This is a genomic window from Runella sp. (assembly GCF_027484545.1).
Lineage (GTDB): Bacteria > Bacteroidota > Bacteroidia > Cytophagales > Spirosomataceae > Runella.
The window spans coordinates 1-57,671 of the sequence record NZ_JAIXST010000157.1 but is presented as its reverse complement, the minus strand read 5'-3'; the positions used below and the strand labels follow the sequence as shown (position 1 = coordinate 57,671).

General features: G+C 43.2%; 47 protein-coding genes and 2 pseudogenes (1 of these 49 running past the window's edge). 37 read left to right on the top strand and 12 right to left on the bottom strand.

From position 1 onward, the window contains the following. The 5 genes in view from Q0081_RS14655 to Q0081_RS14635 are tightly spaced (at most 22 nt apart) and all read left to right on the top strand, a layout consistent with a single transcriptional unit that may run on beyond the window. A protein-coding gene (locus Q0081_RS14655; protein ID WP_298354717.1) for a glycoside hydrolase family 30 protein crosses the window boundary here: on the top strand, positions 1-968 show its 3' portion. Its footprint begins 514 nt before the window's first position; only the last 968 of its 1,482 coding nucleotides appear in the window; the start codon falls outside the window, past its left edge; it ends in the stop codon at positions 966-968. 2 nt (positions 969-970) lie between these two features. Beyond that, the gene (locus Q0081_RS14650) at positions 971-2,650 is read left to right on the top strand and encodes an FAD-dependent monooxygenase (protein WP_298354715.1); all 1,680 of its coding nucleotides are present in this window, start codon (positions 971-973) and stop codon (positions 2,648-2,650) included. A gap of 4 nt (positions 2,651-2,654) precedes the next feature. Then, complete coding sequence (locus Q0081_RS14645; protein WP_298354713.1) at positions 2,655-3,812, top strand: homogentisate 1,2-dioxygenase; 1,158 nt, start codon at positions 2,655-2,657, stop codon at positions 3,810-3,812. Positions 3,813-3,834: 22 nt separating this feature from the next. Next, positions 3,835-5,022 carry a fumarylacetoacetase gene (gene fahA, locus Q0081_RS14640; protein ID WP_298354711.1) on the top strand — a complete coding sequence of 396 codons (1,188 nt, stop codon included), beginning with the start codon at positions 3,835-3,837 and terminating at the stop codon, positions 5,020-5,022. Between the two features lie 9 nt (positions 5,023-5,031). After that, positions 5,032-5,886: a flavin reductase family protein gene (locus tag Q0081_RS14635; RefSeq protein WP_298354709.1), complete on the top strand. Its 855-nt coding sequence runs from the start codon at positions 5,032-5,034 to the stop codon at positions 5,884-5,886. Between the two features lie 314 nt (positions 5,887-6,200). Here the strand turns inward: Q0081_RS14635 and Q0081_RS14630 are convergent, their stop codons facing one another. The 5 genes from Q0081_RS14630 to Q0081_RS14610 all read right to left on the bottom strand — a co-directional run bounded on the left by Q0081_RS14630 (position 6,201) and on the right by Q0081_RS14610 (position 12,557). After that, positions 6,201-7,154 (bottom strand): RraA family protein, encoded by a 954-nt coding sequence (locus Q0081_RS14630; RefSeq protein ID WP_298354708.1) that lies wholly within the window; start codon positions 7,152-7,154, stop codon positions 6,201-6,203. Positions 7,155-7,368: 214 nt separating this feature from the next. After that, positions 7,369-7,917, bottom strand: a complete 549-nt coding sequence (locus tag Q0081_RS14625; protein WP_298354706.1) for a YbhB/YbcL family Raf kinase inhibitor-like protein — start codon at positions 7,915-7,917, stop codon at positions 7,369-7,371. 7 nt (positions 7,918-7,924) lie between these two features. After that, positions 7,925-9,259, bottom strand: a complete 1,335-nt coding sequence (locus tag Q0081_RS14620) for a YHYH protein (protein WP_298354704.1) — start codon at positions 9,257-9,259, stop codon at positions 7,925-7,927. Positions 9,260-9,269: 10 nt separating this feature from the next. Further along, complete coding sequence (locus Q0081_RS14615; protein WP_298354702.1) at positions 9,270-10,889, bottom strand: metallophosphoesterase; 1,620 nt, start codon at positions 10,887-10,889, stop codon at positions 9,270-9,272. Between the two features lie 15 nt (positions 10,890-10,904). Further along, entirely contained in the window at positions 10,905-12,557 is a 1,653-nt protein-coding gene (locus tag Q0081_RS14610) for a T9SS type A sorting domain-containing protein (protein WP_298354700.1), read from the bottom strand. Positions 12,558-12,877: 320 nt separating this feature from the next. Here Q0081_RS14610 and Q0081_RS14605 point away from each other — a divergent pair, with 320 nt between their 5' ends. The 20 genes and pseudogenes from Q0081_RS14605 to Q0081_RS14510 all read left to right on the top strand — a co-directional run bounded on the left by Q0081_RS14605 (position 12,878) and on the right by Q0081_RS14510 (position 35,246). Then, a complete protein-coding gene (locus Q0081_RS14605; protein ID WP_298354698.1) occupies positions 12,878-13,867 on the top strand; it encodes a VOC family protein in 990 nt (329 codons plus the stop codon). A gap of 120 nt (positions 13,868-13,987) precedes the next feature. Then, positions 13,988-15,115, top strand: a complete 1,128-nt coding sequence (locus tag Q0081_RS14600; RefSeq protein ID WP_298354697.1) for a S9 family peptidase — start codon at positions 13,988-13,990, stop codon at positions 15,113-15,115. A 27-nt stretch (positions 15,116-15,142) separates the two neighbouring features. Then, positions 15,143-16,279, top strand: coding sequence for an FAD-dependent monooxygenase (locus tag Q0081_RS14595; RefSeq protein WP_298354695.1), 1,137 nt, complete (start codon positions 15,143-15,145; stop codon positions 16,277-16,279). Between the two features lies 1 nt (position 16,280). Then, a complete protein-coding gene (locus Q0081_RS14590) occupies positions 16,281-17,321 on the top strand; it encodes an SMP-30/gluconolactonase/LRE family protein (RefSeq protein WP_298354693.1) in 1,041 nt (346 codons plus the stop codon). Beyond that, positions 17,318-18,088, top strand: coding sequence for an SDR family NAD(P)-dependent oxidoreductase (locus Q0081_RS14585; protein WP_298354691.1), 771 nt, complete (start codon positions 17,318-17,320; stop codon positions 18,086-18,088). The genes Q0081_RS14590 and Q0081_RS14585 overlap by 4 nt, the downstream gene beginning before the upstream one ends. A 1-nt stretch (position 18,089) precedes the next feature. Continuing rightward, a complete protein-coding gene (locus tag Q0081_RS14580) occupies positions 18,090-18,857 on the top strand; it encodes an SDR family NAD(P)-dependent oxidoreductase (protein WP_298354689.1) in 768 nt (255 codons plus the stop codon). Positions 18,858-18,887: 30 nt separating this feature from the next. After that, the gene (gene hisD, locus Q0081_RS14575) at positions 18,888-20,210 is read left to right on the top strand and encodes a histidinol dehydrogenase (protein WP_298354687.1); all 1,323 of its coding nucleotides are present in this window, start codon (positions 18,888-18,890) and stop codon (positions 20,208-20,210) included. Continuing rightward, the gene (locus tag Q0081_RS14570; protein WP_298354685.1) at positions 20,197-21,060 is read left to right on the top strand and encodes an SDR family NAD(P)-dependent oxidoreductase; all 864 of its coding nucleotides are present in this window, start codon (positions 20,197-20,199) and stop codon (positions 21,058-21,060) included. The genes hisD and Q0081_RS14570 overlap by 14 nt, the downstream gene beginning before the upstream one ends. Before the next feature lie 7 nt (positions 21,061-21,067). Then, entirely contained in the window at positions 21,068-22,024 is a 957-nt protein-coding gene (locus Q0081_RS14565) for a fumarylacetoacetate hydrolase family protein (RefSeq protein ID WP_298354683.1), read from the top strand. Between the two features lie 77 nt (positions 22,025-22,101). Then, positions 22,102-22,467 carry an antibiotic biosynthesis monooxygenase gene (locus Q0081_RS14560; RefSeq protein ID WP_298354681.1) on the top strand — a complete coding sequence of 122 codons (366 nt, stop codon included), beginning with the start codon at positions 22,102-22,104 and terminating at the stop codon, positions 22,465-22,467. 60 nt (positions 22,468-22,527) lie between these two features. Then, positions 22,528-23,286, top strand: coding sequence for a cyclase family protein (locus Q0081_RS14555; RefSeq protein ID WP_298354679.1), 759 nt, complete (start codon positions 22,528-22,530; stop codon positions 23,284-23,286). After that, a complete protein-coding gene (locus tag Q0081_RS14550; RefSeq protein WP_298354678.1) occupies positions 23,256-23,564 on the top strand; it encodes a hypothetical protein in 309 nt (102 codons plus the stop codon). The genes Q0081_RS14555 and Q0081_RS14550 overlap by 31 nt, the downstream gene beginning before the upstream one ends. Positions 23,565-23,811: 247 nt before the next feature. Further along, positions 23,812-24,192 (top strand): annotated as a pseudogene (locus Q0081_RS14545) (beta-galactosidase); the annotation flags it as partial. Between the two features lie 116 nt (positions 24,193-24,308). Continuing rightward, the gene (locus tag Q0081_RS14540) at positions 24,309-24,893 is read left to right on the top strand and encodes a fibronectin type III-like domain-contianing protein (protein WP_298354676.1); all 585 of its coding nucleotides are present in this window, start codon (positions 24,309-24,311) and stop codon (positions 24,891-24,893) included. Between the two features lie 158 nt (positions 24,894-25,051). Continuing rightward, positions 25,052-26,257 (top strand): MFS transporter, encoded by a 1,206-nt coding sequence (locus Q0081_RS14535; protein ID WP_298354674.1) that lies wholly within the window; start codon positions 25,052-25,054, stop codon positions 26,255-26,257. Between the two features lie 323 nt (positions 26,258-26,580). Continuing rightward, positions 26,581-27,483: an alpha/beta hydrolase gene (locus Q0081_RS14530; protein ID WP_298354672.1), complete on the top strand. Its 903-nt coding sequence runs from the start codon at positions 26,581-26,583 to the stop codon at positions 27,481-27,483. A 33-nt stretch (positions 27,484-27,516) separates the two neighbouring features. Beyond that, complete coding sequence (locus Q0081_RS14525; protein ID WP_298354670.1) at positions 27,517-29,814, top strand: alpha-L-rhamnosidase N-terminal domain-containing protein; 2,298 nt, start codon at positions 27,517-27,519, stop codon at positions 29,812-29,814. A 104-nt stretch (positions 29,815-29,918) separates the two neighbouring features. Then, on the top strand, positions 29,919-31,550 hold the full coding sequence (locus Q0081_RS14520; protein ID WP_298354669.1) for a carboxylesterase/lipase family protein: 1,632 nt from the start codon (positions 29,919-29,921) through the stop codon (positions 31,548-31,550). Between the two features lie 17 nt (positions 31,551-31,567). Continuing rightward, positions 31,568-31,861 (top strand): Dabb family protein, encoded by a 294-nt coding sequence (locus Q0081_RS14515; RefSeq protein ID WP_298354667.1) that lies wholly within the window; start codon positions 31,568-31,570, stop codon positions 31,859-31,861. Between the two features lie 31 nt (positions 31,862-31,892). Continuing rightward, positions 31,893-35,246 carry a glycosyl hydrolase gene (locus Q0081_RS14510; protein WP_298354665.1) on the top strand — a complete coding sequence of 1,118 codons (3,354 nt, stop codon included), beginning with the start codon at positions 31,893-31,895 and terminating at the stop codon, positions 35,244-35,246. 118 nt (positions 35,247-35,364) lie between these two features. Here the strand turns inward: Q0081_RS14510 and Q0081_RS14505 are convergent, their stop codons facing one another. Both Q0081_RS14505 and Q0081_RS14500 read right to left on the bottom strand, forming a co-directional pair. Then, a complete protein-coding gene (locus tag Q0081_RS14505; RefSeq protein WP_298354663.1) occupies positions 35,365-35,910 on the bottom strand; it encodes a DUF2911 domain-containing protein in 546 nt (181 codons plus the stop codon). A gap of 94 nt (positions 35,911-36,004) precedes the next feature. Further along, complete coding sequence (locus Q0081_RS14500) at positions 36,005-37,417, bottom strand: ATP-binding protein (RefSeq protein ID WP_298354751.1); 1,413 nt, start codon at positions 37,415-37,417, stop codon at positions 36,005-36,007. A 216-nt stretch (positions 37,418-37,633) separates the two neighbouring features. Here Q0081_RS14500 and Q0081_RS14495 point away from each other — a divergent pair, with 216 nt between their 5' ends. The 7 genes from Q0081_RS14495 to Q0081_RS14465 all read left to right on the top strand — a co-directional run bounded on the left by Q0081_RS14495 (position 37,634) and on the right by Q0081_RS14465 (position 45,642). Next, on the top strand, positions 37,634-38,419 hold the full coding sequence (locus Q0081_RS14495; RefSeq protein WP_298354661.1) for a hypothetical protein: 786 nt from the start codon (positions 37,634-37,636) through the stop codon (positions 38,417-38,419). 11 nt (positions 38,420-38,430) lie between these two features. Next, positions 38,431-39,330, top strand: a complete 900-nt coding sequence (locus tag Q0081_RS14490) for an AraC family transcriptional regulator (protein WP_298354659.1) — start codon at positions 38,431-38,433, stop codon at positions 39,328-39,330. 93 nt (positions 39,331-39,423) lie between these two features. Then, entirely contained in the window at positions 39,424-40,416 is a 993-nt protein-coding gene (locus Q0081_RS14485) for an aldo/keto reductase (protein ID WP_298354657.1), read from the top strand. Between the two features lie 92 nt (positions 40,417-40,508). Beyond that, positions 40,509-41,747: a multidrug effflux MFS transporter gene (locus tag Q0081_RS14480; protein WP_298354656.1), complete on the top strand. Its 1,239-nt coding sequence runs from the start codon at positions 40,509-40,511 to the stop codon at positions 41,745-41,747. Between the two features lie 93 nt (positions 41,748-41,840). Continuing rightward, on the top strand, positions 41,841-42,392 hold the full coding sequence (locus Q0081_RS14475; protein WP_298354654.1) for a gluconate 2-dehydrogenase subunit 3 family protein: 552 nt from the start codon (positions 41,841-41,843) through the stop codon (positions 42,390-42,392). Between the two features lie 63 nt (positions 42,393-42,455). Further along, positions 42,456-44,171, top strand: coding sequence for a GMC oxidoreductase (locus Q0081_RS14470; protein WP_298354652.1), 1,716 nt, complete (start codon positions 42,456-42,458; stop codon positions 44,169-44,171). Between the two features lie 178 nt (positions 44,172-44,349). Beyond that, positions 44,350-45,642 (top strand): prolyl oligopeptidase family serine peptidase, encoded by a 1,293-nt coding sequence (locus Q0081_RS14465; RefSeq protein WP_298354650.1) that lies wholly within the window; start codon positions 44,350-44,352, stop codon positions 45,640-45,642. A gap of 331 nt (positions 45,643-45,973) precedes the next feature. On the opposite strand, the gene Q0081_RS14460 is transcribed toward Q0081_RS14465, so the two are convergent. From Q0081_RS14460 to Q0081_RS14450, 3 genes are all read right to left on the bottom strand, one after another. Beyond that, a complete protein-coding gene (locus Q0081_RS14460; RefSeq protein WP_298354648.1) occupies positions 45,974-46,648 on the bottom strand; it encodes a family 16 glycoside hydrolase in 675 nt (224 codons plus the stop codon). 244 nt (positions 46,649-46,892) lie between these two features. Continuing rightward, positions 46,893-48,527 (bottom strand): DUF5597 domain-containing protein, encoded by a 1,635-nt coding sequence (locus Q0081_RS14455; protein ID WP_298354646.1) that lies wholly within the window; start codon positions 48,525-48,527, stop codon positions 46,893-46,895. A gap of 57 nt (positions 48,528-48,584) precedes the next feature. Then, entirely contained in the window at positions 48,585-49,310 is a 726-nt protein-coding gene (locus Q0081_RS14450) for an NrtR DNA-binding winged helix domain-containing protein (protein ID WP_298354644.1), read from the bottom strand. Between the two features lie 276 nt (positions 49,311-49,586). Here Q0081_RS14450 and Q0081_RS14445 point away from each other — a divergent pair, with 276 nt between their 5' ends. The 4 genes from Q0081_RS14445 to Q0081_RS14430 all read left to right on the top strand — a co-directional run bounded on the left by Q0081_RS14445 (position 49,587) and on the right by Q0081_RS14430 (position 54,753). Next, a complete protein-coding gene (locus Q0081_RS14445) occupies positions 49,587-49,955 on the top strand; it encodes a hypothetical protein (protein ID WP_298354642.1) in 369 nt (122 codons plus the stop codon). A gap of 119 nt (positions 49,956-50,074) precedes the next feature. Further along, positions 50,075-52,204, top strand: coding sequence for a PKD domain-containing protein (locus Q0081_RS14440; protein ID WP_298354640.1), 2,130 nt, complete (start codon positions 50,075-50,077; stop codon positions 52,202-52,204). Between the two features lie 44 nt (positions 52,205-52,248). After that, a complete protein-coding gene (locus tag Q0081_RS14435; RefSeq protein ID WP_298354638.1) occupies positions 52,249-53,925 on the top strand; it encodes a hypothetical protein in 1,677 nt (558 codons plus the stop codon). A 75-nt stretch (positions 53,926-54,000) separates the two neighbouring features. Then, a complete protein-coding gene (locus tag Q0081_RS14430) occupies positions 54,001-54,753 on the top strand; it encodes an SDR family NAD(P)-dependent oxidoreductase (protein ID WP_298354637.1) in 753 nt (250 codons plus the stop codon). A 45-nt stretch (positions 54,754-54,798) separates the two neighbouring features. On the opposite strand, the gene Q0081_RS14425 is transcribed toward Q0081_RS14430, so the two are convergent. Continuing rightward, on the bottom strand, positions 54,799-56,154 hold the full coding sequence (locus Q0081_RS14425) for an ATP-binding protein (RefSeq protein WP_298354635.1): 1,356 nt from the start codon (positions 56,152-56,154) through the stop codon (positions 54,799-54,801). 403 nt (positions 56,155-56,557) lie between these two features. Between Q0081_RS14425 and Q0081_RS14420 the strand changes: the two are divergent. Then, positions 56,558-56,701, top strand: a pseudogene (locus tag Q0081_RS14420) (2Fe-2S iron-sulfur cluster-binding protein); the annotation flags it as partial. Between the two features lie 176 nt (positions 56,702-56,877). Here Q0081_RS14420 and Q0081_RS14415 read toward each other — a convergent pair. Beyond that, positions 56,878-57,363 (bottom strand): hypothetical protein, encoded by a 486-nt coding sequence (locus Q0081_RS14415; RefSeq protein WP_298354633.1) that lies wholly within the window; start codon positions 57,361-57,363, stop codon positions 56,878-56,880. Positions 57,364-57,671 lie beyond the last annotated feature (308 nt).

Sequence of the window (57,671 nt, the reverse complement as noted above, 5' to 3'; positions counted from 1 at the left end):
AATACAATAAGCACTATGCCTCAAGACCTGTGCCTGATGTAAGTAAGTGGCCAGCAGATAGATTGCAAAAAATGCGAGACAGTTGGGGAATGGATTTTAGAGGCATTAGCAATGGAATGAAACCCGAGCAAACTATAAAAGAAGGGCATGACGGATTTATACAGGAGGATAAATATTTTAAAGCATACAGCCTGTATTTTTCAAAGTTTATTGATGCTTACAAAAAAGAAGGCATTAAAATAGGCATGGTAATGCCCCAAAACGAGTTTAACTCAGACCAAGTGTTTCCGAGCTGCACTTGGAAGGCCTCAAGTTTGGTAAATTTTGTATCGTACTTAGGACCTGAAATGCAAAAAAAGAATATTGATGTCTTTTTTGGAACCATGGAAAGACCAAATTATAAATTGGTTGATACCTTACTGACAGACCCCAAAAGTAAACCATACATCAAAGGGGTGGGCTTTCAATGGGCTGGTAAAGATGCTATTGCGGCAATAAACAAAAATTATCCCAACTTAAATTTATACCAGTCAGAACAAGAATGTGGTAATGGTTATAACGATTGGAAGGGTGCCCTTCACTCTTGGGACCTCATGAAGCATTTTCTAAACAATGGGGTAACAGCATACATGTACTGGAATATGTCTTTAAATGAAGGTGGCGTAAGTACTTGGGGCTGGCATCAAAACTCGCTTGTAGTTGTCGATACCTTGACCAAAAAATATAGATATAGCCATGAGTATTATCTAATGAAGCATTTGAGCCATTTTGTAAAACCAAATGCTCAAAAAGTGGAAACCGAAGGGGCTTTTGATAACATTATTGCCTTTGAAAATCCCGATAAAAGCATAGCTATTTTGGTGCATAACGACAGTAGTGAACAAAAAAATATCAATATCAAAATTGGAGGGAAAACCATAAATCCTTCACTAAAACCAAACACATTCAATACTTTTTTGATAAAATAACCATGTTTGAATACCAAACTTATCCATTTGTAAAACCGCCCGAATTAAGCGATGGTAATTCTAAAATTTATGATTTAAGCATCGTAGGTGGAGGTCCTGTGGGCTTAACATTGGCTTTGTCATTGGCAAAACAAGGCGTCGGAGTTTTGCTTTTAGATGAAGGCAATCAGGTGAGTGTGGGCAGTCGTGCTATATGTTTTGCCAAACGAAGTTTAGAGATTTTTGATAAATTGGGAGTAGCAAAACCGATGATAGAAAAAGGGGTACAATGGAATGTTGGCCGTATTTTTTTCAGAGAACAGGAAATTGACTGTTTTGATTTATCGCCCGAAATGCTATCAAAATATCCGGCTTTTATTAATCTACAACAGTATTATGTTGAGCATTTTTTGATAGATGCGGTATTGAAAGAACCTAAAATTGACATAAGATGGCAGAATAAAGTAGTAAATATCGAACACATTAATGACGAAATTGTAAAAGTCGATATCGAAACGCCAGAAGGCAATTATTCAATACAAACCAAATACCTTGTCGCTTGTGATGGCAGTAGAAGTACCATTCGCAAACTCAAGAATTTGGAGATGCAAGGAGAGCGGTTTGAAGAACGATTCCTCATTGCAGATTTTAAAATGGAAGCCGACTTTCCTTCTGAAAGATGGTTTTGGTTTGACCCACCTTTTGCACCTGGGCAAAGTATTTTGTTGCATAAGCAACCAGACAATTTATGGCGATTGGATTTTAAATTGGGAAAAAATGCAGACAGTTCGATTGCTCAAGACAAGGAATTTATTAGTAGTAAAATTAAAAGCGTTATTAAAGACCGACCTTTCAAATTGGATTGGACCAGTATCTATAGTTTTAGCAGTAAGAAATTAGAGAGATTTGTTCATAAAAATGTCATCTTCATAGGTGATGCGGCCCATGTAGTAAGTCCATTCGGAGCAAGAGGTGCCAATAGTGGCATTGAAGACGCTGATAATTTGAGTTGGAAACTTGCCGCAATTTTACGAGGCAATAACAAGGAACTTTTAGAAACTTATAATGCCGAAAGGGTCGCTGCTGCAGACCAAAATATCGCTTGCACGGGTCAATCTAATACATTTATTGCCCCACAGGGTGAAGAAGCTACTGCCATTAGAAATGCTATTTTAGAAAAAGCAAAGACAGATGTATTTTATAAAAAGCAAATAAATTGTGGCCGACTAAGCATACCTTGTGTATATGGGAAATATTTAAATTCCGAAGAAGGCTGCTGGCAAAGTCAGGACTTGGAACCTGGAAGAGCTGTAAAAGATTGTAGTAATGATAATGACTATTTGATAGATAAATTAGGTTATCATTTTACTCTACTAATTGATGAAAACAGGCTTTCGGAGGATGAAAAGAAACAAATATCCGATGCCAAAATAGAGATTATCGAAATTGATATTTTCAAAAACGAAAAACTTTCAAAACTTTATGATTTAGTGGATGGAGGTGCCTACTTATTTACCCCAGACCAATACATTTTGGGTAGATGGCGAAATTTTAGATTTACGAATGCATTAGATTTAATCAATTCATATATGTCTGGAAATCTCTTTGAACAAGATAGTCTAATCAAAACTGAGCAGGAAATGATAGATGAAGAGATTGCAGAAACTCTTAGAAACGTTCATAGTTTAAATGTTATAAATTAAAATTATGCCCATATATCATAAATTAGGAAAAATGCCCCAAAAGCGGCACACTCAGTTTAAAAAAACTGATGGTGGGCTATACTATGAGCAACTGTTTGGAACAATTGGCTTCGATGGCATGTCGTCTCTTTTGTATGAGATACATCGGCCTACTATGGTCAAAGAGATTTTGTCCGAAAAAGACGTTTCGCCTAAAATAGCCATTGAAAAAGGCATGAAAGCCCGCCTTTTGAAAGGTTTTGAGGTAAAACCGAAGGATGATTTTTTAGAAAGTCGTACCCCACTTCTGGTAAATTCTGACATTCACATAGGTTTGGCAGCACCAAAAAAATCGCTTCGTGAATATTTCTACAAAAATGTAGATGCCGACGAAATGCTTTTTATACACCAAGGCAGTGGTACTTTGAGAACCATGCTGGGCAATATCGCTTTTGAGTATGGTGACTATCTTATCATTCCAAGAGGTATGATTTATCAAATAGATTTTGATACAGAACAAAATCGAATTTTATACGCAGAAAGTTTTCATCCAATATATACACCAAAACGATACAGAAATCATTTTGGGCAACTCTTAGAGCATTCGCCATTTTGTGAGCGTGATTTAAAATTACCCCAAGACCTCGAAACCCACGATGAAAAAGGCGATTTTATCATAAAAATCAAAAAGCAAGGTGTTTTATACGAAATGTTATACCCAACGCACCCATTTGATGTGATTGGCTGGGACGGATATAATTTTCCTTATGGGTTTTCAATTCACAATTTTGAACCCATCACAGGCCGTGTGCATCAACCACCAACAGTGCATCAGACTTTTGAAACTAAGGCCTTTGTAATCTGCTCATTCGTGCCACGATTGTACGATTACCATCCATTGAGTATTCCTGCACCGTACAACCATTCTAACATAGATAGTGATGAAATGTTGTATTATGTGGATGGTGACTTTATGAGCCGAAACAACATTGAACAAGGACATATTACATTGCATCCTGCAGGTATACCACATGGCCCCGCACCAGGAGCCTATGAGCGAAGTATCGGTCATACTGGAACAGAAGAGTTGGCGGTAATGATAGATACTTTCAGGCCTTTATGTGTAACTGAAGATGCTTTGAAAATTGATGATGGGAAATATTATAAGAGTTGGTTGGAATAGGAAAAAAATAAAAAAATAGAAAATGAAACAAGGAATCGCCTTTGGCATATATAGCATTAAAGAAAACCCGAAAAGATTAGCAGCCAAAATACAAGGGCAAATTGTTGATCTATTTCTTTTGGCGGAAAAGAATGTTTTTGAAGCATTAAAAATTGATAATTCTGTATTTGAAAATGATTTTCTCAATGACTTTATCAGTCTTGGCAAAGACAAAACGAATGCAGTAACTCAAATTTTAAAAAACATAAACCTTGAAGAATACCCAAATTGTGTGGTTTCTCAAACAGAGGCAAATTTACATTTACCAATTAGAATTGGCGATTATACAGACTTTTATTCATCAGAGCAGCATGCTTACAATGTTGGCGTCATGTTTAGAGACCCAAACAATGCACTTTTGCCTAACTGGAAGCACCTTCCAGTGGCCTATCATGGGCGATCGAGTTCTATATTTGTATCAGGTCAAAACTTTTATAGACCAAAAGGTCAAGTCAATGCCAGCGATACTACAATGCCTATTTTTTCTGAAAGTAAAAGGCTTGATATAGAATTAGAAATGGCTACCATCATTGGTAAAAACAATGAAATTGGAAACGCTATAGATGTTAATCAAGCAGAAGATTATGTATTTGGATTTAGCTTGTTTAACGATTGGTCTGCACGAGATATTCAAAGATGGGAATACGTTCCCCTTGGGCCATTTTTAGCCAAAAACTTTTTCTCTTCCATAGCCGCTTGGGTCGTACCTATTGAAGAATTAGCACCATTCAGAGTAGATGCCGAGGTTCAAAATCCAGAAGTACTGCCTTATTTGCAAGAAAAAAATCGCAAAAATTTTGATATTACACTGGAGGTTTACCTCATTCCAAATGCTGATAAAACACAGACTGAAGTATTATTGTGCAAGTCAAATTTCAAAAATATGTATTGGACGGTGGCTCAGCAGATAGCTCATCATACTGTAAACGGTTGTAATCTCAATGTAGGTGATGTGATGGGTTCAGGTACTATTTCAGGAAAAACGCCTGATAGTTATGGTTCATTATTGGAGCTAAGTTGGGGCGGTAAAAATCCTATTGCATTGCCAGACGGTAGCACCCGCACATTTTTAGAAGATGGTGATACCATTGTTATAAAAGGATATGCTGTAAATGAGGATTATAGTGTTGACTTTGGCGAAGTAAGAACAACCATATTACCTTCTAAGTAAATTTCAATTATGCTAACTATCAACCCCAAAGAAGTTTCCGTGGCAGTTTTGCATGGTTATTTACAAAGCTCAATAGCCCCAAGGCCTATTGCGTTTGCGTCAACTATTGATAAAGACGGAAAAGTGAATCTGAGTCCATTTAGTTTTTTTAATGTATTTGGTACCAATCCGCCTACACTTATTTTTTCACCAAATAGACGTGTGAGAGACGGCAGTCAAAAACATACCCTCGAAAATGTACTTGAACACGATGAGGTGGTCATTAATATGGTCGATTTTGCGATGGTAGAACAAATGTCGCTGGCGAGTTGCGAATATGAAAAGGGTATCAACGAATTTGTAAAAGGTGGCTTTACTGAGGCTGCTTCTGTTATGGTGAAACCACCAAGAGTTCTAGAATCGAAAGCGGCCTTTGAGTGTAAAGTGAAACAAGTTATACAAATGAGTCAAGAAGGCGGTTCGCCAAATTTAGTAATCTGTGAAGTAGTTTTGGCCCATTTTTCTGAGGACATTTTAGACGAAAATGGCAAAATTGACCAAACCAAAACAGATTGGGTGGCTCGTCTGGGGGGCGATTGGTATGTGAGGGCTTCAGGTGATGCCTTATTTGCAGTTGCCAAGCCAAGTGTTCATAAAGGTATTGGCATTGATGCCATTCCTGATTTTATTAAAAATGATTCATCATTTTCTGGCAATGATTTAGGTAGATTAGGGAATATTGAAAACTTACCTACTGAGGAAGAAATTGCTATTTTTATTAAAGAAAATCCAAGTGAAAATTTTAAAGAAATGGCTAAAAAATTTTTAATAAATGGTAAGATAAAAGAAGCTTGGCTCGCGTTAATTAGCCAATCAAAATTTTGATTTTTTCTTGCTTAATTCAATACTCCGCTACATTTTTAAAATTCATTTAAACCGTCCATTTGCTTAAAATGAAGTTTTTAAATTTTAGGAGTTATTTTTATGCGTGTATGGGCAAATTACCAGATATTGAAACGGTTCGCCGCTGCGATAAATTAGCTATATATGCAAAAGTGCGTTTCCAGCGAATTGACGCATTATTTTACATTAAAATTTGTAGCGCACTATTGATCCAAAGAATCTAATTTTCATTCTGACCGCCTGTTGATTTAGACGGTCAGATGATTTGATTTACGGTTAAATATTATCCCACTGACTTATTTGTGGGCGTCCAAATAGGTATTCAGTTCTTTGCGAGGCATGGGCAGTTTGTTGTCCGGCAAACCTCTCAAATAGTCATGAAATTCTTTATTCATTTGCGGGGTATAGTCGCTGTCTATCTGACCGGTAGTCCAATCACCCGCCTTGTTACGCATGATTCCGTACACGTGACGAAGATTACTTATTTCTGCTTCTAATACGATGCCTTCCACCAAATAAGCAGGTAGGAAAAGAGTTCCAAACGGACTGGCATAAACTACATCTCCAGGTAATACAGTGGCATCACCGATTCGGATGGGCGCATTGATGGAGGTGAGCATCACTTCATTGATGGCAGATGGGTGATTTCCCAATATCCAACCGTTAAATCCTTCCACTTTCTGAATCTCCTGCAAATTCCGTACGCTACCCCAAAATACCACACCACGTTTTGATTTTGAGTAGATAGAGTTGGCCAATCGGTCGCCGATGAGGGTTCCCTCATTCATTTTTCCAAAACCATCAGCTACGTACACATCTCCATCTTTCAGCATTTCTATTGGCCATACATTCGATAGGGCTTTTTCGCCGTGTCCTTCTGCCAAGCCCACTTTTCTGATGACATCGCCAAAATCAGGCCGCAGTGGCATATACTGCGCCGTTACCGCCCGCCCAGTCATGATGGTATTTTTATCGGGGTTGACCATCATCCAATTCCCTTGGTACTGATTATTAAATTTGTTTTTTTTCAAACCTCCCCAAGCGTGAGTCAATACTACTTTTTTGAGTCTTTCCAGTAAATTGTCTGATACTAAGGGTCTTCCATCAGGCAGGCGCTCGCCTTTCCACTGTGGAGTAAGTGAAATGATGTATTCACGATTCATTGCCACTCGGTTGTATTGGGCAGTTGCGTCAATGCTGTTGCAGATAACAATGGTAAAAATGAATAAGCAAAAAAGAATGTGTCTCATAAGAAAAAGATTAAAGGTTTGAAAATTGGATACTTACTATTGGAATACCCAATCACACCAAATTTACTGATTTATTGGTGTTAAAATTTAAATATTTCTTGGTATTCTTTTGTTTTGGCATCGTCGAACTGGTAGAAAAACCCTGCTTCTTTTGTCAGTTCTTGAGTTCTTTCAGGAAAAATTGAACATGATTTAGTTTTTGAAATTACTTTCGCTACGGCCGCGTATAACTCACCGACAATTCTGACTTGGCTAAGGTGATTTTGCTCATGGCTTCGGTGAGGATGTCCATCGTTAGTTTTGAGGGGGCAACGCTTATGACGGGCTGTTCTGAAAGTGCATAAACGGTCAAGACGTAAATTTTAGCCCCTGGCCCCTGCGAACAGGGTGGCGTGTAGGTGTTTTTTCCGTTAACGGTGTTAATGCCAAAAAGTCCGAGTGTGGTGTTGTTTTCGGGCAGTGAAGTGATGGTTGATGGAATGTTGTACAACAAATAATAAACGTGCTTGTCGCCCGTGGGTGGAATGTGGTGCATTGTAATGGCAAATTGTTTTGTTCTGGTTGGGGCATTGGCCCATGATAGCGGTGGGGCGTAACTTTGTCCGTCGCAGGTATATTTGGCAGCCAACACCCCGTTGGTTACCCCTGTGCTTTGCAAGCTAAACATGCCGTTGTCGGCAGGTGTAGGCTCTTGGGTGTCTTTCTTACATCCCAACAAAACAACCATTAAAATGCCCAAGGCGCTGAATTTGAAAGCGTTCATGTTGAAATTATTTTCTTGTGTATTTAGAGGTTGTTGATTTTCCGTCGGTGCCAATGAATGTGTAGGTAAAATTGCCGGCATTGTCCCAACTGTAATTCACATACCCTTTTTGGTTGTTGAGTGTGTATTCGAGCGAATACGCATTTGTGCCTGTGGTTTTAAAATCAGTGATGGACGCCCCTTTGAGTGGGTCGCCTGCTGGGCGTATCGCCGAAGTTTTAGCTTGCGGAATTATCTGATTTTCGGGGGCAGGTGTAGCGGGGTCGAGTGTTACTTTTCCTCGCATGGCCCCCATAAAATAAGGGTACTTGGTAGTAGCGTGGTAGTGATACGAGCCTTTGTAGTCATGGCCGTTGTATTCGTCTAAGGGCAGCGTGGCCGAGCCGTCGGGTTCTTTTGAGCCATAAATCGGAAAACCATCGAGTGCCATCGCAATGGGATTGTTGCCTGCTGTTGCTTCAAAATGTAGGGGGGCTATGTGGTAGTGATAATCGTCGGCACGACCGCAATGTCCGCCCCATTTGTCGAGCTCGCCAATGATAAAAGCGTCTTCGCCTCGGTTGTTGAGTGGGTTAAAAATCGGGATACCATTGGGGGCAATGGCTACGGCGCCTTTCATAAAATTGGTTTTGAGGCTCAAAGGGGTAGTGGCCAACTCAGGATTGAGCGGAATAGACCAAGAATTAGTGCCCGTATAGTCTTGTGGGATAGGCACTTGTTGCTGCCAACTCGTAATTCCTACCATCATGTTGTGGGTAGGTAGCCCGTTTGATTCGATGTAAAAATAAGTATTGTCGTAGCGTGTTTTGACGTTACTTTTAAATGGACTATATACTGCTTCAATAAAAGCAGGGTCGGTTTTGGCGATGGTTGTTTGGGTATTTGGGTTGGGGGTTACAACAGCTTCGGTGGTCTTACACGCATACAGAAACCCGCCAATGCTTGTACAAATAAACATTAATTTGGCAAAGCCGATGTTCTCTATTTTTTTGATAAGAAAAAGAAACAACGTAAAGAAGAAAAGCGACAAAACGGCTGATAATCTGTTGATTGAGCTACTTTCTTTGACTTTGTTTTTTTCTCGATTCAACTTTTTCAATGCCGCAATTTTCTCGCTCAGGCTTTCGCGGTTTCTAAACGAAAAATCGTTGAGAGGTGCCGAAATCACCTTTCCGTTTTGTAATTCAATGAATACCTTATCATCTCGGCTCATCAAAAAATGCCCTTCTACCTCTTTTCCGTTGATGGTATAAACAATGCCTCGGTCGGGCGTGTGGTCACCTACGTGGGCATATAGGGTGGTGGTAAAAAGAAAGGCAAAAAATAAAATAAGGTTTTTCATGATTCAGGTTTTAGTGGCTTACAACGACTTTTCGGTTAAATTGGTATTTTTCAGTCCAGATATTGAGCAAGTAAGTACCGTTGGGAAATTGGCTTAAATCAAGCTCATTTTGCTTGGTTTCTAATAAAATTTGACCCAAAGTATTGACAAGTCTGACATCGAAGTTGGTGGTGGGTTCGGCAAACTCTATTTTTACGATGCCTTTGGTGGCGTTGGGATAAACTTTTAAGTACTCTTTTTCTTTTATTTCGTTAATGCCCGTTACTACGTTGGCACTTATTGTGTAGCTGTGTGCCACTTCCCCGTTTTTTACATTGCCTTTTTCTTCGCTGGGCAAATACGTGCGAATGTACTCTACTTTCACATCTTCGTTGCCTACGGTTATCTGTAAAAAACCACGGTTGGGCATCAAAACTCCGTCAATGTAGCCGTATTCTGTACCCGTTATGTTAGTGATATTTTTGGCGGAAGGTTGGGGTACTTCCTGAAAAATAAGACCATCTTTTTCCTGTTTTCCATAAAAATGGTCGTGGCCGTGCAAAAACAAGGTCACTTTGTTTTCTTTCATAATGGCATTGATGGTCTTTTTCCAGCCTGGTCTGTTGGTATCAAAACCATAGCTGCCGTCGAGATTGTAGCCACCTTGCTCGTAAAGATGCGCTACTTCAGTGCCACCTCGACCATCTAAACCATCCACCCCGCCGCCTACCAACTGATGACAAAGCACAAACTTAAACTTGGCTTTGCTGGTGCTCAATACTTTCTGAAACCACTCGAATTGTTTGTCGCCAAGGGTATAACCCCAAGCTGTTTTTTTAGCAGAATACCAATAGGGGTCAAGCACTACAAAAAGCGCATTGCCCCATTCCCACGAGTAATAATTTTCTCGCAACCCCACGAAGGTTTCGGGGGTTTCGTTGCCACTATAAAACTCATTGGGTACGGGGTTGGGATAGTACAACTTACGGGTATTGGTGGCCATTACGGGAACGCTGTTGGCTGTACCGTTTAAAAAGTACCCCGCTTCGCCTTCGTGGTTGCCTAAAACAATGTAAAGCGGTACGGTATGACAAACTTCATTGAAAAACGGGCGGTTGTAAATCGTACGCTTTGTGATTTCGGATTGGGATTTTACGGCCAATTTATCCACCATAAAATCATCGCCCAAATCAATCAGGAAGTCAGGCTTTTTGGCTAAAATATTTTTTAGAGTCAGCGTATAAGATTCGGGGGTAGTGTTTTCGTCGAGGTGGGGGTCGGCTTCCACGGCAAACGTAAAAGTACTTCCTGGAGGTCGTGGGGTTTGAAAAGTGCGCTCTGTTCCCATCAAAAAGCCCGTTGCGCCACTTGCCTTGTAACGAGTACGGTAAAAATATTTCGTATTGGCATTTAAACCTGTCAATTCAGCCTCTAAGGGGGTATCAGCAGCGAGTTTATACGTTTCTGTTTTTTGCGTATAGTTTCCCGAAGTTGTACCATATTCCCAATAAACCTCAGTAGCGGCATCAAATAAGATGCTCATCGTGATGGATTTGTTGGTGGGGCGACCTAAGATTTCGGTGAAATTCTGGGCAAAAACTGTCGCCCCAATTCCCCAAAATAGGCAGGATATGAAAAAATATTTTTTCATTAACACGTCTCTTTTTTAATGAGTTATGATGATTTTCTTGGTCAATTTTTCGCTTTTGGTTTCGACATACAGCAGGTACGTTCCGCTTGCAAACGAACTCATGTCTATTTCGGGTGACTGCGACTGCAAAATCATTTTACCAAAGGCATCGAACACTTTTATCTCAAAGGTTGCTGTATTATCAGGTAATTCTACCTTCAATTTATCGAAAGTAGGATTTGGGTAAACCTTCATTTCGTTGGCCGAGTTGGGAACTGCGTTGGTACCCAAAATCACCTGATTGGGGTTAGGCATTGTATTGCCTGCCACAACGGTGTAGCTATGTGCCACTTCGCCATTTTTGTGTTTTCCATCTTTGGTGTCGGCAGGCAAGTAAGCACGAACGTATTCGACTTTGACATTTTCGGGCGAAACTGTGACCACCAAGTGCCCCGAACCGTCCAGTTTTACGTCGGTGTATGCATCGGCATTGGCCAGCATACCAATGGTGTATGTAGAGTCGCAAGCCATAGGTGTCTCTTGGTAAACCAAGCCGTCTAACGATTCTTTGGCATAAAGGTGGTCGTGTCCCTGAAAAAATATATTCACCCCATTTTTGACCATCAACTGATGAATGGGCAATCCCCAGCCCGGGCGTTGCGTGTCAAATTCGTATGTACTTTTGCCGTTGTTACCACCCCATTCGTAATCTTTGGCCGTAACAACCGCCCCACGACCCTGCCCACGGGTATGGTGCCCAAACACAAACTTGTACTTGGCTTTGCTGGTTTCGAGGGTTTGTTTTAACCAATCATACTGCGTTTTGCCGAGTGTCCAATCCCAGTTTTGCGGTTTTTCGTTGATGTCGCAATGCCGATAAACATCTATAACAACAAACAGGGCATCGCCCCAAGTGAAAGCATAGTAGTTTTCGGGCAAGTCCATACCGTGTGCTTCCTTGACGCTATTGCCCGTATAAAATCCATTCGGAAACGGATTGGCAAAGTAGAATTTACGCCAGTTGGTGGCATAAACGGCGATGTTGTTGGGTGGATTTTGTTTGAGATAATACCCAAATTCCCCTTCGTGGTTGCCCAAACAAAAGAAGAACGGCATCGAATAGCAGGCTTCGGTGAGGTATTGCAGCAGGTCACGATGATAAAAATCCATGTCGGCACTGGTGGTGGTGTTAGGCGTGTGGTCATCGCCAAACATATCGCCCATCGAAACCATAAAATCAGGCTCGGCTTTGAGCATATTTTGAAGCGTGATTCTGAACAAATTCGGCACCCCTTTTTTATCGTGCAGGTGTTCATCGCCCTCTACCACAAACTTAAAGGTAGTATTGGCTGCTCGTTGGGTCTGAAAAGTATATTCGGGGGTGGCAGAAAAGTTGCTTGTGGTAAGCAATCGCCAACGGAGTTTGTAGAAATACTTGGTATTGGGGTTTAAGCCTTGAATTTCGACGTGATTGGGTGTTTTGGCTTTATTGAGGATATTGGCTGTTTTGGCGGCATATTCCCCAGTTTTTGTGCCGTATTCTACATAAAACTCAACATTTTGGTCAAAATACGCACTTACCGTAATGGTTTTGTCGGTGGGTCGGCCCAAGATAATGGACTTGGTTTGGGCAAACAGGGATGCTTGGGAACAGAATATTAAAAGGAGTAGGTAAAAGGTATTAGACATAAGTTAGGTTTAGAGTAAAATTATATACGATGTCAATTAGATGAAAAACAGATGCCTTTGGTTTAATGGCTTTTCCATTTTTTGATAATAATTTTTCGTTTGAAAAGCGAGGTGATTGACTGATTAAATGTATAAATTATGCTGTTTTCGCAGATTGAAATTGAAAATGGATTGATTTTGTTGAATATTAGCTTCTTTTAGATTATTAGTAACCGATTAAATTATTGGATTTTTGCATTGAAAAATAGAACTATCGCATCGGCAATCCGACGCATCGGCGATGCGATCAAAGCAGTATTCAATCTTAAAAACATACGTTAGTGGCAAAGAACCCGCATTACTTTTCGCAATTAGCACACGTGGAGGTATTGACAACCGACCTCGATAAATCAGTTCATTTCTTCCGCGATATTGTCGGAATGGATGAAACAGGCAGAGAAAATAACTCTGTGTACCTCCGGGCTTGGGGCGATTATTTTCATCATACGTTAAAATTAACCCAAAGCGCCGCCTCGGGCTTGGGGCACATTGGCTGGCGCGCCGATAGCCCCGAAGCGTTGGAGGAGTGTGTAGCACACATTGACAGCTTAGGGGCTGGAAGAGGCTGGGTTGAAGGCGATTTAGGACACGGAAAAGCCTACCGGTTTCAGTCGCCAGATGGGCATACCCACGAGGTTTTTTGGGATGTCGTTTGGTTGCGTGAAACGGGCGAACGAGGCAGTGTCTACGCTGACCGCTATTCGAGCAATCGTCTGAAAGGAGCTAATCCTCGCCGTTTCGACCACGTGACGTACATGGTAGCCAAAGGAAAGTATGCCGCAGAAAAAGCGTTTTGGCAGACGTTCGGTTTGAAAAACCCCGACGAGATCCGCATTACGGACGATATTCCGCCCATTGGCGGGCTACACACAATCGGTAATCTTTCGCACGATATTGCAGTCTTTACGGATCCGAATATCGGCGAAAATGAAGGCGTGTTAAATCATATTTGTTGGAATGTAGATAGTCGTGAAGAAGTACTTTTAGCCCTTGATTATTTTATTGAAAAAGGCTACAAGAGCGTAATGGGCTCTCCGACCCGCCACAAAGCTGACGAAGGATTCTTCATTTATATTATTGACCCAGGCAGCGGTATTTTGTTTGAATATTACGCCTGTGCCCGTTTGGTCTTCGCGCCAGACCATTTGGATGTTCACTACCTGAAAGATAACCCCAACGACGCCTGGGGCAGTGCTAATCCTTTTGCCGAAATGGGCAAAGGCAAGAAGCTTGGACTAACTGACGGTGTGGTAAAGCCGGCTGATATTTAAGAGTAATGACGAATGAGCGAATGACGAGTGACGAATTTTGAATAACGAATTATTCGTACTCATTTGAACCCATTCGTCATTCGAATAATTCGTCATTCAAAAAATCCTAATCGCAAGAACATGTGGCATTATTTTCCGGGGCAGTACATGCCCTCTTATCAGGTAAACAGAGCATTGACGCAGGCACACTACGGTGGCGGCGAATTTGCGGAAATATTGGAAGTTGCAAGTGAAATAGATCCAGCTGATCGCGAAAGCTTCAACAAAGCATGGGTGAAAATGGGGGATAAAGTCTATGATATAGCGGAAAAATACGCCCAATCGGGTCAGCGAGTGTCTGCCAGAAGAACCTATCTCAGAGCGTTCAACTACCTGCGTACCGCCGAATTTTTTATGACGCTCCGTGATGAACGCAAGATTCCTTATTATTTAAAATGTCGTGATGCGTTCATCAAAGCCATTCATCTTTTTGATGAAAAACCCCTTCAAATGGAGATACCTTTTGAGGCCGGGCAGGCGAACCTGTCTTTTTTGCCCGCGTATCTGTTCAAACCGACCGGTGTGAAAAACCCTCCCGTGGTCGTCATGTTTGGCGGACTGGACAGTTTGGCTGAGGAATTATATTTTGGCATTGCCCAGCACCTCAATGAGCGCGGTATTGCGATGATGGCAGTAGATGGCCCGGGACAGGGAGCCGCTTTGCGTCTCAATCACCTTCATACCCGTTACGATTACAATGTACCCGGAACGGCGGTATTGGAGTACATTATCGAAAACCTGAAAGACGAAGTGGACACAGAGCGGGTGGGTATCGGGGCCGTTTCAATGGGGGGATACATGGCGGCCCGTTGTGCAGCTTTCGAGCCCCGTTTCAAGGTGTGTATGATTTTTGGGGCTGTTTGGTCGTATTATGACATTTGGAAAAATCGCCCTGATAATCACCCTTTGGCCGAGATCGTTCAGCATATCGTGGGCGCTGAAAATATGACAGAGGCCCGTGAAAAACTCAAAAACTTTACACTGGAGGGCGTCGCAGAAAAAATCAGAATGCCTACTTATATTTTACACGGCGAAGACGACCGTCAGAATTTTGTAGAAAATGCCTACAAAGTAAACGAAGTTCTTACCTGCGAGCACGTCATGGAGATTGTTCCTAAAAATGAAAGCGGCTCGGCTCACTGTTCGGTAGATGACTTCACCAAAACCTTCAATATGTACGATTGGATCGCTGAAAAAATAAAAGCATAACCCATTTAATTTCCAACCACGAATAAAATGACAAAAATTAACAAAGTGCTGGTCGTTGGCGGAGGAATTGGCGGTCAGTCGGTAGCCATTGGTTTAAAAAAAGCAGGTTTTGCGGTAGATTTGGTAGAAATCCTTTCGGAGTTTAATGTGTATGGGGTCGGTATCATTCAGCAAGCCAATGCCCTTAGAGCGTTGGATGCCATTGGGGTAGCCGATGAGGTAATGCGAAGAGGCTCTCCGTATGGCAAAGTAAAATTGTGTTTACCTCACGGGGTTCAGATCGGCGAAGCCGGCACACCGCCCATTGGCAGGTTCCCGAGCCATAACGGTATTTCCCGACGCATTCTTCACGATGTTTTATTTGAGGAAGCGCAGAAAATCGGATTAAAATATCGGATGGGGGCTACTGTAGAATCAATTGATAATCAGCCCGATATTGCCAATGTTACTTTTACGGACGGTACCACGGATAGCTATGATATTGTGATTGCCGCCGATGGTGTACATTCAAAAGTACGGAAACTCATTTTTGGAGAATTCAAACCAACTTATGTAGGTTTATCCGTATGGCGTTATCCATTCAAACGCCCTGCCGACTTGGATACCGGTTATATTTTCTTCAATAAAAAACACAAACTTGGGGTGATCCCGATGACGACCGAGTCGTGTTATATATTTTTAAATTCTGCCGAAGGTGATAACCCCCTGATTCCGGAAGACCAATTAGTTGAAAAACTGAAAGGGTATATGTCGGCTTATCCGGTGCCTATCGTTCAAGAGCTGATTCCTCAGGTAACCGATGCTAAACTGGTTAATTACAGAGCATTAGAGACGCTCAAAATGCCGGCTCCTTGGTATAAAAATAGAGTGGTTGTTTTGGGAGATGCAGCTCACACCACCATTCCACAATTAGGCTCAGGCGCAGCCTTAGCCATTGAAGATGCCGTGGTGTTGATAGAAGAGTTACAAAAAGAAGGGGAAGTGGAAGCGATTTTCTATCGATACATGAAACGTCGTTATGAGCGTTGCATGATGGTGGTGGATGTTTCCGAAACCTTAGGCGCTTGGGAGTTACTGGAATACAACGACCAACCACTCCCGGAAGGGGCAAACATGGGTATGCTTATGGGTAAAACCGGAATGGCATTAACCGCTCCCATTTAGAATGGCAGCCCTGCAAAACCCGCTGAAAAATTGGCGGGTAAACCGTGAGGAGATTCAATACCTGGGCCACGATCTGCAACGCCCCGAATGTATTCTGACCGAACCCAACGGCACAGTTTGGACGGCAGATGCACGCGGCGGCGTGGTGAAACTGGGCCCCCCAGCCCCCGATGGGGGAGTATTTACAAGTCAGCAATTCATTGGGTTAAAAATCGAAACAGCCCCCATTGGGGGGTGGGGGGCTGTTTATATCCAAGCTGTGGGTTCATTACCCAACGGAATTTGTTTTGACACAAACGGGGATTTTATCATTGCCAATTGGGGAACCAATCACATCGAAAAAATGACCCGCGATGGAAAATTGACGACCGTTTTAACGGAAATTGATGGAAAACCCTTGGGGAAAACCAACTTTCCATTGCGAGATTCCAAAGGTAGAATTTGGTTTACGGTCACGACCCAAACCGAGCCGTGGTCGGACCAAATCAATACCCGCGCGACTGACGGCTACATCGCTTTGATGGACGAAAAAGGCGTTAGAATGGTAGCCGATGGTTTTTGCGGAACGAACGAAATTCGATTTGATGACAACGAAGAATGGCTCTACGTGGTGGAAAGTACGGCGTGGAAAATTTCAAGAATGCGCGTAAAACCCAACGGCGACCTGTACGGAAGAGAAGTATACGGACCGTCAAAGTTGGGCGGCTTTCCCGATGGATTTGCCTTTGATGCCTTTGGGAATTTGTGGGTTACCCTCATTTTTACCGATGAACTCATTGCCATCACACCCGAAGGGGAAGTAATCACCTTGTTGGATGACAGCGACCCGGAAACGAAAAAACGATTGTTTGACGCCTACGAAAATCGCTGCGTTACGCCCGAAATTTTAGCCGCTACGCAAGGGAAGGTCTGCCCTTGGATGGCCAGCCTCAGTTTTGGCGGGGCGGATTTGAAAACCGTTTACCTCGGGAGTTTAAGAGGAGCAAAAATTCCTTATTTCCAAAGCCCCGTTGCCGGACAAAAAATGATTCATTGGCGATGAAATATTTATTCGATTTAACGGAAAAAATTGCTCTGATTACCGGAGCATCAAGCGGCATGGGTCGAGCCATTGCCGAAGCAATGGGGTTGCATGGAGCACGAATCATCATTACGAGCAATGACAAAGAAGGCATTGAAAATTCTGTCCATTCTTTCAAAAACCAAGACATAGACGTAGTAGGAAGTCCGTGCGACCTCTCTAAAAAAGAAGACATCGACCGGCTATTTGAGCGTTCCATTGAAGCATTCGGTAGGGTTGATATTTTGGTCAGTGGAGTAGGTATGGCTCCCGTGGGAGGATTGATGGACATAGATGCCGACACCTTTGATAAAATAATGCACCTGAATTTGCAGGCGGCGATTTACCTGACGCAATTAGTACTTCCTTCCATGCAGGCTCAAAAAGACGGAGTGCTTATTTATCTGGCAAGTATTGCGGGAGTACGCGGAAATAAAAATCTTGGTCTTTACGGTATCTCGAAAGCAGGACTTATTCAATTGGTTAAGAATCTTGCGGTTGAATACGGCCCGGATAATATTCGAACAAATGCCATTTCACCGGGATTGATTAATACTCCTTTTTCACAGGGACTGATGAATAATCGGGAATTTATGCAAAAACGACTTTCACAAACCCCATTGCGTAAAGTGGGAGAGGTGGAAGAAATTGCGGGAGTGGCCGTCCTATTGGCATCTAAAGCCGGCGGATTTATAACGAGACAAAACATTATTGTAGACGGTGGAACCACCATCAGCGACGGAAATTGATATGAAAAGATTTCAGGATAAAGTGTGCTTTGTGACGGGAGCCGGCTCGGGAATCGGAAAAGCGACGGCTTTGTCTTTCGGACGGGAAGGTGGAAAAGTGGTCGTGACCGATATCAACGAAGCCGCAGCCCAAGCGGTTTTGGCGGAATTGCTTGCTTTTGGAGCAGAAGCCATTGCGCTGAAAGTGGATATTTCGAAGCGAACAGACGTAGAAAATGCGGTGAAAACCACCGTTGAAATTTTCGGGCGCTTGGATTGTGCAGTGAACAGCGCCGGAATTGCCGGTACAGTTTCCTTACCCACACACGAATACCCCGAAGATGATTGGTTGCAAATGATAACCATCAACCTGACGGGTACCTGGTATTGCGTGAAAGCGGAACTCACTCAAATGCTCGTACAGGGTGGCGGAAACATCGTTAACATTGCCTCGGCGGCCGGCTTAGTCGGACAGCCCACCAATGTGCCTTATGCAGCATCAAAGCATGGCGTTGTGGGCATCACCAAAACGGCCGCGATTGAGTACGCTACCCAAAATATTCGGGTCAATGCGATATGCCCCACCGCCATTGAAACACCGATGCTGATGGAAGGGCGGCGAAAATTGGCCTATAATCCGGAGGCATTGGAACAGGCCAAAAACCTTCAACGCATGAAACGCATGGGCCAACCGCAGGAAGTAGCCGATGTGGCGCTGTGGCTGTGTTCGGACGAATCCACTTTTATTACCGGTCATGCTATGGCAGTGGATGGCGGGGCGTTTGCCTAAAACCTATTTTTAAATTTCCCCATTAAGAAAATGATACAACAAGTAAAAAAAGGGATTACCTACGCGGAAAGCAAAGAAGCCGATATGAAAGTTCGGGCTTTGGTAGAAAATATGTTGGAAAATGTGGCCGCTAACGGCGACAAAGCAGTCAGAGAATATTCGGAGAAACTGGATAAATGGTCGCCCGAAAGCTTTCGATTATCGTCGGTACAAATCCAACAAATCATCGCCGGGTTGCCCGAGCAGGTCATAGAAGACATCACATTTGCCCAAACCCAAATCCGTAATTTTGCCCAAATTCAGCGGGAATCTATCAAAGACGTCGAAGTGGAAACTTTACCGGGCGTGATTTTGGGGCATAAAAACATTCCTGTCAATTCAGTCGGCTGCTACGTACCGGGCGGGCGCTATCCGATGGTAGCATCGGCGCACATGAGTGTATTGACTGCCAAAGTGGCGGGGGTAAAACGCGTTATTGCCTGTACGCCGCCCATCAATGGCAAAATTCCTGCCGCAACCGTGGCGGCGATGTACATGGCCGGAGCCGATGAGATTTATTTGTTGGGCGGTGTGCAGGCCATTGCCATGATGGCCTTGGGTACCGAAACCGTTCAGCCCGTAGATATGCTGGTGGGCCCAGGAAATGCCTACGTGGCCGAAGCCAAACGCCAATTGTACGGAAAGGTAGGCATCGACCTGTTTGCCGGACCAACGGAAACGCTCGTCATTGCCGATGATACCACCGATGTAGAAACCTGCGCGACAGATTTGCTTGGTCAAGCCGAACACGGCCCTACCTCGCCCGCGATTTTGTTGACCACCAGTAAAACCATTGCCGAAGGCATCGAAGCGGAAATTCAACGTCAATTGGCGGTGTTGCCCACGGCGGATGTGGCGATCGTGTCGTGGCGGGATTACGGACAGGTGATTTTGGTAGATACCGTGGATGAATTGGTCTCAGAAGCCGACCGCATCGCGAGCGAACACGTACAGGTGATGACCGAAAATCCGCGTTATTTTTTGGATAAAATGACCAATTTCGGCGGCTTATTTCTCGGTGATAAAACCAACGTAGCCTACGGCGACAAAGTGATCGGCACTAACCATACCTTACCAACTCGTGAAGCAGCACGCTACACAGGTGGGCTTTGGGTTGGTAAGTTCCTGAAAACCTGTACGTATCAGGAAATCAGAACGCCCGAAGCCAGCGCGATGATCGGCGAATATTGCTCCCGATTATGCGAAATAGAAAACTTCTCAGGCCATAAAGAACAAGCCGATTTGCGGGTACGTAAGTATAGCCCCCTAACCCCCAAAGGGGGAACTAATACAGTTGCTTATGGAAAGAATTAAAAATAACGAAGAAATAGCACCTCCTTTGGGACGGTACGCCGCGCGGGCGGGGGGGGCTGTCCTCGTCACCGGTGGGGCAGGAGAAATCGGCTCTGCGATTTGCCGAAAGTTTGCCGAAAACGGCTTTGCAGTCATTGCGACGTATAATAGCAATTCCGAAAAAGCAGAGAAACTATTGGAAGAATTGAATAAAATTAGCGAACAAATAGCTCCCCCATTGGGACGGTACGCCGCGCGGGCGGGGGGGGCTGGCAATTCAATTTTCCACGCTCCCACAACTGATGCACAAAAAGTGGCTGATTTAAAGGACTTTGTGTCAGAAAAATATGGAAAGTTAAATGTATTAGTGAATAACGCCGGCATTACCACACCGGTACCGCATGATGATTTGGAAGGCTTGACTGATGAGTGGATCGATAAAATCATGGAGACCAATTTCAGAGGTTCGTTTGCGATGGTGCGAGCCACCAAAGATTTATTAGAAAAAGGCTCGGATGAAAGAAATGAATCTTCTCTGATTGTAAATATTTCCTCCATTGCAGGTATTTCCGGTATTGGAAGTAATGTGGCCTATTGTGCTTCAAAAGCAGCCATTGATTCTATGACACGTTCATTGGCACGGGTTTTAGCCCCCAAAATAAGAATGGTATCTGTTTCACCCGGCTTTGTAGAAGGTGAATATACCAAGAATTTCGACCCAACATTCCTGCAAAAGCAAATGGATAATACACCGCTTGGGCGTTTTGCAACAGGCGTAGATGTGGCCAATGCGGTTTATGCGTTAGCCACTTCTCTAACTTTCTCCACCGGTAATATCATTACCGTTGACGGGGGTAGACTTTTAAAATAGAAAAAAGATGAAATTAGTAACCTTTAAAAACCCACAGGGTGATTCCCGCACAGGCTGGCTGGTAGGCGAGGGCGTGGTGGATATGCAGTTGGCGAATTCCAACCTGCCCACCGATATGCTGACGTTCATTGATAATCACGAAGCGTACTTCCCCGTTATCAGGGCATTAGGTGATGTTCAGCCGCATTATCAATTATCGGAGATTCAATTGATGGCCCCTTTGCCCAATCCCCGCAGTTTCCGGGATTACATCGGCTTTGAGATGCACATGCAAAATGCGTCCCGGTCTTTTGGGCACAAAATCGGACCTGCCTGGTATGATATGCCGATTTTCTATTTTACCAATCATCAGGCCATTTACGGCCCCGATGACGAGATCAAGCGCCCGACCAAAGAAACCAAAATGGACATTGAGTTGGAGTTGGCCTGCATCATCGGCAAAAAAGGCAAAGATATCAAAGCCGAAGACGCCCGTCCTTACATTTTTGGCTATACCGTTTTCAACGATTGGACCGCCCGTGCCATCCAAAAAGTGGAAATGGAGATTCCGTTGGGCCCCCATAAAGGCAAAGACTATGCGAATGCCATTGGCCCATGTATTGTAACGGCCGACGAAATGGAGCAATACCGAGTGCCGTTTGATGCCAGCGTATTCACTGACCCAATTCGGGTACCGAGTGTCCAAATCGACCGATTTAAACTTAAGATGACTTCCCGTATCAATGGCGTAACGGTCTGTGAAGGGAATTACCAAACCGTGTATTATACCTTCGAACAAATGATGGAACGTGCCTCCGAAAATAACGTAAATCTGATGCCGGGCGATATATTGGGCTCAGGGACAGTAGGTTGGGGGAGCCTGATTGAAAATAATTTCTCCGTTCACCGTCCGTTAGAGCCGGGTGATGTGGTGGAATTGGAAATTGAAGGAATTGGGGTTTTGAGAAATACAGTAGCCCCCTAACCGCACGGGCGGCCCCGCCCCAGTGGGGGAATATTGATTGGATAGGAGATTGAAATGAACGGATAAAATTGTTAATCATGGACGAAAACAGAGAGAAAAATACCCCCATTGGGGGAAAGGGGGCTGTTTTAGAACTTGCCACCGTCGACATCAAACCGGGCATGAATGCTGAGTTTGAGCAAAATTTAGAAAAAGCCCAAGCTGTGATCAGTCAATCAAAAGGCTATCTGGGACATGATTTTAAGAAGTGTATCGAACAGCAAAACCGCTACGTGCTGCTCATTCGTTGGGAGAGCATCGAAGCGCACACCATCGGATTTCGCGAATCGGAATTATTCAAAGAATGGCGTGGATTGATTGGGCCGTTTTTTGAAAATCCACCCGTGGTGCTGCATTACAGCCCCCTAACCCGCGCGGCGTACCGTCCCGATGGGGGAATCTAAAACGGGCTAAAATATTTTTTTTACATTTTAAAAAATCCCCATTGGGGATACAGGGGCTATATGAAAATCATTGACCTTTCCGTGACGATTTCTGAGGAAATCAAAGAACCACTTCCTACTAAAATCGTCTATGAAGACCACAAAGAAGGGGCAAAAAAAATGGGCGGAAAACTCTTCGAAGGCATTGCCGGCGATGTGTTTATTGACGGTAACGGCCCCGCCGGGGAGTTTCTGACCGTGACGAGCCACTGCGGAACGCACGTGGACGCACCGTACCATTATTTCCCGACCAGCGAAGGGAAACCCTCGCGTACCATTGACGAAATGCCGCTGGACTGGTTCTTTCACGATGGCGTGGTGCTGGATTTTACCGACAAACCCGACGGCTATATGTTTGAGCCAGAAGATTTGATCGAAAAACTCGCCGCCATAAATTATACCCTCAAACCCTTTGACATCGTCCTGATTCGCTGCGATGCCGATAAGCGTTTGCACGACCCTGATTTTGTAAAAATCCACGTAGGAGCTTCGGCCAAAGCCACACATTGGCTCATTGATCAAGGTATCAAAGTTATGGGCACCGACGGTTGGGGCTGGGATATTCCGTTGCACATTCAGGCGGCTGATTATCGGGCCAATCCGCGTCCAGGGATCATCTGGCAGGCGCATTACGTGGGCATCGAAAAAGAATATTGCCAAATTGAAAAAATGGCTAATCTGGACCAATTGCCACCCTTTGGCTTCAAAGTGGCTTGTTTTCCTGCCAAAATCAAAGCCGCAAGTGCGGGATGGACGCGCGCCGTAGCGATATTGGATTGATAGAAAATTTGGCTATGGCAAGCGGAAATGAAATACCTATTTTAAAACCTGAGATTTCACCGGGTTTTCATTTCGAGACCATTGAATGGCAGCAGCCCCTGTTTGCCGAAGCGCACCATGAGCTTTTTCACATTAACCGATTGGAGGATTTTCGGGACAAGAGCAAATTTCCTCTGCCTCCTTACTGCAATACGGTTTACGATTTTATCTTTTTGACCCAAGGCGAATCAAAAAGAAGTAAAGGCCCGTGCGGTCTGAAAACCCTCATTTCTATTTGAGTATTGGCAGGCAGCGAGGGCTGGCCTCTGAATCAGTCCATGAGTCTTTAGCGCTGCCGAGCGATAGGATGTGCCAGCCCAGTTTGCTCAATCAAGTTACTCCCATTTCTTGGAATAATCTTACAAAACAAATCTATAGGCCGATGCGGCAGGAAAAGTAAGGGCTTACCAAATTTAAATTAACAAATTCATACGTTTGAAGCAGGTAATTTCTAAACAAGCTATTAGACCTCAATAGAAAAGATCTATGAAAACCACTCAAAAAATTGTTCTAACCCTTGCATTGGCATGGAGCACCACCCTGCTGTTTGCTCAACTTCCCTATTTGGACAAATCGGGCAAAGCACCGAAGCTGATGGTGGACGGAAAACCCTTTCTCATTTTGGGGGGTGAACTCCATAATTCGACAGGCTCCGACAAAGCCGCCTTACAAAAGGTGTGGAAGGAAATGAAGGAGATGCACCTCAATACCGTTTTGGCGTATGCCTATTGGGAATTACTGGAGCCTGTGGAAGGTAAATATAATTTTGAATTGGTGGATGCAGCGATTGAGGGTGCCAAAAAAGAGAATTTAAAAATTGTGTTGGCGTGGTTCGGCAGTTGGAAAAGCACGGCCTCCACCTACGTGCCCGAATGGGTAAAAACCAATCCCAAACGTTTTCAAAGATATACCCTCGAAAACGGCAAAACGCTCGAAATCCTTTCGCCATTCAGTGAAGTGCCATCAATTGGAGTCAGGCGCATGTGCCGACCATCCTGCACATCACACATGCTGCCCAGGAACAGGGTACAGCCATTGCCGATGTACTTTTTGGTGATTACAACCCGGCAGGACGCTTGGTGCAAACGTGGCCAAAATCGCTCGACCAACTTCCCCGCATGATGGATTATGACATTACTAACGGTCGTACCTATATGTACTTCAAAGGCGAACCGCTTTATCACTTTGGATATGGATTGAGTTACACAAAATTTGAACACACCAACTTGAAATTGAGTAACGTGTTTATGCGGGCAAATGGAAGCATTACCGTTTCCGCAGACATTAAAAATACGGGAAGTCGTGATGGTGATGAGGTGGTTCAGTTATACATTCAACACCCAAATTCTAAGGTAATTCGTCCCATAAAAGCGTTGAAAGGTTTTCAAAGAATAAACCTGAAAGCCGGCGAAACCAAGAAAGTTACGTTTCAAATAGATGCCGCATCCTTGGCTTGGTGGAACGACCAAACGTCTGCTTGGGAAGTAGAAAGCGGAGCCGTAAAAGTGTTGATTGGCAGTTCTTCGCAGGCTATTAAATTACAGAACACATTTACAGTGAATAAATAGAATTTTCTAATAACCATATAAGAAATATAAGGTCATATAAGTTTTAAATAGCTCAAAAACAGTCTCTTATATTCACTTATCGGTTCGCCGATGCGATGCCTTATATGGTTGAAGTACATAACAATAAAATTAAAATAACCCTAAACCTCGCTTGAAATATGAAAAAAGGACTTTTTACCTACGAAAACGGTATCGTATTGTTAATGGCATTCACTTTTGGGTGCTTATTTTTCGACCGCCTGGCGCTTAATTTTCTGATGCCTTACGTGGCCAAAGACCTTCAACTCAACAACACTCAAATCGGATTGTTAGCAGGGGCATTGTCGTTGGCTTGGGCGTTTTCGAGTTTTTTCTCAACGGCTTGGGCCGAAACCCACAATAAGAAAAAACTCGTTTTCATTGCCGCTGTTTTCACCTTCTCTCTTTGTTCAGTCGGTTCAGGTTGGGCGGTTTCGTTTGTTACGTTGCTGATTGCCCGCCTTGTGATGGGCTTTGCCGAAGGCCCGGTGATACCTTTGGCGCAAAATTTTGTCGAAAGAGAATCCTCTCCTAATCGTTTGGGTTTGAATGCTGGGATTTTGCAGGCTTTTGGTTCTGCCTTGTTTGGGTCTATTTTAGCCCCGGTCGTTTTGGTGCAAATTGCCGAAAACATGGGGTGGCGCAATGCCTTTTTCGTGGCAGGAGCGCCAGGCTTGGTTTTAGGTTTACTGGCGTGGAAATTTGTCAAAAAATCAACTGCTGAAAGCGCCGAAGCGTCGGCCGCTCAAACAAAAGAGAAATCAGCCCTCAATATTGCTGAATTGTTACAATACAACAACATAAAATGGGGTATCGGAGCAGCGTGTTGTGTGTTTGGCTGGTGGTTTGCCACCTTGCCTTTTATTTCCAATTATTTTGTGAATTTTCAAGGAATGTCGGCTGATGAAATGGGCAAAAACATGGGGCTTTTGGGTGTTTCGGGACTTTTGTCTTCCGTCATAGTTCCTGGACTTTCCGATAAGATCGGGCGTAAAAAAGTGCTACTGATTTTTATGGTTGTGGGGACATTTTACCCTTTTGCCGTTTATTTTTTAGCAGGCTCGGCCATTCATCTTCCTGCCATGTTTTTTACCTATTTTATGATGGGACTTCTTCCCATCGTGGCGGCCGTATTGCCTTCTGAGTCGGTGCCAGACCATTTGAAAGCCAAAGCGTTAGGGTTTATTACGGCCATTGCTGAAATTGTCGGCGGCGTAATGGTGCCTGCCTTGGCAGGCGTCCTTTCCGACAAAATCGACCCTTCGGCTTTTCTTTGGGTAGCGGCGGCGTTGGCGTTTATCGGTTTGTTTTTCGTTATGAAATTGAAAGAACTGGCAAAGCCTTAAGAAAGATTTGGATGTATTATGCAATTTCAATCAATTGAAGGATTGAAATAAGTGGTTTGTATTCAATATCAATTATTGTCTCATTTTGAGTCAATACAGGTGAGTTCAGGATACTTTCTGTACAAAAGCGTTATTAATTTGTACTAATAAAAGGGAAATAGTTGCGTTTCTTTTACTGAAAAAAACGGTAATGCCCAAAAAGGAATGATTTGACACTCCGTCATTTTTAAGCTCAAATAGGCAAATTACCGGCAATTAGGTGGAAAGAGATTCTTGCCGTTCCGCTTTTGATAGGAAAAGTATACCTTAATTTATCGAACTAAATGAAAATCAATTTTCTTTGCATTACCCTGTTGGCGGTAGTTCAAGCATTTTTGGCAACTGCCCAACAGGAAAATCGCGTCCTGAAACTTTTTCCCCAAGGCACCGTGCTGCACGGCAATATCTCGTACAATGGCGATACGCTCAAGAAGCATCTGTTGGATATTTATTTGCCGCCGAATTCGCAAAAAGGTAAATTTCCTCTCGTGGTATTGATACACGGCGGTGGGTGGTTAGTAAACGACAAATACGCTGATATCGGATACATGGGCAATACGGTATCGGCCCTGCTGAATAACGGTATTGCCATCGCTTCCATTGATCACCGTTGGGCTACGCAGGCTCAATTCCCCGCCCAGATTCAGGATTGTAATCGTGCGGTTTCGTTTCTCTATGACAATGCCGATACCTATGGATTGGATAAAACCCGAATGGCGCTGATGGGCTTTTCCTCTGGAGGGCATTTGGCTTCCTTGCAGGGATTGTCCAACAATAATAAAGCAGAGTCTTTTTTTATGCCGAACACGTCCAAAAAGTTCAGTTTCAAAGCTGTAGTGGATTATTACGGCCCCTCAGAGTTGACTTCCTTGGCAAGCAGTGAAGACCCCAAAGCGCCGGAAGGTATTTTGCTGGGAGCCAGCCCTATTGCTCGTCCAGATTTAGCGGCAATCGCGAGCCCCGTGACCTACATTGATAAAAATGATCCGCCATTTCTGATTTTTCATGGGGAGAAAGACAATATTGTTACCAACCGACAGTCGAAGTTATTGAGCGGGTGGTTGACGGCGAAAGGTGTTAAAAATGAACTCATTATTGTGAAAGATGCGCCACATTTCGGAAAAATGTACGATACCGAAGAGTTTAAAAATAAGGTAATTGGCTTTTTGAAAGCTGAACTGAAATAACCATTCATTCCGATTTAATCCTCAATAACTACTATGAAAAAAATAAATGTAATAGCCCTAATCTTAGTAACACTAACGTCAATTCTCGCAAAAGCTCAATTTGGACCACCCACAGGCGAACCCGACGTAATAAACAAACGTTGGCACGCACAATGGATTTCCATGCCAAACGCAAGCAATGACGGTTATGGTGTGTATATGTTCCGTAAAATGATTGATTTGGCTTCAAAACCAAACAATTATAAAATTCATGTTTCGGGTGATAATCGTTACAAACTTTTTGTGAATGAAAAGTTGGTTTCGATGGGGCCTGCTCGTGGCGACATTGCCCATTGGAACTATGAAACCCTGGATATTGCGGCTTATTTGAAAGCAGGTAAAAATATTATTGCTGCTCAAGTTTGGAATGAGGGCGAGTTTAAACCAGAGGCTCAGATTACTTACAGAACTGGGTTTATTTTGCAAGGAGAAACTTCTGCCGAATCAGCCATCAATACCAACAATACTTGGCTTTGTGAAAAAGACAATAGCTTTGCTCCTCTGGTTTTTAGAACCAGAGCCTATTATGTGGCGGGTGCGGGCGAAATACGAAACTTGGCTTTAAGTCCAAAAGCTTGGCAAAGTGAAAATTTTGACGATAAAAATTGGCAAAAAGCAAGACCGGTTGGTGGAGGTGTTCCTAAAAATATATTGGGGGCATTCGGTACTATGAGTGGCTGGATGTTGGTGCCGTCTATCATTCCTCAAATGGAACTGAAAGATGAAAGATTAGTGAAAGTGGTTACTAATGAAGGTATTGCGAGTTTACCTGCTGGGTTTCCTACCAAAAAAACAGATGTGTCGATACCAGCCAACTCAAAAGCAAATATCATTTTAGACCAAAGCTACCTTACTAACGCCTATCCAAATCTGGAGTTTAGCGGAGGAAAAAACGCAACCATTACTGTAAGATATGCCGAAGCACTTTTTAATAAGACTTCAAAAGGCAACAGAAACGAAACCTCCGGCAAAACCTTCATAGGCCGTGCCGATAGTCTGATTTCTGACGGAAGCCAAAATCAAAAATTTACCAGCCTTACTTATCGGACGTATCGCTATTTACAACTCAGCATTGTCACTCAAAATGAGGCCATTTCTCTGAATGATATTTATGGCGCTTTTACGGGTTACCCGTTTAAGATGAATGCCCAACTAACTGCCAATCAGCCAGAAATGGATAAAATTCTTGAAATCGGCTGGCGTACCGCTCGTCTTTGTGCCTATGAAACTTACATGGATTGCCCTTATTATGAGCAACTCCAATACATCGGTGATGGTAGAATTCAAGCTTTGGTATCGCTTTTTAATAGCGGTGATGACAGGTTGGTAAAAAATGCCATCAACTTAATGGATTTTTCTCGCACACCCGAAGGCGTAACCTTGAGCCGACATCCCTCTTACACGCCGCAATTTATTCCTACTTTTTCGCTTTGGTACATCGGAATGTTGCAGGATTATAGCCGATATGGGGCTGATGTCGATTTTGTAAAGGGGAAATTAGGCGGTGTTCGTCAAATTTTGAACTATTTCAAAAGCTACCAACAAGCCGATGGCCGACTAAAAAACACACCGCAATGGATGTTTACCGACTGGGTGGACAATGCCAAAGAATGGAAAGCAGGTGCTGGCCCAATGAGTGCCAACGGTACATCGGCCATGCTTGATTTTCAATTACTTTGGGCGTATCAAGTGGCGGCAGATTTGGAAAATAAGCTGGGAAATCCTGCCTTTGCTACTCAATATCTACAACCCGCCGAGGTTTTGAAAAAGACTATTCGGGCAAAATACTGGGATGCTACGAAGAAATTATTTGCCGACCGCGAAGAAAAAGATAAGTTTTCGCAACATACCAATTCATTGGCCATTCTGACGGGCGTTGCGACTTCATTGGAGGCTATCGAAATTTCTAATCAGTTGATTACCAACACCAAACTCGCTCCAGCTTCTATTTATTTCAAGTATTATTTGCATCAAGCATTAATAAAAGCGGGGAAAGGGGATGACTATTTGAAATGGCTGGACAAATGGCGTGAGAATATTCAAATGGGACTCACTACCTGGGCAGAAACCTCCGATGTGGACAAAACCCGCTCCGATTGCCACGCTTGGGGTTCGAGTCCAAATATTGAGTTTTACCGCACCATCTTGGGCATTGATAGTGATGGTTTGGCATTTTCAAAAGTAAAAATTGAGCCACATTTAGGGCAAATGACTGACATAAATGGCAAAATGCCACACGCAAAAGGAAGCATTTCAACCAGTTATAAACTCGAAAATGGCAAATTCAAATAGAACTACCAAAAAGCATTACGGGTAACTTGGTATGGAAAGGCAAAACGATTGCCTTAAAAGAGGGTGTGAATCAATTCAATATTTAGAAAAATATAATTAAAACCATGAAAAGAAGAGAGTTTTTAAACAAAACCGCCCTTTCGGTAGCTGGTTTGTCTGTTATAAATTATGCTTTTTCCAATTTATTGATTGAAGAATTTATCACTTCTGATACCAATTTTGGTAAAATAAAAGGATACCGTGAAAACGGAGTAAATATATTTAAAGGCGTTCCTTATGCAGGTAAAACATCGGGAGAAAGAAGATTCCGTCGTCCTGCCCCGCTCGAACCTTGGACAGACGTTAAAGAAACCTTGACTTTGGGAGCTCCAGCCATCCAAAACCCACGAAGAAATGAACCTGCACCGTCGGAAGATTGCTTGTTTTTAAATGTTTGGACACCCGCCAATGATACTAAAAAACGCCCCGTTATGTTTTACAGTCACGGTGGGGGATTTGTGATTGGTTCGGGTGGCTCTGGCGGGCAAGATGGTGCAAATCTTGCTCGCCATTTTGATGTAGTAGTCGTAGAAACCAACCATCGCTTGGGCTTATTGGGCTTTTTGTATTTGGAAGAATTAGGTGGAGCCGACTACGAAGGCTCGGGAAATAATGGCATGTTGGATATTGTAGAGGGGCTGAAATGGGTCAATAAAAACATTGCTAACTTTGGTGGTGATTCCAACAACGTCATGATATGGGGAGAATCGGGGGGAGGAGCAAAAACTTCGTGTCTTTATTCGATGCCATCGGCTGCCCCTTATTTCAACAAAGCTTCTATCGAAAGTGGGCCGGGCGTGCGAATGACCCCGAAAGAAATTGCCCAAGAAACCACACGGATGCTTTTAAAAGAGCTGAATATTGAACCGAAAGATTGGAAAAAACTGCTGGATATACCCGCCGCTGATCTTTTGGCGATGCAGGGCAAATTGCCACAGATACCGTCATTCGTTGAAAAAAATAAGAATTTAGGTTTTATGCGGCGAAACTATGGAGGTTTTGGACCGGTGGTGGATGGCAAAGCACTTCCGCAGCATCCTTTTGACCCAACGGCTCCTCAAATTTCTAAAAACAAACCGCTTTTGGTAGGCTGGAATGAGGATGAACATACCTTCTTTGCCTGGGAAAGAAAAGAAACTGACTTTGTGAACTATGATTTTGAGGGCTTACACAAAAAGTTGGAACCACAATATGGTGCAAATACCCAAAAAATAATTGATACCTACCGAAAAGCCAGACCCAACGCATCACCGGCAGATATTTACATTGCCATTTCGTCCATTACGTTGATGGGGCTTGGGTCGGTAGACATTGCCGAGAAAAAAGTGAAGCAAGGCGGTGCCCCCGTTTATCTTTACAATTTTGGCTATAAATCAGAGATGAAACTGCCGGGAACGGACTATGAAATGGGCACACCTCATGCCATGGATATCTCTTTCAAATTCAATAACGAAACCGCCAACAAACCGAGTTTCTTTGGCGGAAATAAACCGGAAAAAGCCATCGCTTCGCACAATTTTGCGGAGTTATGGACAAATTTTGCCAAAACTGGGAAACCATCAGCAAAAGATGCCCCAGAATGGAAAGCGTATAATCTGCAGGAACGACCCACCATGCGAATAGACACCAAATTGGAGGTAATCAATGACCGATTTAAAGATGAATTGAACGTTTGGCGAGAGGTTGGCAGATTGTAAAAATAAAAAAGATACAAATGATTCGACACTCAGTAATTTTAAAACTGAAATCAGGGATAAGTGCAGAAGATAAACAGGCTTTTTTCGATGCTGTTGACAAATTGGCTTTTATCCCTGACGTTCAGAAATTTGAGGTATTGAAGCAGATCAGTTCTAAGAATACATTTGAATACGGGATTTCGATGGAATTTGATATGCAGGAACAATACGATTCTTATTCCAACCATCCCGAACACGTAGCGTTTGTACAGCATTTTTGGCTGAAAAATGTGGAAGATTTTCTGGAGATAGACTACAATCTTCTGAATTGATTTTTGAAAATCCCTGAATTACTGAAAACAAATGAATAAGAAATTCAAGTCAATTCTCGCCGTGCTTGTAATGTCAAGCTCTGGCGTTTATGCCCAAAGTCAACAATTAAATGACTTTCAGACTCCTCCAAGCTCGGCCAAACCACGCGTTTGGTGGCATTGGATGAACGGCAATATCACCAAAGAAGGTATCCAAAAAGACCTGGAATGGATGAGTCGCGTGGGGATTGGCGGTTTTCAAAATTTCGATGCTAATCTTTTTACACCCGTAGTCGTGTCCAAGAAATTGGTCTTTATGACGCCTGAGTGGAAAGATGCCTTCAAGTTTATGACCCAAACGGCCGATCAAAAAGGACTTGAAATGGCTATCGCGGGCTCGCCGGGTTGGAGCGTAACGGGTGGCCCATGGGTTGAACCCAAAGACGCCATGAAAAAGTACGTTTGGACAGAAACGCGCATCGAAGGAGGCAAAGCGTTTTCTGGGAAACTGCCCCGTCCTGCCGATGTCATCGGTAAATTTCAGAATGTACAATTAGGCGCAGGGGGGCTTACGGGTGGATTTGTGGGCGAAAAACCTACCTTTTACCAAGATGCATTGGTGATTGCGTATCGCTTAACTAAAGCTGAAAAAACAGTGGCAGAACTTAATCCAAAAGTAAGTTCAAGCGGAGGGAGTTTTACCTTAAAAGGCCTGACGGATAACGATTTGTTTAAAAAATCAGAACTTCCTGCCATGGAAGTGGGGCAAGATATGTGGATTCAGTATGAGTTTGATTCGCCGCAAACCATCAAAGCATTTTCGGTAGCGGGGGCAAGTGAGACTCCGCTTGGAGAGTTTAATGGCAACCCCAAAAACAGAACCCTTAAAGTGAGTGATGATGGGGGCAGTTTCAAAACAATTGCAACGGTGGAGGGAGGTACCAACCCCTATAACACCGTTTCTATTAGACCAACTACCGCTAAATTCTGGCGTATGTGTTGGGAAACGTTGAAACCAGAAGTGAATGGTCTTATGGCAATGATGGGCGCCCAAGCAGATAGAAAACCCGAAGGCGTAAAAGTGGCTGAATTTGTACTACACAATACCGACCGCATTGACCAATTTGAAGATAAAGCGGGCTTTACACCGTGGAAAGAAAGTAGCCCCCTACCCCCCAATGGGGGAAATAGCTCAGTTGAGGCTATTTCAGAAAATGATGTGATTGATTTAACTTCAAAAATGAGTGCAGATGGGAGTCTAAACTGGACACCGCCGACAGGTAGCTCCCCCATTGGGGGCGGGGGGGGCTGGGTCATTATTCGTTTGGGTTATTCCCTTACGGGCCGTCAAAATCACCCCGCCTCGCCGGAAGCTACAGGCTTGGAAGTGGATAAATTGGACAAAGAAGCCGTCAGAAAGTACATTAACACCTATCTGGATATGTACAAAGACGCTACTGGTGGTTTAATGGGCGAAAAAGGCTTGAAATACATGGTGTTGGATAGCTACGAGGCCGGACACATGAACTGGACAAAATCATTTCCCGAAGAATTTCAGAAAAGACGGGGCTATGACCTCAAAGTATGGATTCCTGTATTGACGGGCAGAATTGTGAAATCGTTACAGGACAGTGAGAAGTTCCTGTGGGATTTTCGTAAAACCATCGGCGAACTCATTGCCGAAAATCACTACGATGTGATTGGCGAAGAACTCAAAAAACGCGGCATGGAGCGCTACACCGAATCGCACGAGGGTGGACGGATTTATTTGGCCGACGGCATGGACGTGAAGCGTAATTCCGACATTCCGATGTCGGCCATGTGGACGCCGGGAAGCTTGGTAGGAGGAGCCGACGAAGAAGTGCGCAGCGAAGCGGACATCAGAGAGTCGGCATCGGTCGCCAACATTTATGGAAAACCGTTCGTGGCGGCAGAGTCTATGACTTCCGCTGGTAAACCGTTTCAGGAATATCCCGAACGTCTCAAACGTACGGCTGACTTAGAGATGGCTTCGGGTTTGAATCGTTTTGTGATTCACACTTCTGTACACCAACCGCTTGATGATAAAAAACCAGGCTTTTCGCTCGGGCCATTCGGACAGTATTTTACCCGTCAGGAAACCTGGGCCGAAGTAGGCGGTAAAGCGTGGATGGCGTATTTGGGACGCAGTTGTTATTTGTTGCAACAGGGCCGAAACATCGCCGATGTGTTGTATTACTACGGCGAAAACAACAACATTACGTGGATTTGCAGGGAAAAATTACCAACTATTCCGGCAGGATATGAATTCGATTTTGTGAACTCATCCGCGCTTATCAATGCCATCCAAGCTAAGAATGGAAAATTAGTAGCCCAAAGTGGTAATACTTATACTGTATTGATGTTGGACGAATCTGCTAAATTGATGACATTGCCTGTTTTGAAAAAAATAAAAACATTGGTTGATGCAGGCGTGACGGTAATCGGTTCCAAACCCGAAAGATCACCAAGCATGGCAGATAATGATGCTGAATTTCAAAAAATGGCCAACGAGGTCTGGAAAAAATCCAACGTAATTGCCAACACAAACGCCGCCACCAACGCCAACGTAGAGACAAGGCATGCCTTGTCTCTACAACGACAACAACCCGACGTTATCATCGGGAATACAAAAAACAAAATCCTGTACCGCCACCGCCAAACGGCCGACCAAGACATTTACTGGCTCGACAACCGCAGTGCCAACGCTACCGATGCCGAGGTGAGTTTCCGGGTAACGGGCAAAGGGCCTGAATTGTGGAATCCTGTTACGGGTAAAACGGAAAAAGTAAGCTACCAAATCAAGGACGGCCGTACCATTGTACCGTTAAAATTTGAATCATGGGATGCGTTTTTCATTGTTTTCAGTAGAGACGGTAAATCTACCGTCTCCTCATACACTAAACCAACTGCCTCTGAAACGACAATAGCCTCAGTTGCAACTCCTTGGAAAGTTAGTTTCAATGATAAAAGTGTCATTTTTGATAAGCTGACTTCCTGGACTGAAAATGCGGATGCCGATGTAAAATATTTCTCAGGAACAGCGACCTACGAAAACACGTTCACAGCCCCCAAACCCCCAATGGGGGCTTCGATTATACTTGATTTAGGGGATGTTAAAAATATCGCCGAAGTGATTGTCAATGGTAAAAACATGGGCGTTGCTTGGAAAAAGCCTTTCAAAGTAGACATTACCGAAGCCATAAAAGCAGGCGATAACAGTATCCAAATAAAAGTAACCAACCTGTGGCCTAACCGAATCATCGGCGATGCCCAACCTGATGCAAAGCAAAAAACAACTTTTACCACCATGCCGTTTTACCGAGCTGATTCGCCGTTGTTGCCGTCGGGTATGATGGGGGAAGTGAAAGTAAATGTGGTGAAATAGAATAGCTAATTACAAACAGAAGAGGCCGGTCAATTGACCGGCCTCTTCTGTTTGTAGCCTTTGGTAGTGTTTTCACCGCCAACAATCTTTGCAGGTGAAAAACACCTGCAAAGATTGTTTACTTGACTGAAACAGGTAACTCCATATTTTCCCATTTGAGGACAAATCCTTCTTTGGTTACTTCATAAACCAGATTTTCGTTGAAACTGCTTGATTTTTTTGGAGTTACCGATGCCGTAAATACATTGTTTTCAGGTAAGCGAGTTGTTTCACCGCCTCGTTTGATGCCCCATTGACCTGTTTGAGAATTAACGATGATCGTCCAATCTTTCTCCGTCGGCATTACATAAAATGAGTACTTGCCGGCGGGAAGTTTTTTGCCTGCTACGGTCAATTCGCCGTCGGTTGTAACAATCGTTGCCTCATTGGCCCCTGCTCTCCACACCTTATCGTAGGGGACTAATTCTCCCCAAACTTTTCTGCCTTTTACGGCAGGACTGCTGTAATCAATAGTTAGCGTACTATTGCCGAATTTTCCGGAAGTAGTTACCGGCTGACTTGGTCGTTTTGATTTGTCTGGTGGAGTTCCCTGGGCAAAAGACATAACGTTTGCCACAAATAAGCAAATTAGGCTGAGTGTCAGAACTTTGATGTTTTGTTTCATTGCGTGGTTGTTTGTGGTTAATAAACTGAGTAATTAACTAAAAATCAGAATCAGGGTGAGAATTACTCAACTGATGGTGAAATATAATCCTTTTTTAACGATAAAAGTCGCTTAGAACTACTTCGCTATCTACTAAATGTCCTTCATAATGGTTGGTTTGAATACCCGATTTGGTAATCAGGGTCAGGAACAACGTTTTTTTTGTGCCTGTCTGCCATTTAAAATTTTCTAAGCGTAACTGTAATTGTCGGCCGTACTGCTTATTAATGACCAGTGGTTTGTCCAAGTATTTAACCTCGCAAATATTGATACATTGGTCATTACGGTCAATAATCAAATCTATTTGGCTGCCTTCAAAATCGCCGTTTCCTTTTATGGCGTAGGCGTATTGATTGGAAATAATGCCTGATATGCCCAGTTTTTGTTTGATTTTATGAATATGTTTAAAGCAAAAATTCTCAAAAGAATAGCCTTGCCATGCCTTGAAAGCTTGGCTTTGGTTGATTAAATTGAAATTGGTGTTCTTCTTGTTTTCCATAAATTTTAGGTAAAAAACCGAAAATTCATCGCTCAATCGGTAGCGTTTTTCTTTTTTTATATTTCCAAACGGCATGGTGGAAGTCAGAAAGCCTGATACTTCCAAATCGTCCACTATTTGGGTAAGCGTTCCTCCCGAGGGAATGCCACTCAATTTTACAATTTCGTTTTGGGTAACCCCTTTCCATTGCGAATAACATGCCTTTATGACCGCTATGTACTTGTCGGCATTGGTAAATAGGGCAGCGTAAAGACTTTGAAACTCCTGTTTTAGAGGGGCTTTGTCTTCAAAACACAATTTGTCCAATACCTGCGGTACAGACATCCCTTTGCCTACCAATTTCAAATAATAGGGGATTCCCCCCAAAGCCATGTATAATTCTGTAACCTGCTGTTCATTGAATTTTATCCCTCTTTCTTTTAAAAACAAGTGTGTTTCCCGGCAGGTGAAAGGGAGTAAATAGAGGGTACGGGTCACTCGATTGTGTAAGCCGCCTTTATCTTGGACGAGGTTTTTGAGCATCCACGAAGTGGCAGAGCCGCAAACGGCTACTACTACATTATTTTTAGAGGCCCAGCTATTCCAAAAATATCCAAATGCTTTTAAGAAATCTGATTTAGGCCCGGCAATCCAAGGCAGTTCATCAATAAATATTACTTGTTTTTTTTGGGGTAAAATATTTGATAATGAGGTAATTAATACCTGGAAAGCTTCAAGCCAATTGTCAACCAGGGCAGGAATATTTTCTTTACCAAAGGTATTTTTCAGTTCAAATAAGAAATTGTTGAGCTGTTCTTTTCGGCTGCCGTTTTGGATGCCGACAAATTCAAAAACAATATTTTCTTTGTAAACTTCACGTATTAAAAAGGTTTTTCCAACCCTTCTTCGTCCCACTATTGCTAACAATTCAGCCTCCTTTGAGGTAAAGAGTTGCTTCATAATGGTTATTTCTTCAGTACGTCCTACCATCATTCAATGTAAATTATTATCAGCGAAAAGTAGTTCAAATATAGTATATTTCGCTGATAATAAAATCATATTTAGCGGAATGTGTAATTAAAAGTGGAATGTGTTTCCTAGTAATGAATGAATGTTTGATTTTCGTAAGTTTTCCTTTGAAAATTGTTAAAAAACGTCGCTTGTCCGCTCTAATTTTGTAATGTTAAATTATAAAAACTAAATGTGATGTTTACCTCTGCCCAAAGCAATGAATTAAGAAAAGCGCTCCTCTCTTTACTTTTCATTTTTGTTTTTCAAAAAACGTTCTGTCAAAAACCTGATACTACTCATACTCCCTTAACGTTCAACGGGACAATCAATGTCACCAATAATGGATTTTCCAATATCCCTTCGTTTTCATTGGGTAAACCTGCGACTATTATTAATCTGACAGTGGGGGGGAAAAGAACGAGTTTTGAACCTGAGCTGCGTTTTTCATTGGAAGGAAAGCCTTGGTCGTTTTTATTTTGGCTAAGACATAAAGTGATACGCCGTCCAAAATATCAACTGAGCGTAGGGGTTCATCCGGGGTTTAATTTTAGATATGAAGATGCCGTGATTAAAGGAGTGGAGAGCAATTATATTGTCACGAGGCGTTACCTTACGGAGGAATTGAATCAGAACTTTGTGGTAAACAAACAGGTAAGTATGAGCCTGTACTACATGTATGGACGCGGCATTGACGTAGGAACAACCAAAAACACGCATTATCTGTCGCTAAGGGCGGCTTTTTCAAACCTGAAAATCACAAAAGACATTACGGGACGACTTAATCCTCAGGTGTTTTATTTAAAGACAGATGACAAAGAAGGTTTTTTTGTAGCAGCCTCGTTAGGGATAGCTAAAAAGAATTGGCCGATTTCCATTGGAGCGATGATGAACCAAAAAATAAAAAGCACGATCGTCACCCAAGATTTTAATTGGAATGTGGGTCTGAACTATGTATTCGGAGGGAAATTTAAGAGGTACTGAAACTCGCTGTTATGGAAAAAGTTGAATCAATAGAAGAGTTCTACAAACGTAAATTTGATTGGATACCCGAAAACCTAAAAAACGAAATCGGGCATTTTAATGTATTCGAGCATGAGTCTGTCGAACCCGGTAAAACAAAACCGTTGCCTTATAAAAGGAGAGATTATTATAAGGTGATGTTAGTAATAGGACCGATTGAAATAAACTATGCCGATAGAGTGATTTCTATCAAAAAACAGGCAATTTTCTTCTCCAATCCCCAAATTCCGTACAAATGCGATAATCTGAAAAACATCAAGGAGGGGTATTATTGCATCTTCAATCAGCACTTTTTTCATAAATATGGCGATTTGAACCAATATTCGGTTTTTCAACCCACTGGAAATCATGTGTTTGAATTGACCGAGGCCCAAGTGGAGAAAATCAGGCCGATATTTGAGAAGATGTTTGAAGAAATCGAGTCAGACTATTTGCATAAATATGATGTCTTGCGGAATTTGGTGTTTGAACTTCTGCATTTTGCCATGAAAATGGAGCCGCAAACGACATTGGATAAGCCGCAAATCAATGCCTCCCAACGCATTGCTACATTGTTTTTAGAGCTTTTGGAGCGGCAGTTTCCGATTGATGAAAACCACCCGAATATCAATCTGCGATCGGCCTCCGATTTTGCCAATCAGTTGAATGTTCATGTAAATCATTTGAATAGGGCGGTTAAAGAGGTTGCCGAAAAAACAACCACTCAATTGATCGCCGAGCGGATTTTACAGGAAGCCAAAATTATGTTGAAACAAAGCAACTGGAATGTTGCCGAAATCGCTTATTCACTTGGCTTTACGGAGGTAACGCACTTTAATAATTTCTTTAAAAAGCAGATAGGATCAAGTCCGTCGAAATTTAGAAAAGTATAAATCAATTGAACGCAGATGATGCTGACGCAACGCAGATAAATACGGATTTTAAATCTGTGAAAATCCGCGTTCAAATAAACAAAAAGTAAGAAAATGAAAAAGCGCACATTAGGAAACGACAAGTTAGAAGTGTCAGCCATTGGATTGGGCTGTATGGGAATGAGCTTTGGCTATGGACCGCCTGGTGAAAAGTCAGAAATGATCAAAGTGATTCGTGCGGCTGTGGAGCAGGGTGTTACATTTTTTGACACGGCCGAAGTATACGGACCATTTGCCAACGAAGAATTGGTAGGCGAAGCCTTAGCACCATTCAACAACGACGTTGTCATTGCCACCAAATTTGGCTTTAAGATTGACCGCGTAAACATGAAGTACGGCGGCGTAAACAGCCACCCCGACAACATTAGACTTGTAGCCGAAGAGTCAATAAAGAGGCTAAAAGTAGAAGCAATTGACCTGTTCTACCAACACCGGGTGGACCCCAATGTACCCATCGAAGACGTGGCTGGTACGGTAAAAGACTTGATTCAGGAAGGGAAAGTAAAACATTTTGGTCTTTCGGAAGCAGGGGCTGCGACCATTCGTAAAGCCCATGCGGTACAACCCGTTACTGCACTGCAAAGTGAATATTCTCTCTGGACGCGTCAGCACGAAATCGAAATTATTCCGACCATTGAAGAATTAGGCATTGGCTTGGTGGCGTATAGCCCACTTGGCAAAGGTTTTTTGACAGGAAAAATGGACGAAAGTACCACTTTTGCCGATGGTGACATTCGGAATTTGCTGCCCCGCTTCAAACAAGATGCCCTTGCCGCCAACAAGGTACTTTTGGAAATTATTGAGCGTTTTGCCAAAGAAAAAAATGCGACCAATGCACAAATAGCACTGGCGTGGGTATTGTCTCAAAAACCGTGGATTGTCCCCATTCCGGGCACGACTAAATTGCATCGGTTGACGGAAAATAACGGAGCAATAAACGTAACTTTTACTGATTCCGAATTGGCAGAATTAACCGAAGTATCAGAAAAAGTAAAAGTGATGGGAACGAGATATCCAGAGGCGATGGAGAAAAGTACTGGACTTTGATGTATTTTGCCTTTTTATTTTACTTGCCCAAATAGATTGAAACCTCTTTTGGGCAAGTTTTTGCTTTATAAACATCCATTTCTTGATAAAGAATGAAATACAACCGAACCATACTGATTTTGATTCTTGGCTTACTTTCAGCCCTTGGTCCCTTTTCCATCGATACCTATTTGTCGGGTTTTCCCATCATCGCCCAAGATTTGGGCGTCACGGTAGACTATGTTTCGTATACCCTGTCCAGTTTTTTTATCGGCATTTCCATTGGACAAATGCTCTATGGCCCATTGCTTGACCGCTTTGGGCGTAAAAAACCAATGTTGATCGGCCTCACTATTTATGTGGTCGCCTCGGCCGCCTGTGCGGTAGCGGGCAGTATTCAGTGGCTCATCGCTTTTCGCCTGTTACAGGCAATGGGTGGTTGTGTAGGGATGGTTTCTTCCCGAGCCATTGTACGGGATGTTTTTCCGGTACACGAAAGCGCAAAGATCTTTTCTATCCTGATTCTTATCCTCGGCGTTTCGCCCATGATAGCGCCAACGGTAGGCAGTTACCTGATCGTGCATTTGGGCTGGCATTCCGTTTTTTGGCTACAGGCGGGCATTGGTCTTTTTCTGCTGTTTTCTGTCTTTTTCTTTTTGCCTGAAACCAAAGGGCCTGATACTTCTTTGTCGCTTCGGCCTGCCCATATCACCAAAACTTTTTGGGGAATCTTTAAAAATCCTCAGTTTTTTACATACGCCTTTGCAGGCTCTATGGTATCGGGCGGGATCTATGCGTATGTGTCGGGGGCACCATTTGTTTTTATGAAAATCTTTGGATTGTCAGAGCAACAATTTGGATGGGTATTCAGCCTTTTGGCGGGCGGTTTAATTTTAAGCAGCCAATTGAACGGTTTGGTATTGAGAAGGTATTATTCCGAAACAATTGTCAAGTATTCGTTAAGCATTCAGACCGGTTTTGGCCTGCTCTTATTCGCCACCGCCGTTTTTGGTTGGTTAAATATATACAGTGCCATTGTACTTATTTTTCTGTTTTTGAGCTGTCAGGGCTTTAGTTTTCCCAATGCCTCGGCGTTATCGTTGGCTCCGTTTTCAAAAGAAGCAGGAAGTGCGTCGGCTCTTATGGGTGCATTACAGATGGGCATCGGCTCGTTGGCGGCCGCCCTAGTAGGTGCCCTAAGCAATGGTACTACTTTGCCCATGACGGGCGTAATGGCGGGTTGCGCTTTGCTGGGGTTGGCTATTTTTACAATAGGGCGACTAGTGATAAAGAAGGGAAGAAAGGACACGCGAACCTTTATGGCAATTACTACAGGCAAGGCTATCCAATAGATAGCACACCTTTGTCACAAACGCAAAGGTTATAAAACGGCATAATTAAGCTTTATAAGCAGATACCGATTTGTCAGTCAACTCTACAACAAAATGAACAGAAGAGAAGTTATTAAAAATGTCGCATTGATGCTGGGAGGAGCGTTTTCCGCGCCAACCCTCATGGCGATGAACCATTGGGAACAGGCTACCAGTCCTACTATCGAAGGAGCCGCTTTCAGCTTGTCGGATACACACCGGAAAATTGTGGCCGAAATTGCTGAAATGATTATCCCCCGAACCGATACCCCCGGCGCAAAAGATGCTGGAGTGCCTGCTTTCATCGAAATGATGCTGAAAGACTGTTATGCCCAATCGGAGCATTTGAGTTTTACGGAAGGGTTGGCGTCGATGGAACAGGTGAAGTTTTTGGAATTGAACGAAGCGGAGCGTCGGGGGGTACTTAAGTATTTGGAGCAACAAACCAAAGAAAAAATGAAGGCCATGCCGAAAGGAACTCCTTTTTGGCGATTGATGAAAGAACTTACCTTACTGGGGTATTTCACCTCAGAAGCAGGAATAAAGGCTTCGTTTGACTACGTGCAGATTCCCGGAAAATTGGAGAATATCAAGCTCAAACCCAATCAAAAAGCTTATGCTTATTAGTTGTCAGGAATTTTATTTGTGAATTCGCGGCACTATTCTTCAATTATTAATATCCTTTAAATCATGAACTTAACTATAAAAGCAACTAAAAATAATACGTTTGATGCGGTAGTCGTAGGCTCAGGCATGACGGGCGGTTTTGCGGCCAAAGAACTAACTGAAAGGGGTCTGAAAGTATTGATGATTGAGCGCGGTCGTGAAATCAAACACATTGAAGGATACGATACCGCCATGAAACAGCCTTGGGAAATTGAGCATCGGGGCAAAACCACTAACGTTTCAGCCGAAGAACGTTGGGCCAACAGCCGGTTTTGGGGCTTGGGCAGCGAAGAAGTCGTAAACCACCTGACCAATGACAAAGAAAATCCGTACATTGAAAAACGCCCGTTCGATTGGATCCGTGCTTACCATACGGGGGGGAAATCCATGCATTGGGGACGTCAATCGTATCGTTGGAACAAACAGGATTTTGAAGCAAATGCCAAAGAAGGAATTGGGATTGATTGGCCTATTCGATACGAAGATCTGGAGCCCTGGTATGCGCATGTAGAGAAATTTGTCGGAGTAAGCGGCCAAAAAGAAGGTTGGGACGTACTGCCCGACGGCCATTTTTTGCCACCTATGCCGATGTTTGCGCCCGAGGTTCACTTCAAAAAAATGATGACCGAAAAACTCAGTCGCCCCGTGACCATCGGTCGGATTGCCAACCTCACCCAACCCCAGAAAGTACATACCGACTTAGGAAGAGCATCCTGTCAATACCGTAGCAAATGTGCCCGGGGGTGCCCTTATGGTGGATATTACAGTTCATTGTCGGGGGCTATTCCGGCTGCCATGCAGACCAAGCGGTTGTCTATACTCCATGATTCGATCGTTTCGGAAATTATCTACGACGAACAAAAGAAAAGGGCAATCGGGGTGCGTGTAATCGATCAGCATACCCATGCCGTTACGGAGTTCTTTGCCAAAATCATTTTCTTAAATGCAGGTTCAATCAATACGGCAGCCTTGATGCTTAATTCAAAATCGAATCGCTTTCAGAATGGTTTTGGAAACGACAGCGATCAAGTGGGGAGAAACCTCATGGACCACCAATTGGGCTCCGGTGCAATGGCTTCGATTGATGGGTTTGAAGACGATTATGTGTACGGTCAACGCCCTAATGCACTCTATATTCCGCGTTTCAGAAACTGGGGCAATGACAAACAAACGGCTTATCTGAGAGGCTTTGGGTATCAGGGCGGAGCAAGCCGTGAAGGGTGGGAAAGTGGTGTCAATGCCGATGGTTTTGGGGCAGATTTTAAGAAAAGCCTTACCAAGCCCGGGCCTTGGTCAATCAGAATTGGTGGTTTTGGTGAAATATTGCCAAACCCGAACAATAGAATCTATCTTGACTCCGAGAAAAAAGACAAGTGGGGGATTCCGATGATAGTGACAGATGCCGCATTTGTCGAAAACGATTGGGCAATGCGTAAAGATATTATAGCTTCAGCGGTTGAGATGCTCGATACAGCAGGTTTTAAAAATGTAACATCGTATGATCGACCAACGCACATGGGCTTAGGAATCCATGATATGGGAACGGCTCGCATGGGGCGTGATCCTAAAACGTCGGTGTTGAACGCCTACAATCAAGTGCATGACTGCAAAAACGTGTTTGTGACCGACGGGGCCGCGATGGCCTCTTCATCGTGCGTAAATCCGTCTATTACTTACATGGCCCTCACCGCCCGTGCGGTAGACTATGCCGTGAAGGCTTTGAAGAAAAGGGAGTCGTAAATATTGGGCCGCGAATCGGTACGCCGAAGCGGCACGAATGTTTATTCGTGCATTGCGCCATTGGCGGTGTTTTCACCGCCAATAGGTTTTTAGGCAAAAAATACCGAAAATACATTTGCCAGGGGATAACACCTGCAAAGGCAAAAGTAGATCACATAAAACGTAACAAAAAGAAAAAATGAAATTCACAAAATTGATCGCCCTACTGCTTCTTGCTTTGGGGAGTACCCAATCTGCCTATTCCAAAAATGCATCCAATCCGGAATATACCTTAGTGGTGGAGGGCTTTGATTGGGGACCGATGGTAAATAAGGTAATAGTAGGTTTAGATGCTCCAACTAAAACGGCGGAGATTCAGGATTATTCCGTTATGGCTGAGAGAAGTCATCCTTGTGCCGAAGTTTCCGCTGCATCTGCCAAAGGAAGCCGAACGGTGGTTTTTGCGTATGTATCTGACCACAAAGGAAACAGGGTGGAAGAAGGCTCATTTATTACCCTTATTTTGGCGGTTGCCCCCAATTCGCCTATTTGTTCGGCACTTCAATATTCTCAAAAAGCCGCCTGTCGAGGCAATCAATGGGTAAATTATAAAGTAACGGTCACCAATACAAAGACAAATCAGGTTTGGAACAAAGAGAAGAACCGAATTATGCCGTTGGCGGATGAATTTGATTTGAAGGGAAAATACGAATATGAGCCGGGCAAGAGTCTGACTTTTGCTTCTTATGTACCCAAAAATAGTGGCAAAAAACTGCCGCTTATCATCTGGCTTCATGGCGGCGGCGAAGGCGGAACCGACCCAAGTGTTGCTCTGCTTGGAAACAAAGCATTCAATTATGCATCGCCCGATATTCAGAAATATTTTGGGACGGCTTATGTATTGGTGCCGCAGACTCCCGGTGCCTGGATGCACGATAAAGATGGGAAAATGCAGTCAGGAGATGGAGAAGATGTTTACAATGTGGGACTTATGAAATTAATAAAGGATTATGTAAACAAACATCCAATGATTGACCCCAAGCGAATTTATATAGGGGGCTGTTCCAACGGGGGCTATATGTCATTGAAACTGATATTGAAAGAGCCTTCTTATTTTGCCGCGGGATACATCAGTGCGTTGGCGTATCAGTCGCAGTATATAACTGACAGTCAGATAAACAGTATTAAGAACGTACCTATTTGGTTTATCCAATCCAAAGATGATAAGGTTACGGACCCTTTATTGACGGCTGTTCCCGTGTATGAAAGACTAAAAAAAGCCGGGGCAAAAAACGTTCATTTCAGCTTTTTTGACCACGTCATTGATTTGACCGGTATGTTCGGCGGAGAAAATTATTACTTCAACGGGCATTGGTCATGGATATATTCCCATGCTAATCAGGTCTTTAAAGAGTATGACGGTTCTTACGTAAAACTTGATGGCCGTCCGGTATCGTTGATGGAATGGATGGCGGCTCAGGCGAAGAAATAATCCGATGCCTTTAAGAGTCAGTACGCCGAAGCGGTATGAATCCAATCATGCGGCTTCGGCGTATTGATTTGTGGGTGTTTTCAATACAAGTTCTTATACTCATTTGCGCAATTGGGGGTGTTTTCACCGCAAATACCCTTTAGACGAAAATACTGCAATAAATTTGCAGGTGGATAACACCTGCAAAGGCGAAAAAAAGGGATGAAAACGGTGAGCAGAAAGTAGATTCTTAGGTAAAAATGTTGCTGTAAGTTTGCAGGTGGATAACACCTGCAAAGGCGAAAAAAGCATTCCATTGAAGTCAGGAGTGCTATTCTTTTTTAGGTGTCGATTATTGCTTTGTGACCTTCAAATCCCTGAAATACCCTTCGGTACCCACATCTACAAATAAACCCAGAGCCCCCGAAACGTTTTCTCCCAATTTTAGGTCATTCACGACCAAAGAGGGCTGTTTGTTGTCGTTCAGAAACAATTTGGCCTGTTTCCCCTTTACTTCAATTTTGACTTTTATCCATTCGTTCAGCCCCATATCGGCGTAGGATTCGTACATTTCGGGGGCTTCTTTTCTTAATCTTGTAAATTTAAAATCCGGGTAGGAAAAGTATTGAATGGAATGATTACGGCGTACCTGGTCGTCGGCGCGTCCATTGGTCGGACGAATGTACATACACTCAAATTTTGAATTGTCTTCATTGATTCGGTACGCAATGCCAATAAACCCACGGTCGGAAGGGCGCGCTTTTTTATGCAATCGGCTCAGTACCTTCACTTCAATGATTCCGTCTTTGAAATTAATGTCTTTGATTCGTACAAAAGTGGCTTCATCCACTGCCTGTAGGGTAGAATCTTTGACCACTTTTACTGCCTGTTTACCATCCAGTTTTTCGATGGACGTGTACACTTGATTGGGTACAAGAATGTTGGCGGTGAGTTTGATTTTCTGAGCCGATACTGTCTTGGAAATAATTAATAGACAGGCGATTAAATAGTGGTATGTAGTTTTCACTAAATGGGGATTTAAGTCGAATAAAAGATGGTTTTAAGATTTTTTTTATTCTGCATCTAAGACGTAATCAGTTTTATTTCGTCCTCATCAAGGGGGAGGTATTCATGAAAATAATGAATGAGTGCCTTCATAAAAGATTGTTACGATAGAACGGCTAAGTTAGGAAAGAAATCGAACGGTTTGATGCCGCCAATACCTTCTCAGGTGAAAAACACCTGCAAAGGCAAAAACTCTTCTATACCAACTATTTATACAAATACAACGCCACTCGCTGCGTTTGTATCTGATTTGTGGGAATGTTCACATGACGGCCCTGATGCGTTTGGTCGCCGTTGAGGTGGCGCTTTACTTGCCAAACGTTATTTTCAAAATTCCCTTCGTCTACTTTCAGCAGACCCACATTGAGGTCTTTGTTGTCACGGTGCTTGAAGGTGATGACCACACCCGTACCCGCCACAAAAAATTCATCGTCACCCGTTTGAATAATAATGGCGCTGCCCAATGGCCAATCCTCGGTTCGTGCGCCGGGTGTCCAGCTCAGGGTGTAATCATGCTTGCAGGTAAATTCGTAATTGCCCATTCTGAGGATGGTTTCGGGGTCTTTTTTACTGAGCAATACGCCCTTGATTTTCTCCTGACCCTGATTGGCAGTAATGAGCGAGCTCAATTCTTTGATCAGTCCGTACATTTTGCCCAAAGGCTCTTCTGTCGGTTTTTGGGTGGATTCGATGGAAAAAGGAGAGAAGCCAAGACCTTCATAATGCGCAATCGTAAAAAGAGCTTTGGCCGCTACGGTGTTATCAAAAGCGTGTTCGGGCACAAATAATACATCTCCTTGACGGGTGTAGAGGTCGCACCAATGCTTAAAATCAGGGTTATAAAAATCGGGTGCCAAAAAATCGACCGACGAGCCGGCCGCTTTCCAGACATCCATCAAATGCGGCAACGGACCGGCACTTGGATAATTACCCGGCTCGCGACCTTCCCGATTCAGCGCGGCATTGACAAACATGGGCAACGGATAGATTTTTTTGCCTGCTTCGGCCAGTTGATTGCTGAATTTTGAATAAAAATACGCCATGAAAATCTCGTCAGTCGCTAAGCTTTTACCAAAAATGGCTTCCCAATCGCCGGTCGTTTTGTAGCCGTTTGCCTGCCAAATTTTCCAAAATTCGGGCACGAGTTTTTCTTTGTTTTTCTGTAAATAGTTGATTAATTCAGCAGGAACCGGCTTCTTGAAAGCTTCTTCCGCCAACGCTTGATAATCTCTCGCCGAAGGCAGCATCCCAATCTCATTTTCGACCTGAACCATGATAACGGTGTGGTCTTTGCCGTCAACGTCTTTGATGAACTGCATCAGATGTTCAAATGCCCGCTTGTCGGCCTGAAAGACATTTTCGCTCAACGAACTCAAGATTTCCTGACTGCGACCCGTGTTATCCTTCACGCGCGGGTAGTTGCCCTGATTAAGTTTGACCCACGCTGGCGCGTGACTGCTCATGCTGTTTTTCCAACTCCCAAACCACAGAAAAATCAGTTTAATGTCATTTTTTCGAGCCTCGATAATTAACTCCCGGTACAGCGAAAAGTTAAATTTGCCCTCCTGCGCCTCGATTAATTCCCAATAGACTGGCACCAATACCGTGTTAAGGTTCATGGCTTTCAGCTTTGGCCAAACGGTCAGCATATTTTGCACGGTGGTAGCTGTTGAGTTGCCCAATTCGCCGCCGAGAATGATAAAGGGTTTATTGTCAACAATCAATTGAGTCGCCGTTCCTTTTTGAGTGAGGTGAGGTATTGTTGGCGATTGGCTGAAGACGAAAAGAGGGAAGAAAACCAACGTGAAAATGTAAGTGAAAGCGCGCCGCAATTTATTCATCAGGAGGAAGTTTATTCAGTAAAAAGATAAAAGAGTAGCGGCGGAATAATCTGCTCACTATTTTTTGAACTTATACAAATAGGGGGCTTTGTTGGCGGCACCAGTAAATTTCTTCTCCAGACGTTCCAATACGTCAAGGTCCAGAATCATTTTTTGGAAGTTGGTTCGGACAAAAGGCTTGTCAAATATGGTTTCGTACAGTTCCTGCACTTCTTTCATCGTAAAGGTTTCTGGCAGCAGATTAAATGCATTCTGTTTTTCGTCAAGGTCGCTGCGGAGGGCTTGCAGTGCCGCTTCAACGATTTGGCGATGATCCATAATCATCACAGGCAACTCATGGAGAGCATACCATTCAATGGATTCGTCAAGTGTGTTTTTTTGAGGAACGACCTTAGAAATATCTACTAAGGCATAGTAGCCAATGGAAATAAATCGTTGGGTAAACCAGTCGTATTCCTGTTGTTTATGGCGTTTTTCCCCCAATTTTTCGGGGTTAAGTTCAATCAAACGGTCGAGAAATTCCATGCTGTTGCGACTGGCCTTGCCGAAAACACGAAACTGCTCCAAATAGATGTTACTGATACCCGTTCTGTCACGAAGAATTCGTTCCGCTGCTTGTTCAATGTCCTCGCCTTGGTAAACAAATCCGCTCGGCAGCGCCCAAAAATCGCCTTTAAAATCAAGCTTGGGCACCAATACTTTCAGCTGTTTTTCTTCGTAGCCGAATAGTACGGTATCAATTGAAATTTGTTGGATATAGTTTTGTTCACTTAGGTTGTTCATCCTTGTAGGTTGATTTTAGCGGAAAAATGGGCAAAACAGCGATTGCACTGCAAAGATAAACAATTGGATAAAAATTATTGTATAAAAAATATACAATATACTTTTTAATTTTCTACCTTTGTTTCGTCAATAGCAAAATGCCTCATTCTATAAAAGAAAAAGCGTTAATAATCAGCTTCTTTGCTTATCGTCTGTGCTTACTTTTTAGGCTTGTTTTGACCGAACTCCCAACTATCAGTGAATTTAAAACAAACGTGGCGACGTACCGCAGGCAAAATGAAAAAAGCAACCCTCTTTCTTTTCGTATTCATCTTAGGAATCACTCTTAAAGGTTTTGCACAAAGCACTGCACCGGCAGACTTTTTTGCGGGAAAATGGGAGATTTCAATTCTTGGTTCCCCCAGAGGCGATGTAAAATTCGCGACTAATCTCATTCGGAAAGAGGGTAAACTAACGGGCGAATTGGTGAATTCCGATGACAAACGTCCGATTACCAAAATAGAAGAGACCGCCAAAAAAATGGTCATTTATTTTGAATCATCTCAGGGTGGAGAAATATCTATTGATCTGGATAAAGTAGATGACAACAACCTCAAAGGCAGCTTGATGAGTTTTGAGGCCACCGCCAAAAGAATTAAGGAATAGGTTTAAATGACGAATGCCTCGAATGACGAAGTACGAATAATGCGTTCAATTCGTACTTTGTCACTTCTCGGCAGCACTGACGAATCATTTGTAAATCAAAAAGTAATTAACCAGCCAACATGATGCCGATTCGATTTAAAACCCCCATTCTTTGTCTGTTGCTGGTCTATTCCAGCGTTGCTCAAGCCCAAAACACGTTGTTGCAGTCAAGCAAAGAACTTGCTAAGGAATATGTAATCAAGGATACCTTATTCAAAGTTCCGTTTATTGACGTGGACGAATGGCGGGAAAAACCCGTCAAACATCGCTATGTACACGGTGGATTTGAAGGTACGGAGGCACGATTCTCTTTTTATTTCCCCTCAAAAGAGCAGTACAAAGGCCACTTTTTTCAGTACATCACGCCGTTTCCTGATAATGAAAATCTTTCGCAGGGAGCAAGCGGTGAAGAGGATAAGATTGGGTTTTCGGTGAGTCATGGTGCCTATTTTATTGAAACCAACGGAGGAGGGAGGTTTGATTTTACAGGCCAAAAGAAAGCAGGTGACCCCTTGATCGGGGCTTACAAAGCCAATGCTGCGGCGGCTCAATTTTCTAAAACAGTGGCCAATCATATCTTTGGCACCCACCGTACCTATGGCTATGCGTTTGGCGGTAGCGGTGGAGCCTACCGCACCTTAGGAGGCATCGAAAATACCGAAGGTGTTTGGGACGGAGCGGTGCCTTACGTGGTAGGCTCACCGATGGCTATTCCCAATGTATTCTCGGTAAGAATGCACGCTATGCGTATTTTGAATGATAAATTTCCGCAAATAATTGATGCTTTAGAACCGGGCGGAAGCGGTGATATGTATGCCGGTCTTAACGAGGAAGAAAAAGCTGCCCTGACGGAAGTAACCAAAATGGGCTTCCCGCCTAAATCTTGGTTTGGCTATAAAACAATGGGCGTGCACGGTTTTAGAGCGATTTATTCGGGTATGACGATGGCCGATAGATCCTATTTTCAAAACTTTTGGACGAAGGAAGGCTATTACGGTTCAAAACCACCGGCCTCTTTGTTGAAAGCTCGTTTACAAAAAGTGAGCAAAATCAAAAAAGGAATTCCGTATGCGGAGGCGGTTGATGCCAAGTTGGTGGAGCCGATGTCTGAGCAAGAAAAAGGAACAGCTGAAGCTGCTTGGAAAAGCCTGGGAAACAGCGAAGGGACGTTGCCCGTGGCGTTTCAATTGGAAGATATAATGCCCAATGTAAATTTCCTTGGGGGTGATTTACTCATTAAAACGGGCGAGGCAGCTGGCAAAACCATTCAATTGATCGCAAACGAAGGAGATAAAGTGGTACTCGGGGCAACTGACCCCCGCCTATTGGCACAACTCAAACAAGGCGATGAGGTGGTGGTCGATAATTCTAATTTTCTGGCCGCTCAGACCTACCATCGGCATCAGGTGCCAAGCAAAGAATACAAGGTATGGGACCAATTTAGAAATGAAAAAGGTGAACCGCTGTATCCGCAGGGGCCGTTTTTGTTAGGGCCGATGTTTACTCGGGGGGCTTCGGGAGCCTTGCCAACCGGTAAATTCAAAGGCAAAATGATTATGCTGGAATCACTTTGGGACAGAGAGGCTTTTCCGTGGCAGGCAGATTGGTATCGGTCGAAAGTCATTGAAAATTTAGGTGAAAAGACAAACGACCACTTCAGACTTTGGTTTACCGACCGTGCCCTACACGGTGACCTAACCCAACAGGAAGACCCCACAAGAACCGTCAGTTATATAGGGGTACTGCAACAGGCTCTGCTCGACCTGAGTGATTGGGTGGAAAAAGGCATTGACCCCGCACCTTCTACCAGTTACGAAGTGGTTGACGGTCAGGTAGTCGTACCCGAAACGGCCAATAAAAGAGCCGGGATTCAGCCAATAGTGAACCTGAAAGTAAACGGTGATAAACGAGTAGCTATAAAAGCAGGGCAAACCGTCACATTTACCGCAGTCGTAGAAGTACCGCCGCATACGGGTAAAGTCGTTTCGGCAGAATGGGATTTTGAGGGGGCAGGTACATTTTCTGTAAGCCAAAAAACGATTTCTTTTAACGAGAAAAATGGTCAAGCATCCCTAAAAACAACCTATAAATTCTCTAAATCGGGGACTTATTTCCCAACGTTAAGAGTCGCTTCGCAAAGAGAGGGTGATGCAAAAACGCCCTATACTCGCATTCAAAATTTGGATAGGGTAAGGGTAGTGGTAAAATAAGGGCATCATCAGAGGTGAATGATTTTTTAAGAAAAAGCATAAAAATGAACAAGCATTTTAATTTCCTGACGGCACTCCTATTTGCGAGTGGCATAAACATATATGCACAAAATGTAGATAAAAACTACTCTATTATTCCCAAACTTCCACCTGCTCCAAAGGCAGAGCCATTTATTGTGAAAACCATACCAACACCTAAGAATGTGTTTGAAACTGACTTGGTAAATTATCTGCCAGACGGAAAACACATCATTCTGGAGGCTCATTTTGTGGGCAAAAAAAAGAGTGACCTTGCCGTGATGAAAGAGGATGGTAGCGATTTTAAATGTCTTACTTGTGATTTGGAAGAAGAGATTGGCGATGAAATGCCTGTTCCACTCCCAGATGGAAAAAGGGTTTACTCGCCTCGTGGTGTTTTGGAATGTAGCCCATCCATCATCAACTGTAAAGAATCTCGCATTCTGCCATTGGTTTATCCGGAAATTCCCGGAGCAAAAATTGTTCGACGAATAGCTACGAATATATCACCCAATGGTAAGCAAGTAGCAACAGGATTAGTAACTACCAGAGGATATATTGTATTAGTCAGTGAACTCACAAGAGTATCTGATGAAAAAGGTGACCGTTATGAATTACGCAACGGAAAAGTAGTAGCAAGTAGCCCAAATGAAGCTGATTTTGCAGCATTCAGACCAAAAATTGATGGAGCAGGAGAAGTAAAAAGCTTTGCTGATGGAGGTAAATCACTTATCAATCTCGCCCTATTTGAAGGTAATAATTACGATTTGGCAAAAATAGACCTGACAAACGGCAGTGTTACTCGTCTGACAAAACATTTCAGCTACGATGAAGGCACTTACCCTTCTCCTGATGGAAACTGGGTCGTTTTTCAAACACACCGACACACGACTCGCATGGATGCTTTCGGTCTGATTCCTCGACCACTTATTGCAGGTTTACCACAAGCTGCGGGGGTGTCGTACCAACGTAACGCTGAATTTGAAAAGGGTAATTATAAAGCTACCCGTTTTTATGGCCTTACTATGGTTGATAAATATGGTGATAGAGCCAGATTACCAGAAGAGGGCTATACCGGCATAAATCTTATGACAGATATAGAGGATTCTAAACTCTATAATCACTTAGGAAATTTTGCATGGCACCCTTCAAGTACCCGTGGATTTTTCTGGGAGCAAAAAGACCCCAGCAAAGTAAAACCTGGTGAACTTTCGGGAAGACTTAGATTTTTAAAGTTCACTTCAAGAAAACCTACCAAGCCTTTGCCCGTAGTATTTCCTGATTTGAAATGGGCAACTGACCTTAAAGATTTTAAATGGACAACTTCAAACTATCCTGAACAGGGAATATTGAAAGGAAAAGTTTCGGGCTATGCTGAAATTAGCACCTTGAAACCTGCACAAGGCTCTGCTGGTGAGCCTCGTAGAGTAATAAAATATGTGGATTTTACGGATGATGGTGAGTACATTTTAAATGGCACAGAATCTACCTCATTAAGACTTGGTGGCTATGAAATTCCAGTTTCTTGGGAGGCTGATATAAAAGTAAGTGGCAAACATACTGGCTATTTGCTTGCCAAAGATGTAAAGTTCAGAACTACGAGTATGTCGTCAGGTATCATTGAGGCTCAACTTGATAAACACAAAATAGAAGTAGATTTGGCGAAAGGAATTCCGACGGGTGTTCCTGGAGTTTTAAGATAAAGCATTTAAAAGCTTTTATATTTTTCGGATGTTACGCAGTCCAAGTCCGATTAGTTCAACATTTAAAGTGAAAATATGAAAAAGAAAATCGTGGTGTTGGGAGGGTCTTCCGGCATCGGAAAAGCAACCGCCGAACGATTTGCCAATGAAGGTTGGCGGGTGATTGTCACGGGGTCAAATGCCAAAAAATGTGCTGATGCACTCGAAATTTTAAAAGGAGAAGGACATTTTGCCTGTGTTTCGAATGTCCGTCAAGACGCTGACATTGAAAAACTTAGGTTGTTGGTCGAAAAGGAATTTGGAGAAATTGATGCCTTTGTCAATAGTATCGGCATTTCAGAAAATGTATCAGCCGTAGATGCTGATTTTTCAGCGTGGGATAATTCCCTGCAAACCATGTTATATGGAGCAGTAAAAGTATGCCGTGCCTTAATTCCAATGTTAAAAAATGGGGGTCGTATCATACACATTACGTCTATCCATTATGAAAGAGTTGCCTCTGGAAGTTCGTCTTATGGGATGGCCAAAGCGGCCATTACGCAATATACCCGTTCGTTGGCGGTAGAGTTAGCTTCCCGTAATATCTTGGCCAATACCATTGCACCGGGCTTCATTGCTACGCCCATGTCGGTAAAAAGCGATGGGAAAGATGAACTGGATTCGGAATGGTTTTATGAAAATTACGTTAAAAATGACCATTTACCGCTAAAAAGAGCAGGGAAGCCGGAGGAAGTTGCTGGTGTTGCGTGGTTTTTGGCGAGCCCGGATGCGAGTTATATGACAGGTTCCGTCCTGACGGTTGACGGTGGTTTAACCATTACTTTTTAATGGGGTTCGGTGTCCAATAATTAGCGATTCATTGTGTTGGGTTGTTCAGTTTTTTACTTGCCAATATCCGCCTTTTTTAGCACCTATTCGCTCAATTTTATTTTCAGTTTTTAGTTTATTAATGGCACGTTCAACCGTTCTTTCAGTAACTTCTAAAACTGTCGCTATCTCTGGTATTGTAATTTTTGCATTCTCGTTAATCATTTCAATGATTTTTCCCGACATTTTTCCCGACATTTTTCCCGACATTTCCACCGTACTTTTCTGAGTAGTTTCTTCTGACATCCCTTGAATAATCTTTGGCGAGAAGCGAACATCAACCCCGCCCATTGTGAGTTCAAAGAACGGTTGTGGGACTTGGGCTTTGGCACATTCTTCTAAAATCTTTGAGATTCCTCGCCCCCATGATTCCACCATACCGGCTCTAAAAAATGTATTTGAGATATCAGGATTTCGGGGTTTCGAGCCATGTGTCACAGAAAGTGTTTCTATTGTCCAATTATTGGGCATTTCTCCATCATTCCAAATGAACAAACCACCCTCACGATACACTTTTATCTGAATCGGGCTACCGCTACTATAATCTTTGTGGGCAATGGCATTGAGAACTGCTTCACGTAAAGCCGCTTCGGGGTAAGGGTAGGTTTCTACTCGATGGATACCTTGATAACTTATATAGGCACTCATGTATTTGGTAAGGAGCAAATCCATCGTTTTCTCGACTTGCTCAAACAAAGTACCATGTACTTCATCATGATAAAGAATATCTGACTGACTTGAAAAGAAACCAATTTTTACGTAAGCACCTGTAATCAAACGGTCAGGCATAGGATGAAACAGCAAAAAACCTGCTCGCTTCAAAAGCCCATTTTCGATTAGATTGAGATGTGTCAAAAGGGCTTCGTTTGATTCATTCAAAACGGAAGGTTCTACACGATTAGATTTGATTGCTTGTTTACGAAAATAATCGAAGGCACTATTTTGTAAATCTAAAACACTAACCGTAGGCATAGGCAGAGAATCCCAGTGCCTACCGGTTTTTTCGAGCAAAAACTTGTTTAAAGCAAGCCCTTTTAGTTCTTGTTTGGTGCTGCCGCTCCGAAAATGGTACTGACCTTTATAATTAATGGGGTAAGGATATGGCTCAACTATGATTTCAATATACGGCAAGTCGTTTTCAGAAAGTAGGTTTACATTCACCATTATTCCCAAAACATCACGCACTTTATTCGGAATATCCTCTAATAATTTCTCGGCATCATCAACGCCACTAACAATGCCGTTATCGTTGATACCAATATAGAGCGTACCGCCTTGGGCATTAGCAAAACCACAAATCCATTTGATATATTCATCACGCCAAGACTCTTTCCACTCTGTATTTTGGTTTTCTTTTTGCATCAATGTATTGCTTGACTTCTACAAAAATACAAAAAAATGTGCTTTTTAGGGCATATTTGCTCTTTCAGGTTTTATTACGGGTGCGGGTGTAGGATAAGGTTTAAGCTTTTGACTATTGCTTATGCAACAACCTCAAATATCATTTGCCTTTTCACCTTCTTTTTTCACTTTTAAGGCTTTTGTCGTCACTTTTAAATCTTTGAAGTAGCCAATTGTAGTAATATTCACATACAGCCTCACATAGCCTTTCCTGTTTTTACCCAACATCTTGTTTACGATAAATGAAGAATATTTCAAATCGTTGATAAACATTTCTGCTGTTTCGCCATTTACTCTGTACGGTATATCTGTTGGTGTATCAGCTTTTTATAAATCAAAGTCAAACCGTGAATGCGACCGAAAAATGGCTAATTATAACTTACAAATCAACAACAAAGGCTACCGCGTGGATGTCGAAGAAGACACTCCGCTGTTGTGGGTGCTCCGCGACCATCTTGGGTTGGTCGGTACTAAATATGGTTGTGGCATTGCGCAGTGTGGCGCCTGTAAAAAAGTGCTGTGGGAAACAGCCTATGAAGGAAGCAAGTTTTTGTGAAAGCGGGAGTAGCGGGTTTGGAAGGCTATCAGGCAGATGGTTTGGCACTTACCGTGTTGCAAACACTCTGTTTATTTTCAGTACGGAGTCTCCCTGCGGAAGACCCCGCACAACGGGGGACGCTCAGGTCAATCAATATTTGCACCAAAAAACCTTTGCCGAATATCTTTAACAAAAGTTCTACTAACTTGGGCAAGACTAGCAACCTTTTCGTCAACTTGTTCAGTTACTGTTCCATCCGGTAGGCGGTAATTTTGTTCAAGAAGCTTTCGTACTAATCCCTCTTTATCCTGATATTCTGCCCGAGCCATTTGTGCATCCGAGGTAAATTCGTAAGGACGTTCAGGAGTAAGCTGAAACATCGTATGCACTAGACGTTCGTATGGGCCAATCTCGTCAAGTGGCCTCATTTTTTTTTCTTCTGAAGTTAAGCGTGCATTTCTCTCAAAAAACTCATTGATACAGTCTAGACAAATTGCTCCTGGCCCATACTCACCTTCTGAACTATCAACACAAAGACATTCTGCCACTTTGCTGCAAACATGACATTTTGCAGATGTGATTTCCATATAACCATTTCGGTTATAGTCTGCTTCCCATGTAGTGATTAACATGATTTAGTATGTAAAATATTAACAGTTAGTTTATGAAAGTGGCAGGCAGATGTAGTTTGTTTTACTCCATCTTAGCATTCGTTAGTGAGATGAGTTTAATTAAGTCATACTTAGGATCAAAACGTTTGACTATCAAATGCGCTACCCTGTCGCCGGAACGCTGGACTTGCAAGCAATCATTTTGCTCATCACCCAACAACAAGCAAGGGCTGACGCGACCGTAGGGAGTGTTCACCCTTGTAAAGTTGTACCGAAGCAACTCCGGCTCGACCGCTTTCCTGCTGTCCGTTGTCACCCATTAGCAATGG

Excerpts from the sequence above, each read along its gene's own strand:
- Q0081_RS14550 (WP_298354678.1), top strand. The coding sequence starts at position 23,256 with ATGGACGCGCGCCGTAGCGATATTGGATTGATAGAAAATTTGGCTATG.
- Q0081_RS14645 (WP_298354713.1), top strand. The coding sequence starts at position 2,655 with ATGCCCATATATCATAAATTAGGAAAAATGCCCCAAAAGCGGCACACT.
- Q0081_RS14590 (WP_298354693.1), top strand. The coding sequence starts at position 16,281 with ATGGCAGCCCTGCAAAACCCGCTGAAAAATTGGCGGGTAAACCGTGAG.
- Q0081_RS14490 (WP_298354659.1), top strand. The coding sequence starts at position 38,431 with ATGGAAAAAGTTGAATCAATAGAAGAGTTCTACAAACGTAAATTTGAT.
- Q0081_RS14555 (WP_298354679.1), top strand. The coding sequence starts at position 22,528 with ATGAAAATCATTGACCTTTCCGTGACGATTTCTGAGGAAATCAAAGAA.
- Q0081_RS14585 (WP_298354691.1), top strand. The coding sequence starts at position 17,318 with ATGAAATATTTATTCGATTTAACGGAAAAAATTGCTCTGATTACCGGA.
- Q0081_RS14455 (WP_298354646.1), bottom strand. The coding sequence starts at position 48,527 with ATGAATAAATTGCGGCGCGCTTTCACTTACATTTTCACGTTGGTTTTC.
- Q0081_RS14600 (WP_298354697.1), top strand. The coding sequence starts at position 13,988 with ATGTGGCATTATTTTCCGGGGCAGTACATGCCCTCTTATCAGGTAAAC.
- Q0081_RS14635 (WP_298354709.1), top strand. The coding sequence starts at position 5,032 with ATGCTAACTATCAACCCCAAAGAAGTTTCCGTGGCAGTTTTGCATGGT.
- Q0081_RS14560 (WP_298354681.1), top strand. The coding sequence starts at position 22,102 with ATGGACGAAAACAGAGAGAAAAATACCCCCATTGGGGGAAAGGGGGCT.
- Q0081_RS14485 (WP_298354657.1), top strand. The coding sequence starts at position 39,424 with ATGAAAAAGCGCACATTAGGAAACGACAAGTTAGAAGTGTCAGCCATT.
- Q0081_RS14650 (WP_298354715.1), top strand. The coding sequence starts at position 971 with ATGTTTGAATACCAAACTTATCCATTTGTAAAACCGCCCGAATTAAGC.
- Q0081_RS14530 (WP_298354672.1), top strand. The coding sequence starts at position 26,581 with ATGAAAATCAATTTTCTTTGCATTACCCTGTTGGCGGTAGTTCAAGCA.
- Q0081_RS14475 (WP_298354654.1), top strand. The coding sequence starts at position 41,841 with ATGAACAGAAGAGAAGTTATTAAAAATGTCGCATTGATGCTGGGAGGA.
- Q0081_RS14445 (WP_298354642.1), top strand. The coding sequence starts at position 49,587 with ATGAAAAAAGCAACCCTCTTTCTTTTCGTATTCATCTTAGGAATCACT.
- Q0081_RS14425 (WP_298354635.1), bottom strand. The coding sequence starts at position 56,154 with ATGCAAAAAGAAAACCAAAATACAGAGTGGAAAGAGTCTTGGCGTGAT.
- Q0081_RS14435 (WP_298354638.1), top strand. The coding sequence starts at position 52,249 with ATGAACAAGCATTTTAATTTCCTGACGGCACTCCTATTTGCGAGTGGC.
- Q0081_RS14625 (WP_298354706.1), bottom strand. The coding sequence starts at position 7,917 with ATGAACGCTTTCAAATTCAGCGCCTTGGGCATTTTAATGGTTGTTTTG.
- Q0081_RS14450 (WP_298354644.1), bottom strand. The coding sequence starts at position 49,310 with ATGAACAACCTAAGTGAACAAAACTATATCCAACAAATTTCAATTGAT.
- Q0081_RS14510 (WP_298354665.1), top strand. The coding sequence starts at position 31,893 with ATGAATAAGAAATTCAAGTCAATTCTCGCCGTGCTTGTAATGTCAAGC.
- Q0081_RS14620 (WP_298354704.1), bottom strand. The coding sequence starts at position 9,259 with ATGAAAAACCTTATTTTATTTTTTGCCTTTCTTTTTACCACCACCCTA.
- Q0081_RS14415 (WP_298354633.1), bottom strand. The coding sequence starts at position 57,363 with ATGTTAATCACTACATGGGAAGCAGACTATAACCGAAATGGTTATATG.
- Q0081_RS14480 (WP_298354656.1), top strand. The coding sequence starts at position 40,509 with ATGAAATACAACCGAACCATACTGATTTTGATTCTTGGCTTACTTTCA.
- Q0081_RS14565 (WP_298354683.1), top strand. The coding sequence starts at position 21,068 with ATGAAATTAGTAACCTTTAAAAACCCACAGGGTGATTCCCGCACAGGC.
- Q0081_RS14595 (WP_298354695.1), top strand. The coding sequence starts at position 15,143 with ATGACAAAAATTAACAAAGTGCTGGTCGTTGGCGGAGGAATTGGCGGT.
- Q0081_RS14495 (WP_298354661.1), top strand. The coding sequence starts at position 37,634 with ATGTTTACCTCTGCCCAAAGCAATGAATTAAGAAAAGCGCTCCTCTCT.
- Q0081_RS14505 (WP_298354663.1), bottom strand. The coding sequence starts at position 35,910 with ATGAAACAAAACATCAAAGTTCTGACACTCAGCCTAATTTGCTTATTT.
- Q0081_RS14615 (WP_298354702.1), bottom strand. The coding sequence starts at position 10,889 with ATGAAAAAATATTTTTTCATATCCTGCCTATTTTGGGGAATTGGGGCG.
- Q0081_RS14570 (WP_298354685.1), top strand. The coding sequence starts at position 20,197 with ATGGAAAGAATTAAAAATAACGAAGAAATAGCACCTCCTTTGGGACGG.
- Q0081_RS14500 (WP_298354751.1), bottom strand. The coding sequence starts at position 37,417 with ATGGTAGGACGTACTGAAGAAATAACCATTATGAAGCAACTCTTTACC.
- hisD (WP_298354687.1), top strand. The coding sequence starts at position 18,888 with ATGATACAACAAGTAAAAAAAGGGATTACCTACGCGGAAAGCAAAGAA.
- Q0081_RS14610 (WP_298354700.1), bottom strand. The coding sequence starts at position 12,557 with ATGTCTAATACCTTTTACCTACTCCTTTTAATATTCTGTTCCCAAGCA.
- Q0081_RS14520 (WP_298354669.1), top strand. The coding sequence starts at position 29,919 with ATGAAAAGAAGAGAGTTTTTAAACAAAACCGCCCTTTCGGTAGCTGGT.
- Q0081_RS14525 (WP_298354670.1), top strand. The coding sequence starts at position 27,517 with ATGAAAAAAATAAATGTAATAGCCCTAATCTTAGTAACACTAACGTCA.
- Q0081_RS14515 (WP_298354667.1), top strand. The coding sequence starts at position 31,568 with ATGATTCGACACTCAGTAATTTTAAAACTGAAATCAGGGATAAGTGCA.
- Q0081_RS14630 (WP_298354708.1), bottom strand. The coding sequence starts at position 7,154 with ATGAGACACATTCTTTTTTGCTTATTCATTTTTACCATTGTTATCTGC.
- Q0081_RS14535 (WP_298354674.1), top strand. The coding sequence starts at position 25,052 with ATGAAAAAAGGACTTTTTACCTACGAAAACGGTATCGTATTGTTAATG.
- Q0081_RS14580 (WP_298354689.1), top strand. The coding sequence starts at position 18,090 with ATGAAAAGATTTCAGGATAAAGTGTGCTTTGTGACGGGAGCCGGCTCG.
- Q0081_RS14470 (WP_298354652.1), top strand. The coding sequence starts at position 42,456 with ATGAACTTAACTATAAAAGCAACTAAAAATAATACGTTTGATGCGGTA.
- fahA (WP_298354711.1), top strand. The coding sequence starts at position 3,835 with ATGAAACAAGGAATCGCCTTTGGCATATATAGCATTAAAGAAAACCCG.
- Q0081_RS14440 (WP_298354640.1), top strand. The coding sequence starts at position 50,075 with ATGATGCCGATTCGATTTAAAACCCCCATTCTTTGTCTGTTGCTGGTC.
- Q0081_RS14430 (WP_298354637.1), top strand. The coding sequence starts at position 54,001 with ATGAAAAAGAAAATCGTGGTGTTGGGAGGGTCTTCCGGCATCGGAAAA.
- Q0081_RS14465 (WP_298354650.1), top strand. The coding sequence starts at position 44,350 with ATGAAATTCACAAAATTGATCGCCCTACTGCTTCTTGCTTTGGGGAGT.